This is a genomic window from Campylobacter sp. CNRCH_2014_2452, assembly GCF_025772865.1.
Classification (GTDB): domain Bacteria; phylum Campylobacterota; class Campylobacteria; order Campylobacterales; family Campylobacteraceae; genus Campylobacter_D; species Campylobacter_D lari_D.
Genome location: NZ_JAKMSX010000004.1, coordinates 115343 through 171974, shown reverse-complemented (window position 1 = coordinate 171974; position 56632 = coordinate 115343). Strand labels below are relative to the sequence as shown.

Sequence of the window (56632 nt, the reverse complement as noted above, 5' to 3'; positions counted from 1 at the left end):
TGTAAATAAAACCTTTAGTTTTAAAACTTATAAAAGTTGATTGACTAAGACTAAAGTTTTTGATATAATCTTATAAAAAATTAAGGAATAATAAAAATGAGTAATAGTTTATATGAAACACTAGGAGTTTCGCAAAACGCTAGTGCAGATGAGATAAAAAAAGCTTATAGAAAATTAGCAAGACAATATCATCCTGATATTAACAAAGAAAATGGTGCTGAGGAAAAATTCAAAGAAATTAACGCCGCTTATGAAATTTTAAGTGATGAGAAAAAAAGAGCTCAGTATGATAGATATGGCGATTCTATGTTTGGTGGGCAAAGTTTTCATGATTTTTCAAGAAATGCAGGTGGAGCTGACATCAATGATATTTTAAAAAATATTTTTGGCGGAGGCTTTGGAGGATTTAGTGGCGGTTTTAGTTCTAGTAATAATTTTAGAAGTGGCTTTGGAGGATTTGGAGGATTTGAAGAAGATTTAGACTTGCAAGCAAGTGTTAAAATTCCTTTTGAAAAAGGAATTTTAGGTGGTGAGCATTTGGTAAATATAAATAACGAGCAAGTTAAAATCAAAATTCCACATGGCATAAAAGATGGCGAAAAGCTACGCATACGAGGTAAAGGAAAAAGCTTTCAAGGGCAAAGAGGGGATTTGATTTTAAAAGTTGAACTTGAAAAAAGCGATGAATATGAAAGAGAAGATGATGATTTGTACAAAAAGGTTGAAATTAGCTTAAAAACAGCGCTTTTTGGAGATAAAATCAGTGTGCATACCCCAAGAAAAGAAGTTAAAATTACCATACCGCCAAATTCTAAAAACAATCAAAAAATTAGACTTAAAGGCTATGGAGTGCAAAATAGAAAAACAGATCTTTATGGGGATATGTATTTAATTTTGAATGTAAAAATACCTGATATTAATAGCCTTGATCCTGAATTTGTAAAAATTTTAGAAGAAAAATTACCTTGAAAGGAGTAAGTAATGGAGCATAGTTATGATGAACCGGTGTATCTTATAAGTGTTGTTGCAAAAGTTTTAAGTATACACCCACAAACTCTAAGACAATACGAAAAAGAAGGTTTAGTTGAGCCAAGTAGAACCGATGGTAAAATGAGACTTTATTCTCAAAAAGATATAGATAGAATCAAAATGATTTTACGCTTAACAAGAGATCTTGGGGTTAATTTAGCTGGTGTTGATGTGATTTTAAAACTAAAAACAAAAATTGATGAGTTTGAAAACACTATTGAAGAGTTAAGATTAGAACTTGATAGAAGAGATAATCCTTCAAAATCAAGAGCAGTAGTTAAACATAGAAGTAATTTTGATTTAATTTTTTTAGAAAAAATAAAATAATAAAAACATTACAAAAGGTTGGTGAGTGGATGCTTTTATAACTTTATTTTTAACTGCAGTAGCAGTTGCTGTCATACTTAATGTTATACTTAAAAAATTTGGTATTCCAACTATTATAGGTTATATAGCTACAGGTTTATTTGTGCGTGAATTTTATGGTTTTAGCACTAATGAATTTATTATACATGTAGCTGAATTTGGCATAGTTTTTTTAATGTTTACCATAGGGCTTGAATTTTCATTTAAACATCTTTTAGCAATGAAAAAAGAAGTATTTTTAAATGGAAGTTTGCAAATGCTAACTTGTGGTTTGGTTTGTACTTTACTTGTAACTTATATTTTAGGTATAGCAAGCCATATCGCAATGATAGCAGGTTTTGCTCTAGCCTTATCTTCCACTGCTATAGTTTTAAAAATACTTAATGATAATGGCGATATCAACGAAGAATATGGCCGAAAAGCTTTAGGAATTTTACTTTTTCAAGATATTGCTGTGATACCACTGCTATTAATGATTGATATATTTAGTTCTCAAAATGCTGATATTTCAAAACTTTTACTTACAACTTTAGTCAGTGCTGTAATTTTACTTGTTTTGCTTTATTTTATAGGCAAATACCTTTTTACTTATGTTTTAAAATTCATCATTAAAACTAACGCAAATGAAATTTTCATCGCTACCATACTTTTTACCGTAATAGGAGCGAGTTTTTTAGCTCATTCTTTTGGTTTTTCATACTCACTTGGAGCATTCATAGCTGGAGCTTTGATAGCTGAAACTAAATATAAACATAAAATAGAAGCAGATTTGGTTCCTTTTAGAGATTTGCTTTTAGGATTTTTCTTTATCAGTGTTGGTTTGCAAATTGATTTTCATATAGTTTTTGAAAATTGGTTTTTGATTTTTGTTTTTGTAAGCTTGGTTTTATTGATAAAATTTGTAGTAATCTATGGTCTTTTAATTCTTTATACAAGAAAAAGAGTAGCATTAAAAACTGCTTTGAGTATTTCTCAAATTGGAGAATTTGCGCTAGCAGTATTTTCATTAATGCAAGTAAATTCACTTATAGATGAAAAAACAGCACAAATTTTTATTATAGTTTCTATCGTCACTATGGTTGCAACGCCTTTTATTTTAAATAATCTTAGAAAAATAGCCAACGCAGCCGAAGGTGAGCAAAATGATATGGCTAAATTTTATTTATGTGATCAAAAAATGAAAGATCATTTTATCATTTTTGGTTATACAAGATTAGGTCAAGAAGTGGTGCAAAAGATCAAAAAAACAGGTATTCCATATTTGGTTTTAGAAAGTGATTTAAATTTAGTTGAACTTGGCCGCAGTAGAAATGAAAATATCTTTTTTGCAAATGTAGCCCAAGTAGAAACATTAAAAGTAGCAAATATAGAAGAATGCTCAGTTGCTATTATAACTATAAGTAATGAAGCTAAGCTTGATATGCTCTATCAAGTGCTTTCTAGCTTTAACAAACCCATACAAACGGTTTTAAAAACAAGTGGTACAGGTGCTAAGATCATTTTCCCACATACTGATAAACATTTACACATTGTAGATGCTGAAGCTTCAATAGCAAGAAATTTAGTACAAGAAGCATTACAATGTAGAATCAATACAAGTGCAGCAGAATGAAAAATGATGAAAAAGCTTTAAGGGTAAAATATGTAAGAGCTTTAGAAAAATTTACTAATTCTGCTGTGAGTGCTTTAAAAAGAGAAGATTTTGATTTAACTCTTTTTAGGGAAAGAATGCAAAAAAATGCTAAAATCTTTGAGAAAATTCAAGCAGTGTTTTTAGATTCTACTTATACCAAGGCTTTGGAGATTTTTGTAAATGAGTGTTTAGATGAAAGTTTAGACCAAAAAACCTTAGCTTCAAAAGCCAATGCCTTATATAAGCTAAAAAATAATCAAAGTTATAAAAAAGACAAACATAAAATTAAATTTAAGGATGAATATTGATAAATGTAATTTTTGATATGGACGGCACGCTTATAGATAGTGCTAATGCTATAGTATGTGCGGTAAATGAAATAAGAGCGGATTTAAATTTAGAACCTTTAAAAAGAGAGTTTATTTTAGATACTATCAATACTCCTGGACAAAATTATGCTAAGATTTTTTACGGGGTTGATACTTACTCACATACTAGCTTTAAAGAAGGTTATGAGAAGTATTTTATTAAGCATTATGATCAAAGCGTAGTGCTTTTTGATGGTGTGCTTGAGGTTTTGGAATTTTGTAAAAAAAATGATTGCTATTTAGCTATAGCCACAAATGCACCTCAAGAAAGCTTGGTACCTATTTTAAAAAAACAAAACATTCTTTCATATTTTGATAAAATATTAGGTGTTAGTTATGGTATAGAAGCTAAGCCTGATCCTATGATGCTAAGATTAATCGCAGATGAAGCAAAATATGAAAAAAGTATTTTCATAGGCGATAGCTTAAAAGATAGACTTTGTGCTAAAAATGCTAAGATGGATTATATACATATTTCTTGGCAAAAAGAAATTAAAGACTTAGATGAAGCTAACGATAAAACTACTTTAATAGAAAAAATTCAAACTTATATAAAAGGTTAAAAATGGATATTTTTGATGAAATGTTTGCAAAAAGCCCTAAAGAAAAATTTATTGAAACAATAAAATATGCAAATTTAGGTGCATTAGAAAATGTTTTAGAAAAATTATTAGCCGATCATATCGCTATGATAGAGCTTTTAGAAAAAAATAATTTAAATGAAAATGATGTAGCACAATTTCAAATGGAAAATTCACTCTTAATAGATGAGAGAAAAAATGATTTTTATATAGGCTTAAGTGCTGAAATTTTAGGGCATGAAGGTTGATTTTGCGTTTATTTTTGTCTTTATTTTTGATGTTTAATTTTTTAAAAGCTGAAGTATTTTTTGATTATACTTACAAATTTACCTTAAGTAAAGATGAAAAAGCAAGTGTAAAAATAAAAGAAATTGATTATCCTGATGAGATTTATTATTTTGACTTTTCATGGACTTTATTTGATCAAACTAATATCATCGTTCATTCAAGGTATAAAAAATACCCTAGGCAATTTGTGATGTCTTTAAGAAGAAATTTAAATTGGGTAGATCAAACTTTAGTGCCTGATTATAAAAATCCACACATAGATAGAGCAAGATTAATACTTGAATTTAGTGATTTTAAAAAAGGTGAGGCTATTTTCACTATCTACATAGAAGATAGAGATAAAAGATTAGAAGTGGAATTTTTAGATCCTAGAAAAGTCACTCTTAATCAAAACTAAAGTAAAATTTAATAAAATATAATTATAAGAAAATTAAGGAAAGCATGGTGCAAAAGATAGATCAATATATGCATGAATTTTTATCTGAATTAAATTACAAGCCTATTTTAACAATGAGTTCAAAACTTCAAGGCGGTAAAAAATTACGCTCAAAATTACTTTTAAAAATAGCTAGCGAAAACGATATTAGTTATAAAATTTGTGCCATTATAGAATTAATCCATGCTGCAAGCTTATTACATGATGATGTGATTGATGAAGCAAGATTAAGAAGAGGTGTAAAATCTATCAATGAACAATTTGGAGCCAAAAATGCTATCATGCTTGGAGATATTTTATACTCAAAAGCCTTCTATGAACTTTCTTTAATAGATTTAAAATTAGCAAAAATCATCTCCAATGCTGTTGTAAAGCTTTCCGTTGGCGAATTAATGGATGTAAATTTAAGCGAAACTTTCAATACCGATAAAAACGCTTATTTGCAAATGATATATAACAAAACAGCCGTTTTAATCGAAGCTAGTGCAAGATGTGGGGCAATACTTGCTAATTTAAATGAAGATGATTTTGCAGAATATGGTAAAAACTTGGGCTTGGCTTTTCAAATCGTAGATGATATTTTAGATATCAAAGGCGATGAACAAACCTTAGGCAAACCCGCCATGAATGATTTTAAAGAAGGTAAAACTACCCTTGCTTATATGTATTTATATGAAAAATTAAATCCACAAGATCAAGAAATACTTAAGTCTTATTACAAGAAAGATTTAAATATAGATGAACTTACTTGGATTAAAAATAAAATGCAAGAGCATGAAATTTTTAATCAAATTGGTCAAGAATTAAACACCTATGCAAATAATGCCTTAAAAGCCATAGAAAAATACAATATAAAAGATTTAGAAGATATTATTAAAAGTATGATAGAAAGGGAATTTTAATGCATTATTATTGTATCAGTTTTACGCACAAAAATACAGATATTGCTACTAGAGAAAAACTTTCCTTTTCCAATGAAGATAAAAAAAGAGAATTATTAAGATTAATCCATACTAATAATAAAATTCTAGAAAGTTTAGTGCTTAGCACTTGCAATAGAGTTGAAATTTTTCTTTTTATCGGAGAAATTGAAAGTATCAATGAACATATTTTAAAAACACTTAGTTTACTTTGTGGGGTTGATAAAGAAAATTTAAGCACAAAAGCTGATTTTTATGAAGATAGTGGGGCTATCCATCATTTATTTTCTGTGGCAAGCTCACTTGATAGTTTAGTTATTGGAGAAACACAAATTGCTGGACAATTAAAAGATGCTTATAAATTTGCTCTACAAGAACAAAGATGTGGTGTGCATTTAACTAGAGCAGTCCATTATGCTTTTAAATGTGCAGCAAATATTAGAAATCAAACTGAAATTTCCAAAAATCCTATTTCAGTTGCTTCAGTAGCAGTAGCAAAAGCCAAAGAGCTTATAAATTTAGAAAATAAAACTGCAGTTGTAGTAGGTGCAGGGGAAATGAGCGAGTTAGCCTGTAAACATTTATTAAATGCTAAGGCCAAAGTATTGATTTTAAATCGAGATATACAAAATGCCCAAAAACTTTGTGAGGATTTAGGTGAAAATGCAAATTGCGAAAGTATCGCAAATTTAAAAGAAGCATTAAATAAATATGAGATATTTTTTAGCGCCACAAATGCTCCACATGCTATCATAACTAATGACATATTAGAAGAAAAAGATTATAAAAGATATTTTTTTGATATAGCAGTGCCTAGGGATATTGATGTAAAAGCAAATGAAAAAAATATAGTTTATGCTGTTGATGATTTAGAAGAAGTTGTAAGAAAAAATTTAACACTAAGAGAACATCAAGCCCAGATTGCTTATTCTATAGTAGGCACTATGACAAATGAGTTTTTTCAACATCTAAGCAAACTAGCAACCTTACCTTTGGTCAAGCAATTACGCTTGCAAGCTGATGAAATCGCTAAAGAACAATTACAAAAGGCCATAGATAAAGGATATTTAAAACACTCAAATCATGAAGAAGCAAGAAAGCTTATAAGACAGGTGATGAATGCATTTTTACATCATCCTAGTGTAAATTTAAAAAAACTAAGTGGAACTATGCAAAATGACTCTGTTGTAAACGCCATGCGTTATGTGTTTGATTTAAAAAATGAAAGCATGGAAGGTTTAAACTTTTATAAATGTGAATTTAATTTGGAGAATAATCATGAAATTTAGTAAATTTTATGCCATAAGCACAAAAGAAAATCCAAAAGATGCTACCCTGCCAAGTCATATATTTTTAGTTAAGGGTGCTTTTGTAGAACAAATTGGAAGTGGTTTGTATAATTTTTTACCTTTAGGAAAAAGAGTTTTAGATAAGATTAAAAATATCATCAAAGAAGAAATGGATAAAGCGGGAGCTTTAGAAGTAAATTTAAGTTTTAATACCCCAGCTGAACTTTGGAAAGAAAGTGGGAGATTTAATGTTTTTGGTAAAGAGCTTTTACGCTTTAAAGATAGAAAAGAAAATGATTTTGTCTTAGGACCAACCCATGAAGAAGCCATAGTAGCTTTGGTTAGAAATAAAGTAAATTCTTACAAGCAACTTCCTTTGCATTTATATCAAATAGGACTTAAATTTAGAGATGAAGCTAGACCTAGATTTGGACTTTTAAGATGTAGAGAATTTTTAATGAAAGATGGCTATAGTTTTCATAGCAATGAAGCTGATTTAGATAAAGAATTTAATCTTATGCATGAAACTTATAGTAAAATTCTTACAAGATTAGGGCTTGATTTTAGAGCTGTTGAAGCTGATAGCGGGGCTATTGGCGGAAGCGGTTCAAAAGAATTTATGGTTTTGGCTAAAAATGGCGAAGATGATATATTATTATGCGAGCATTGTGATTATGCTGCAAATATTGAAGCAGCAAAAAGAGCTAAAAAAAGTTGTGAAGATGAAAGGCCAGAAGCTGATTTTGCTACACAATTTCACACTCCAAATGTAAAAACTATAGAAGAATTAGCGGAATTTTTTAAAATTAACCCTTACTATACTATCAAAGCTATTGCTAAAAAAGCTATTTACGAAAATGAAGAAAAAATTGTAGTATTTTTTATACGCGGTGATGATGAATTACAAGAAGTTAAAGCACTAAATGCAGCAAATGCACTAGAATTAGTTGATGTAAGTGAAGAAGAATTAGAAAAAGCAGGTTTGGTACCAGGATTTATCGGCTTTGTAGGATTAAATGGAGTTGATTTTTATATTGATCGTGAGCTTGAAAATGAAACAAATATGATTATTGGAGCAAATAAAAAAGATTATCATTTGGTTGGAATCAATGTTGTAAATTTAAACAAAGAACGCTTTAAAGATCTTGCCGCAGTTAAAGAGCATGATCTTTGTCCAAAATGTCAGCACAAGCTTAAGCAAAGCAAAGGTATTGAAGTAGGACATATTTTTAAACTTGGAAATAAATACTCAAAAGCAATGAATGCAAGCTATTTAGATGAAAATGGTAAAGCTCAATTTTTCACTATGGGTTGTTATGGTATGGGGGTGAGCCGTTTAGTAGCTGTTGCCATAGAAGCAAGCCATGATGAAAAAGGTTGTATTTGGAATAAAACTCTAGCTCCTTTTGTTTTAGATATTATCGTTTCTAATATAAAAGATACAAAAGCTATGGAATTTGCCGAGCAAATTTATACTCATTTTAAAGATAAAGAAATTTTGTTTGATGATAGAAATGAGCGTTTTGGTGTAAAGATTAATGATTTTGAATTAATGGGCTTTCCTTATGCTTTAGTTATAGGTAAGGGCTTAGAAAGCGATGAAGTAGAGTTAATCCATAGAAATACCCTAGAAAAACAAGTTTTAAAAACCCAAGAAGTAATTTCACACTTAGAGAAAATTTTATGATAGCAAAAACAAATTTAAGCGCTTTTTTGATTTTAGAATTGATTGCTAGTATTTTATTTATAGTTTTTTTCGGTTTTTTAAATTTTTTTATGATAGTTTTTACAAGTATGTTTTTAGGAGCAATGTTTTTAGCAAAGACTTGGACAAATCTCATCACTATGCAAAATGCCAATACTAATTTATTTGGTATGATTAAATTATTTTCCTTAACTATAGTTGGAATTTTACTTTTAATACCAGGAATTTTAAGCACATTTTTGGGAATTTTACTCTTATTTTTTATGATGATATTAAAATTATTTACAAAACAAAAAAGAAAATATCATCAAACGAACAACGAAGAAGAAATCATAGATGTAGAAATCATACAGGAGCATAAAAAATGCAATTAATCATCGCAACAAGAAAAAGCCAACTTGCATTATGGCAAAGTGAGTATATAAAAAATAAATTATTACAAACACATTCTGATTTAGAAATTTTTTTAGAGGGTTTTAAAACTAAAGGTGATGTTTTACTTGATTCTCCTTTAGCTAAAATAGGCGGAAAAGGACTTTTTACAAAAGAACTTGAAGAAAGTATGTTAAGAGGTGATTCACACTTAGCTGTGCATAGCTTAAAAGATGTGCCAAGCTTCTTTCCTGATGGCTTAGTTTTAGCTGCTATTTCAAAAAGAGAAGTGGTAAATGATGCTTTTTTAAGTGAGTATTATGAAAGCTTAAATGCTCTTCCAAAAGGTGCAAAAGTAGGCACTACAAGTCTTAGAAGAAGAATGCAGCTTTTAGCGTTAAGACCTGATTTAAATATCATTTCTCTAAGAGGCAATATCAACTCACGCTTAGAAAAACTTAAAGCTAAGGAATTTGATGCTATTATTTTAGCTCTAGCTGGCATTAAACGCTTGGATTTAGATAAAGAAATAAAATACATTAGGGCTTTTGAACTTGATGAGATGATACCTGCAGCTTCTCAAGGAGCTTTAGGTATAGAAAGCATTGATGATAAACAAATTTTAAAATACCTTGAATGCTTAAACGATAAAAATGCCTTTGTAGAAACTTATATAGAAAGAGATTTTATAAAAACCCTAGAAGGTGGTTGTCAAGTACCTATAGGAATTAATGCAAAAATCATTGATGAAAAAATAGAAATTCGCGCCATAGTGGGCTTACCTGATGCAAGTAAAATTTTAAAAGAAAAAAGAGTGATTGATAAGCAAAATTACTCAAATGCAGGCGAGCTTTTAGCCAAAGAAATGATAGCAAAAGGTGCAAAAGAAATTTTAAAAGAAGCAGAGAGTATGATATAAATGCAAAAATTCATAGAGCTTTTAGAAAAAAATAATTTATTAAAAACCATCCATGAGCCAGTAGATGTAGAACTTGAAATGGCGCATTTAGCTTATATAGAAGTTAAAAAAGAAGACTCTAAAGCCTTGCTTTTTACTAATGCAGTAAAAAATGGCAAAAAATACGATTATCCTGTATTATTAAATACTTTTTGCAGCAAAAAAGCTTTAAATTTAGCATTTGGAAAAGATTATGAAGATGTAGCTAAAGAAATTAGCTCTTTACTTAAAATGCACATACCGCAAAGCTTTGGTGCGAAATTAAATTTTTTCAAAACCTTGCTTGATTTAAAAAATATCCCGCCAAAACGTATCAAAAAAGATGGAGAATTTAACTACAAAAGCTTAAATTCTTTATATGAAATACCTATTTTAAAAACTTGGGAAAAAGACGCTGCACCTTTTATCACTATGGGGCAAGTTTATACTCAAAGCATAGATGGAAAACAAAATAATCTTGGAATGTATCGTTTGCAAGTAGTTGATGAAAAAACCTTGCTTATGCATTGGCAAATTCACAAAGACGCGAGCCACTTTTTCCATGAGTATAAAAAAGCAAATCAAAAAATGCCAGTAAGTATAGCCATAGGTGGAGATCCTTTATATATTTGGTGTGCTCAAGCGCCTTTACCAAAAGGTATTTTTGAACTTTTACTTTATGGTTTTATTAAGAAAAAACCTGCTATTTTAGCAAAATGCAAAAGCAATCATCTTTATGTGCCTTATGATAGTGATTTTGTGATTGAAGGTTTTGTAGATCCAAATGAATTTGCACCTGAGGGACCTTTTGGAGATCATACGGGTTTTTATACCCCTGTTGAGCTTTGTCCTGTTTTAAAAGTAGAAAAAATCTTTGCTAAAAAAAATGCGATTTATCAAGCTACTGTTGTAGGAAAACCACCTTTAGAAGATAAATACATGGGGCTTGGCACAGAAAGAGTTTTTCTACCTTTACTTCAAACTAACGCACCTGATTTGATAGATTATAACATGCCTGAAAATGGAGTTTTTCATAATTTAATCTTAGCCAAAATAGAAGCAAAATATCCAGCTCATGCAAAACAAGTAATGCATACTTTTTGGGGGGTAGGGCAAATGAGTTTTGTAAAACATGCTATTTTTGTCGATGAAAATGCACCTTGCTTGCAAGATTATGACAAGCTCATACCTTATATACTTAATCGCTTTGATGAAGAAAAATTACTCATAAGTGAAGGAATTTGCGATCAACTCGATCATGCTTCAAGCACTTATTGTTACGGTGGTAAAGCAGGACTTGATGCGTGTGGTGATGAGAAAAAAGTTGAACTTGAAATTCTAAGTGATGAAGCTTTGTTTTCACTTTTTAAAGAAAAAGATCAAAATATTTTAAAATTAAAACAATTTTACACCCAAACCTTTGCTCCAATTTGTGTGATCTTAATTGATAAAAAAGAAAAAATTGCTCAAATTTTTGAAAAACTACAAATTTATAAAAAACATTTTAGAATTTTAGTTTTTTTAGATTCAGATGCTATTTTGGAAAATCCTTATATGTTAATTTGGCGTGTGGTAAATAATATCGATGCAAAAAGAGATATATTTATCAAAAAAGATTGTGTTGCAATTGATGCGACAAATAAAGGATCATTAGAAGATTATCATAAAGAATGGCCTTTAATGACAAATTGCTCCAAAGAAGTTATAGACAGACTTATTGCAAAAAAATTACTTGTAAATGATGAAAAATTCTTCAAAAAGTTTGAAATTTTTTAATTTTAAACTTTTTGAGAACACTTTTTGCTTATTAAATATATATATTTTTAATTTAAATATTAAGTTTTTTAAAATTGTGTCGATAGTGTGTTTTAGAGTCTTTTAAAAAGGAGTTTAAAATGGACATTAGCAATATTCAAAGAGATACAAATATAACTCATTTTAACACAAAAAGTGTTGAAAAGCCATCTCAAGAGAATAAGCAACAAGTTGATTTAAATGATCAAGATGAGAATTTAAATGAAAAATTAAAAAACGCAACAGAAAAACTTAATAGACAAATGGAAACATTGGAAACAAATGTGCGTTTTGCGTATAATGATAAAATAAACGAAATGTATGTAAATGTCACCGAAAAAGACACAGGTAGGTTAATACGCAAAATTCCTAGTGAAGAAGTTATGAAATTAATAGAACATTTTAAAGGTGTTATCGGCACCATTTTTGATAAGGAGAGTTAATCATGGCAGTAGGTAGTTTAGGAAGCTTAGGTATAGGTTCAGGAGTTTTAACAAGCGATACACTTAATAAGCTTAAAGAAGCAGAAATGAATGCTCACTTAAAGCTTTATAACACGCAACTTGAAACTAACACTTCAAGACAAAAAGACTTAGCAGAGCTTGAAGCTAAACTACTTGCTTTTCAAACTGCTGTAAATAGTCTTGGCGATACTTCTCAATTTAACAAAAAGAAAGTTTCTCCTAGTGTAAGTGGCGATAGCGCTGCTGCTAGCTTGGTTGTAGGCTCTTTATCTAATCTTTCAAATATGAAAGTCATAGTCGATCAACTTGCTCAAAAAGATGTTTATCAAAGCAATGGCTTCCAAGATAAAACTGCCTCTGTAATGAAAAGTCTTGGTATAGAAGGAACAGATGGTAAAGCTTCTTTTACTATTACCCAAGATGGAAAAGACTATAAAATAGAAATTGATCAAAGCACAACCGTAGCTCAACTTGCTGAAAAAATCAATTCCGCCACAGGTGGTAAAATAGAAGCTAAGCTAGTAAATACCGGAGATAGAGATAATCCATACCGCTTAGTAGTACAAAGCACTGAAACAGGAACTAAAAACAATATCTCTTTTTCAGGCGATGATAAGCTTTTAAAGGCTATGGGTTGGGAGCTTGATAAAAATAGCATTAGTGCGGGTGGTTTATATGGTTTTAGACCTCAAGATGCTAAAGATAAAGATAAAATAACCGGAAGTATTCAAATTAATAATCAAAATGATAAAATTCTATCTTCACCAGATGAGAAAACTTCTTTTACTTTTGTTATTAAAAATGGTGAAAGATATGATAGATTTACTATAAATATTGATGAAAATACCACTTATAAAAGTTTAGCAGAGGATTTAAAAAAACAAACTAATGGAAAAGTGGAATTAAGCTTTGGAGAAGATGGTAAAACTCCAACTTTTAGAGCCACTAATGGTGGTGAATTAAGTCTTTTTGATGGTGGCTATGCAACTGATGCTGAAGGAAATATTGACCAAGCTAATTATGCTAGAGATAACAAAGCTACTTCACTATTGAAAAATAAATTTGGCATTGAATTAGATACAAGCACACCACAAGGCTACAATGTAGCTTCAAACAATGAAAATCATATCCAAAAAGGTATGGATGCTATCTTTAGTGTAGATGGTGTTAAAATGACTAGACCAACTAATACTATCACAGATATAGGACCTGATATTACCCTAGAGCTTAAACAAAAGGGTGAAATTAGTTTCAATGTTACTCAAGATACTGAAGCCATAGCACAATCTTTAGAAAGTTTAGCTACTGCTTATAATGATTTGATGATCAATCTTAATGCAGCGACAAAATACGATCCTGATGCAGGGACAAAAGGAAATTTCGTAGGTGTAAGCTCGATTTATAATATAAAATCACAAATTAACAATATTTTGCTTCAAACTATCACAGTAGATGGAACAATCACAGTTGGAGATAGCGATACTTCAGATGGTGTTAAAGTTTCTTCAAAAGTAAGTTTATCTTTAGCTGATTATGGTTTGACTTTAAATGATGGGGTTTTAACCTTTGACTCTGGAAAATTTAATGCTAAATTTAACGAAGATCCTGAAATGGCTGAGAAATTTTTCGTAGGACACAATGGCTTTGAAGACATTGATTTGGTAGGAGATAAGATTAGTAGTTTTGATAAAGATGATATTAAATTTGAACAAGGTAAATTTACCATTACATACAATGATGAAACTATAGATTTAGGTAAAACTGCCAATGGAGATCCTTTTACTTTAACCGGAAAAGATGATGTGGAAAAAGCCCAAAATTTAGTTGATCATATAAATAGTTTTGGCTTAGAAGGTTTAGAAGCTAGTTTTCAAATTATCAACCAAGGCAGCAAAGATCAACAAATTCAATTTAAAATCAAAGGAACATCAGGAAGCAACCTAGAAATTCAAGGCGATAAAGACTTTTTGAAAAAATTTGGCTTAAGTCCAAAAACTATATATTCAGTTTATAAAGAAGAAACTGGAACCTTTGGGGTATTAAAAAACACTATGGGTGAGATGATGAGTTCTGATGGTTCTTTTGGGGGTTATAAAGACTCTTTAACTAAAGAATCAAAAAATCTAAACGAAACTATAGAAAATACTAAAAAATCCATAGAAAGCAGATATGACACAATGTGGTCAAGATGGGCTGCATATGATGGTATAATTGCAAAATTAAATAACCAAGCAAGTGTTATTACAAATATGATTAATGCAGCAAATAATCAAAATTCTTAAAAATAGAGAGGATTTAAATGCTAAATAGTGCAGTATATAATGCGTATTCACAAAATCAAACTGGTGTAGAATCCCAAGAAAAACTTATAGAGATGTTATATAGCGGGATTTTACGCTTTGCAAGTAGGATAAAAATAGCTATTCAAAATGGAAATATAGAAGAAAGAGTGTATTATGTAAAAAGAGCTAGTGCTATTTTTATAGAATTGTTAAATTGCCTTGATTATGAAAAAGGCGGAGAAATAGCACACTACTTAAGTGGCCTATACACTAGAGAATTACAACTTCTTTCTTTGGCAAATATAGAAAATAGTGAAGCAAGAGTAGATGAAGTTATCAATGTAGTCAAAGGCTTGTTAGAGGCTTGGAGAGAAGTACATCAAAAATGAGTGAAAAAAAATGGATAGATGAGTTTAAACTAGCTGTATATACTGAAGATGTGGAAAAAATAGTTAAACTCATAGAAAAACCTGACTTTAAAGATTGTCCCAATGAGGCTTTGGCTCTTACTAATGAGGCAATAGCTTTTATGAAAAAAAAGCAAGATGAAGTAGCAAAAAATTTACAAAAACTCAAAAAAGCATCTGCTTATATGAAATAAAACATGGCGATAAGCCGAGTTCTGTCAAGAGCGATCATTTATCTAGACTTGTTTTTGCAAACAAGTTCAAGCGAAGGGTTATAATATAAGACTAAAACCACCCCTTCTTGCTGCGGATTGGGTTTACATAGCTAGCTTTGTTACCAAAGCTACTGGTAGGCTCTTACTCTACCGTTTCACCTTTTCCATATAATATGGTAGTTTTCTTTCTGTTGCACTTTCCCTTAGGTTACCCTAGCCATCCATTAGATGGAATCCTTGTCTTATTGCAGCTCGGACTTTCCTCTTCAAAAGAAGCGATCGCTTGCCATGTTTAGATAAATTTTATCAAAAAAATCATTTTTATACTAGAGTAAAAATAAGATTTAATGTAATTTTTAATTCATTTTCATATTTTACAAGCTCTAAATTTTTGACTTTTATATAAGGATCTAGTTCTTGCAAAAATTGCATTAAGAAATAAAAATCACCATTAAAACTCAATCTTAAATCATAATAAGTAAAATACTGATCTTGACTTTCATGACTTTGGATTTGTAAAAACCTTACTTTAGTGAGATTTTTTTCTATATTTTTTAAAACACTTTGATAATCTTTGCTTTCTTTTAAGGATATTTCATTATCAAAAGATTGCAATTTTTCATCTTTAAAATCAGAAATCAATTCTTGTTTTTGCTTATATTTTGCTTGTAAAATAAATAACTCATCTTTTGATAATTTCATTTGTTTTTCAAAATACTCAAAAATACTCATATAGATTATAAAAAAACCAAATACAAAAGCCATTATCAAAGTCAATATAAATTCGCGTTTAGATAATCTCGTAAAGATATTTTCTAAATTTTCATAAAGATTTTTCAAAAACAAGAGTAATTTTTTCATCGTTAATCTCTTTATTTTTTAGCACAAAATGATATTTTTTAAAATCATCATAAAAATCATAATCTTTATTAAGCTTTATGATAAAATCATTATTTTTTATATATAAAGCTTCTATATAACTTTGATGAGAATTTAAGACTTTTAAAAAATTATAAAAATCCTTATAGCAGAGCGTATTTGCATAAAATTTTTGTAACAAATCAACTTTTTGTTCATTTTTTTCTTGTAATTTTTCAACTTCTTGATTTTGTTTTTGATTTATTTTTGCTTGCTCTAAGATATCATCTTGATTTTTGATTAAATTTTCATATTTTATTTTTTCTTTTTCATAAAATGATTTTTGCGTATATAAATACAAAGGATAAACTAAGGCTAGTAAAATCCCGCATGTAAAAGCTAATAAAATTTTAAAACTAAAAGATTTTAAATGATTTATTTTTGCTTTATTGGCAAAATTAATTTTAACTCGATCATGTTTTTTTAATAATTTTTGATAGAAAATATTACTATTAAATTTATCAAAACTGCTAAGATTTTGAGTATCGTCTATACTTATGATGTTTTTATATGTATTTTTTAATTTTTCATCATATATTTTACTATAAGTATTTAATGGCATAACTTTGCAATTTTGAAATTCACATCCCAAATACTCCACTAAAACTATGTATTTTTTCTTAAATAATAATGCAAGATTTTCACTATTTGTATCATTCCTAAAATACACTTCAAAGAGCAGGGGTTCTGGGATTACATAATCAATATCTAAAATATCTTCATATTTACACAAAAATACATGAGTAAAAGATTTATATTGAAAATACTTTAGCTCATATGAAAAATCATCTTTAAGACCAAGCTCCTCAAAGCTCTTTTTTAAGATTTCATCTTCACTAATAGGATTTGTAAGTTTTACATATAAAAGTTTTTCATAAGTAAGAAAATCTTTTTTGATGATTTTTTTACTCATCATAAAGGATTTTTTTGAGATTTTGCTCGTTTTTATGCCAATTTTTTTCTAATTGAACGAACAATTTTAGCATTACCTTTTTTTGCGCTAATTTTTCTATTTTCATCCTAGCTTCTTTACCTATACGCTTAATTGTAGTTCCATCTTTACCTAGTATCATTCCTTTATGAGAATTACTATCTGTAATGATGATAGCGTTAATATAATAAATTTGCTCAAGCTCTTTGATTTTTTCTATTTTTACTTCAGTGCTATAAGGAATTTCATCACTTAAATTTTCATATATGGCTTCTAAAATAAAATCTCTATAGATATCCTTTTCATTTGTGGTAGTAATAAACTCAGGATCAAAATAATACGGATGTTCAGGCAAATACTTAACCATCTCATCTAAGAGAATTTTTTTATAAAATTTTTGCTTAGCAGAATAGGGGATAATGGCGCTAAAATGTGAGTTAAACTGAGAATACTCGCTTAATTTTTTAAGTAAGACTTCTTTTTTTACCAAATCAACCTTATTGATTAATACAATATGCGGCACTTTAGGATTTAAACTTAAAAAATTTTCATAATCTTTAATATCATCATAAATACTAGCCACAAATAAAATTACATCACAATCTACAATGCTTTTAATTGCCAAATCAATCATAAGCTGATTCATAGCTTTAGAGCTTGCATGCAAGCCTGGTGTATCTATAAAAATAAGCTGATGATTCTCATGCATTATAATTGCATTAATCTTTCTTCTTGTAGCATTTTGCTTATGAGAAACCATAGCCACTTTTTCTTCTAATAAAGAATTAAGGATAGAACTTTTTCCCGCATTAGTTCTACCCACTATACTTATAAAGCCACTTTTCACAAGATATACCTAGCTAAATCTTTATTTTCTATGATATCTCCAAGTTTAACTTGCACTTTAAAATCATCTATTTTATAAACTTTACCAGCATATTCATCTGCTTCAAAACTAATATCTTCCAAAAGTTTTTCCACCACCGTGTGTAAGCGTCTTGCACCAATATCTTGCATTTCTTCGTTAGCCTTGCTTGCTATTTTTGCTATTTCTCTAATAGCCTCATCTTCAAAAACAAGCTCTACATTTTCAGTTTTTAAAAGCTCAATGTATTGTGTTAGTAATGAATTTTTAGGTCTTGTTAAAATAGCATATAAAGCATCCTCATCTAGCGAATCAAGCTCAACCCTTAAAGGAAAACGCCCTTGAAGTTCAGGGATTAAATCACTTGGCTTGCTTAAATGAAAAGCACCTGCTGCGATAAATAAAATATGATCAGTTTTTAAAGGTCCAAATTTAGTTTGTATAGTACTACCTTCAACTATAGGAAGCAAATCCCTTTGCACCCCTTCTTTGCTTGGATCTTGGCGGTTTGAATTTGAGCTTGAAACTGCTACTTTATCTATCTCATCAATAAAAATAATCCCTTCATTTTCAGCTCTTCTTAAAGCCTCGCCTTTAATACTTTCCATATCAAGAATTTTTTCACTTGCTTCTTGAGCTAAAGCTATTCTTGCATCTTTTACTTTCATTTCTTTTTTAACTTTTTTATTACCCACGCCAATAACTTTTACTATATCTTGCATAGCACCCATTTCAGGTGGTAAATTTGGATTAGTATCAAACACGCTTTGTGAAATTTCAACTTCTATTGTGCTATCATCTAAATTACCAGCTTTTAATTTCACGCGCATTTTTTCTAAAGAATTTTGATACTCTTCTTGTTTTTCTTCACTAACACCCTTTGGTAAAGGTGGTAAAAGTTTTTCTAAAATTTTATTTTCTATAAATTCATTAATTTTGTCTTTATTTTTTTCTTTTTCTTCGTTTTTTACTAAATTTAAAGCAGCATTAGCTAAATCTCTAACCATGCTTTCTACATCACGCCCAACAAAACCAACTTCAGTATATTTACTTGCTTCAACTTTTACAAAAGGAAGTCCCATCATCTTAGCAAGGCGTCTTGCAATCTCTGTTTTACCAACCCCAGTTGATCCTATCATTAAAATATTTTTTGGCATGATATCATCTTGAAGTTCAGGGCTAAGCTGCATTCTTCTATAACGATTTCTTAAAGCAATTGCTATAATTTTTTTGGCGTTTTTTTGTCCAATTACATAATCATCTAAAAATTTCACAATCTCTTTTGGAGTTAAATTCATTTATCATCCTCAATTACATAAGTTTTAATATTTGTATTTGTATAAATGCAAATTTCACCAGCTATTTGCAAGCTTTCTTTGACTAATTCTTCTTCATCTAAATTTGAATGTTTGGCTAAAGCTCTTGCAGCAGAAAGTGCATAGTTACCCCCACTACCAATAGCAGCTATAGCACCATCTTCAGGCTCAACTACATCTCCAGTTCCTGAAAGTAAAAATATATGATCTCTATCTAATACCAACATCATTGCTTCAAGTTTTCTTAGGTATTTATCCTTACGCCATTCTTTTGAAAAATCTATTGCAGCTTTTAACAAATCACCCTTAGAACTAGAAAGTAGTTTTTCAAACATGTCAAAAAGATTAAAAGCATCAGCAGTGCTTCCTGCAAAACCTGCTAATACTTTTCCATTGTTTAATTTTCTAATTTTAACTGCATTGTTTTTTAAAACAGTGTTTCCAAAACTTACTTGCCCATCTCCACCAATTACAGATTTATTTTTACCTTTATAAGCTAAAATTGTAGTTGCGTGAAACATTATTCTCCTTTAACTTCTAGCTTAAATACAGCATGAATTGCATGGCCTAATTTTGCTGAAATTTCATGCACACCAAGCTCTTTTATGGTATCACATTCTAAGCTTTTTTTATCAAGCTCTATGCCTTTTTGATCTTTTAATGCATGTGCGATTTCATCTTTAGTAACCCCACCAAACAAGCTTCCATTAGCTCCCACAGGCTTAGCTATACAAATAGTGATTTTAGATAATTCCTCTTTTAATTTTTCCAAATTTGCAAGTTCAAATCTTAAATTTTCAGCCTTTTTCTTTTGCTCTGCTTCATATTGTTTTAAAACTTCATGTGTAGCAGCTTTGGCAAAACCTTTGGCAATTAAAAAATTTTGTCCATATCCATCTTTTACTTCTTTAACTTCTCCTGCTTTTCCTAAGCTTTTTACATCTTTAATTAATAATACTTTCATTGTTTTCCTTTTTAAAATTTTCTTCCATTTTTACCTGCGATGATAAATCTCAAAGCATTTAATCTTATAAAGCCTGCTGCATCTTTTTGATCATACACAGCATCTTCTTCAAAAGTACAATAAGCCTCGCTAAATAAGCTATCATTCACACTTTCTCTGCCTATTACTATTACATTACCTTTATATAATTCAAGTTTAACTTTACCATTTACATATTTTTGTGACTCATCAATTAAGGCTTGAAGCATTAATCTTTCAGGCGAGAACCAATAGCCATTATAAATTAAACTTGCATATTTTGGCATTAATTCATCTTTTAAATGTGCTGCTTCTCTATCAAGAGTGATACTTTCTATAGCACGGTGTGCTTTTAAAAGTATACTTCCACCCGGAGTTTCATAACAACCTCTACTTTTCATACCCACATAGCGATTTTCAACAATATCAAGACGACCTATACCATGTTTTACACCAAGCTCATTAAGTTTTGCCAAAAGTTGTGCGGGAGACATTTTTTCTTCATTAATAGCACATAAATCGCCTTTACTAAACTCAAGCTCTATCACTTCGCTTTCATTTGGAGTTTCTTTTAAATCTTTCACCCAACGCCACATATCCGCTTCAGGTTTAGCAGCAGGATCTTCAAGTACTAAACCCTCATAAGAAATATGCAATAAATTTGCATCCATAGAATAAGGTGACTTACCTGGCTTTTTAGCTATATCAATACCATGTTTTTGCGCATAAGCTAAAAGTTTTTCACGGCTATTTAAATCCCATTCTCTCCAAGGAGCAATAATGGCTAAATTTGGATTTAGTGCCAAAGCACCTAATTCAAAACGCACTTGATCATTTCCTTTACCTGTTGCTCCATGACTAATAGCATCTGCATTAGTTTTATTTGCTATTTCTACCAAAGCTTTTGCTATCAAAGGTCTTGCTATACTTGTACCTAGTAAATATTCTCCTTCATAAATAGCATTTGCTCTAAACATAGGAAACACATAATCTTTTACAAATTCATCTTTTAAATCTTGAATAAAAATATTTTCTTCTTTTACACCCAAAGAAAGCGCTTTTTTTCTAGCAGGTTCAAGCTCTTCGCCTTGTCCAATATCTGCTGTGAAAGTTACTACTTCACATTTATACTCATCTTGTAGCCATTTTAAAATTATACTTGTATCAAGTCCGCCAGAATATGCTAAAACTACTTTTTTAATATCTTTTTTCATTGTCTTTCCTCTTTGTAAAAAAATGATTGTAAAATTTAACGAATTTAGCTTAATATAATGTAAAATATTTAAACATTTTATAACATTTTCTTGTATTTTTTGATAAAATATTTTTATGAGAATAGATAAATTTTTAAATGTAGTTAATATTACTAAGCGTCGTGCTATTTCAGAAGATATGTGTAAAAGTGGTGTAGTAAGTATAAATAATCAAGTAGTTAAAGCTAGTAAAGAAGTAAAAATTGGCGATGAAATAAGCATTAAATTTATAGAATATACCAATACCTATAAAGTCTTAGATATACCAACAACCAAAAGCATACCAAAAGCTATGCAAGAAAAATATGTGGTAAAAATCCAATGAAAGAAATGATTTTAAGCCAAAATGAGCTTTATAAGCTTTGTGAAATTTTACCTAAAAATGGAGTTATTTTACTTCAAGGGGATTTAGCAAGCGGTAAAACTACTTTAGTACAAAATTATGCTCAATTTCTTGGAGTAGAAAAAACGCTTAATTCTCCTACATTTTCTATCATGCAAGAGTATGATTTTCAACAAGGTAAAATGTATCATTATGATATTTATCAAGAAGGTTTTGATAGGCTTTTAAAAAATGGCTTGATTGAAAATTTTTTTGAAGAGGGTTTGCATTTGGTAGAGTGGGGTGATGAAAAATTAAAAAAATATTTAGATAAATATCAAATTTTTAATATAATTTTACAAATCATTCCTTATGAAAATAAAAGAAAGTATATAATACATGAGTAAGCTAGAAGCTAGAAATTTAGAAAAAATCATTAAAAAAACTAAAATCATACACGATGTTTCGCTAGAAGTGCAAAGTGGAGAAGTTGTAGGACTTTTAGGGCCTAATGGAGCAGGAAAAACTACGAGTTTTTATATGATATGTGGGCTTATTTTGCCAACAAGCGGACAGGTGTTTTTAGACTCACAAGATATCACAAAAGAACCGCTTAATAAAAGAGCAAAGCTTGGCATTGGGTATTTGCCTCAAGAAAGTAGTGTTTTTAAAGACTTAAGCGTAGAAGAAAATTTACTTTTAGCCGCCCAAGTAATATATAAGGATAAAAATTTATTAGAACAAAAGATAGAACAAATGCTAGAATTACTTAGCATAGAGCCTATTAGACACAGAAAAGGTATGAGCTTAAGCGGGGGTGAAAGAAGGCGTTGTGAAATCGCAAGATCACTTATGTGTGATCCTAAATTTTTACTTTTAGATGAACCATTTGCTGGGGTTGATCCTATCGCAGTGAGTGAAATTCAAAGCTTAATTAATGATTTAAAAGCTATGAATATAGGTGTTTTAATCACTGATCATAATGTAAGAGAAACTCTAGCAATTTGCGATAGAGCTTATGTGATTAGAAGCGGAAGGTTGCTAGCTAGTGGCAATGCTAATGAAATTGCACATAATGAAGATGTTAAAAAATACTATCTTGGAAGTGAGTTTAGACTTGAATAATGCTTAAACAAAAAACCTCTATAACGCAAAAAGCAAAACTATCACAAACCTTAAGATCTTGGCTTCCTATATTGCAAGCTAACATTGAAGATCTAAAAGAAAGCTTAGATGAATTTGCTAAAGAAAATCCTTTTATAGAGATCAAAGAAAACTCAAGTATTACAAACAATCAAAACAAGTATTATCAAGAATATTTTAGTAAAAATACCACCACGCAAATGATTGATGCAAAAAGCTTGGAAGTAAAAAATGTGTATGAACTTTTAAGTGAGCAAATCATACCACCATTTTTTCCTACTAAAAAATCCCAAACCATTGCTGAAAAAATCATAGAATGTTTAAATCATGAAGGTTATTTTGAGTATGATGAGGAAATTTTAGGTGAATTTGATCCTTTAGAAGTAGAAAAAATCAGGCAAAGATTTAAGTATCTTGAGCCTATTGGAGTAGGTGCAAAAGACAATCAAGAAGCTTTTATTTTTGCATTAGAGCATTTTGACTTAGATGATGAGCTTTATGAGTTTTGCAAAATGTTAATTTTAAATTTAGAAAATGCAAAAGATTTTATCAAAGATCCTTTGTATAAAAAGGCTATAGCTATAATTAAAAAAATCTCCATTCCGCCTTTTTTGGAGTATTTTGAAGAGAGCATGGAAATCATTCCTGATATATTTATTTATCAAGAAAATGGTGAAATTAAAATTAAAATCAATGATGATTATTATCCTGAAATTGCTTTTGAAGCAGATGGTTTAGATCATGAGTTTTTAAGTGCTTATTTAAAAGATGCAAAAAATTTAATCGATGCACTAGCTATGCGTAAAGCTACCCTTTATAAACTAGGGCTTATGATTATAGAATATCAATATGATTTTTTCATGGGTGGGGACATCAAACCTATGCAACTTAAAGATTTAGCACAAGATCTTGAAAGAAATGCTTCTACTATTTCAAGGGCAATTGCAAATAAATACTTAAGTTGCGATAGAGGCTTAATACCTTTAAAATCTTTCTTTACCACTGCAGTTGATGATGGCGAAACTTCTAATGCTACAATCAAAGATTTTCTTAGTAATTTAATTAAAAAAGAAAATCCTAAAAAACCTTTGAGTGATTTGAAAATTCTTGAACTCACTCAAAAAGAATTCCCAAGTGTGCAACTAGGGCGTAGGACTATCACTAAATATCGTATGCAACTTGGTATAGGAAGCTCAAGTGAGCGTAAAAAATTATATGAATTGATGTAGGAAAAGATGAATTTAGAAAGTATTTTTGAAAAAACCATAAAACAAAATGTGCGTTTAGTAGCAGCTAGCAAGTATGTTCAAAATGAACAAATTCGAGAGCTTTTTAAGCAAGATGTTATAGAGTTTGGAGAAAATCAAGTCCAAGCTTTAGCTTTAAAAAAAGAAAAACTTCAAGATTTAGAAATCAAATGGCATTTTATAGGCAATCTTCAAAGTAACAAAATCAATCTTTTAATCAAACAAAACCCATTACTTTGGCAATCTTGCAATGGCTTAAAAATCGCCAAAGCCGTAGATAAAAGACTTGATTATAAATTAGATACTTTATTAGAAATTAATACTGCCAATGAAAGTTCTAAAAGTGGCATAGAGCAAAATAAGGCCATAGAAGAGTATTTACAAATACAAGAAGAGTGTAAAAATTTAAACCTTACAGGCATTATGTGTATAGGCTCTATGGATGAGGAAAAAGTTCAAGAAAGCTTTGAGCAAACTTTTAAAATCTATGAAATTTTACAAAAACACGGGGCAAAAATTTGCTCTATGGGTATGAGTGGGGATTTTGAACTAGCTATAAAATGTGGTTCAAATATGGTGCGTTTGGGGAGTATTTTATTTAAATAAACCCCATTTGTTTTGCTTTTTCTATCATAAAATCTGCGCCATTTTCACTTTTTAATCCTTGCAAGGCTATAGATTTTTCTTCTAATGAGAAATTTTCTACCAAATTTAAAAATTGATGTTTTTCTTCTTGGGTTAAAATTTCACATAAATTACGCTCTTTTAAATACAAAGCATTAAAATATTGATGATTTTTAGCCGCATATGGATAAGGAATAAAAATACAAGGAAGTAAATTTGCACTAAGCTCAAAAAGACTACTTGCACCTGATCTTGATATAGCTAAATCTGCTTTAGAAATTTTATCCATAATGTTTTTATCAAAATCAAAAAGCTCTACTTTGACATTTAAATCCTCATAAGCTTTTTTACATCTTTCATAATCATTCTTACCACATTGATGAATGATATTTATACCTTTTTCTTTAAAGTATAAAGCATTTTCTAAAGCAAGGTCATTAATAAATTTAGCCCCTTGAGAGCCACCAAGAAAAATAATATTTTTTAATTCTTTTCTCACTCTTGCTTTTTGAGAAAAAATCTCGCTAATAGGATAAGGACAAAAGAAAGTATTTGCTTTATCAATCTGATCGTCAAAAGCAGTAAAAAAAGCTTTAGAAAAAGGCTTTAAAAGTGAATTTAAACTTCCTATTTTTGAATTTTGCTCATGGATTAAAAGTGGGATATTTGCCATTAAAGCACCAAAAGCGCCTGGAGCACTGCTATATCCACCCACGCTAAAAACTGCTTTAATATTATGTTCTTTTAAAATTTGCTTTGTTTTTCTTGCAAGTTTTAAAATATGTAAAAATGATTGAACTTTAGCTAAGCCTTTTTTATTAACAACGCCTTGAGAGCTTAGAAAATATTTTTTATAAAAACCATTTTCATTTTCAAACCAAAGTCTATCTTGGCCATTTTCACTTCCTATGTAAATACATTCTATGCCTTGTTTTCTTGCACTTTGCAATAAACATCTAGCTATAGCCAAATGCCCTCCCGTGCCTCCACCTGTAATTGCTATCATTTGTCCTCTTTATTTAGTTTTTCTTCTAAAAATTTAATTCTTTCCTCTAGTTTTTGAATTCTCTCTTTTTGGCTTATTTGAAATTCTTTAATATAAGCAGGTATACCAATAGCTGTTAAATTTGGCTCAACATCTTTTAATACAACTGCATTTGAACCTATTTTTGCATTTTTACCTATGGTAATATTACCTAAAATTTTAGCCCCAGAGCCTATGATCACACCATCTTCTATAGTAGGATGTCTTTTGGTATTTTTATCTAAACTTGTACCACCTAAGGTTACTCCTTGATAGATAATCACATCATTACCAATTATAGCTGTTTCACCTACTACCACACCTATTGCATGATCTATAAATATCCTTCTACCTAGCGTAGCTCCAGGATGCAAATCAACCCCTGTTAAAAACTGAGAAATTCCACTAATCATTCTTGCTATGCGTTTATAATTTTTGATATAAAAAAAATGCGCAAAACGATAATTTACCACAGCCCAAACACCAGGATAGTTAAAAACTAATTCAATCCAAGATCTATATGCAGGATCTTTTTGTTTTGGCATAGAAAAATCTTCTTTGATTAGTTTAAAAATACTCATTTAGAACCTATACTTTTTAAGTATCCATTATCATTTAAAAATAAATAAATTTCACCCAAAATATGTTTTTTTTGATTTTCATTTACAAGTTTTGAAGCATAAATTTTTTCATTAATATTGTCCATAATTGCATGCACATCATAATCAAGATCTTCTAAGGTATCTAAAATAGATTGAGCCTCTAGCACGCTTTCTACTTCAAAACCCTTTTCATTAATACTTATACAAGCTTCGGTTGGATGTGTAAAAAGATTATGCTTCATACCAAGCACTTCTTGATAAGCTCCCACTAGGAAAAATCCTAAAAAATAATCTTCAGCTTCTACATCAATATCATGTAAAAACAAAGGATTATCTTTCGAATAAGAAATTTCCCCATCGCTATCACAAGTTATATCCCATATACTTGCACTTCTAGTTGGCTTTTTATTGAGTCTATCAAGTGGCATGATAGGGAAATTTTGCTCTAAACCCCAAAAATCAGGTAAAGACTGAAATACTGAAAAATTCACTAAATATTTTTCTTGCACTTCATTTTGCAAACTCGATAAATCAGCTTGATCACCCACCAAAGAAATAGCTTTTCTCATAATCAAATGTACTAAAATTTCACTATTAGAGCGATCTTGTAAATCCACATAACCCAAATCAAACAAGGTTAAAATACTCTCCATATGATCAATGCTATCATGTAAATACTCAAGTGCATTAGAAGCTTTAATGTTTTTATACAAATCATAAAGTTCATCAATAAGTTTTGGGTTTTTATCTTTTAATAAAAGCTTGCTTTCTGTGTATTCTTGAGAAAAAAGCTCTAAAACAGGCGCTACTAAAACAGCATGATTAGCTGCTACAAAACGCCCACTTTCTATAAAAATATCAGGCTCTAAATCTTTTTTTTGTTCTGCAATACCTTTTAAAATAAACACAACATCGTTTGCATACTCACTTAAGGTGTAATTTCTGCTTGTTTCGTTTTTAAACTGAGAGTATTCTACCGCTAAACCTCCACCAAGATTAATAGCTTTTAAATTTTTTGCCCCCATTTTTCTAAGCTCGGTGTAGATATTACCCGCTTCATTTAGAGCTTTTTTCAAAGGATGAATTTCAGTAATTTGTGAGCCTAAATGAAAATGTATCATAGTAAATTGCTCTAAAAGTTTATTAGCTTTTAAAAGATTTACCGCTTCAATAAGCTCAGTGGATGTTAAACCAAATTTTGAATTTATACCACCACTTTTTGCCCAAATTCCTACTCCAGCTGAATGCAAACGCACTCTTAAACCTATATTTGGCTTTGGCTTAAAACGATTTTTAGCAATTTCAATCATTGCTTCAAGCTCATTAAGTCCTTCCATAGTTAAAGTGATATTATGACCCATTTCACACGCTATAAAGCCCATATTTATGAGTTCTTTATCTTTAAAGCCATTAACTGTTATAGGAGCACTTTCATTATTATAAGCCATAGCTAGTAAAAGCTCGGCCTTACTTCCTGCCTCTAAGCCATAGTTGTATTCTTTACCTAGATTAACTAAATTTTTTACAAAACCTGGATATTGATTGACTTTTAAAGGATATACAGCGTTAAAAGAACCTTTATAGTTAAATTCTTTTTTCGCTTTAGCAAATTTATTATAAATTTGCTCAATTTGCTTATGGATTAAATGAGGAAAACGAAGCAACAATGGCCCCTTATAACCATCATCGCGCAAAGTATTTACTATATCTATAATAGCAGGTTTTTTACCATGATTTACACATACTTTGCCATTTTCAATGATAAAATTATTTGCACCCCAAATATTAATACCATAATCAATCATAACTCATTCTCCAAATTTACTAATTTTATATTTTTAGTATCTTTATTTTCTAAATTTTTATAAAAAATCTCTTCTTTTTGCATTTCATCTTCGCCTATACACAAAAAGATTTCAGCATTAGCATTATCTGCTTGGTTTAAATGCTTTGCAAGTTTTTTTGCTTCATAGCTTAAATATACCTTATGTTTTTTTCTTAAAGTATTTGCTAATTTAAAAATAGTATCTATATAAGCTTCATCCATGGCACAAAGATAAATTCCTTCTCTTGATTTTATGCTTTGTTTTTGTTCTAAAATAGCCATAATCCTTTCTATACCCATAGCAAAACCCACACCATAACCACTTTTACCATCTAAGTATTCAATCAATCTATCATACCTTCCACCACCTGCTACGGCAGCTTTTGCACCGATTTCATCGCTAACAAACTCAAATGCACTTTTAGAATAATAATCAAGCCCACGCACTAATTTTTCATCACATTCAAATTCAACATCATTTTCTTTTAAAAGTTTTTGCAATTTTTCATAATCTTTCTTACAACATGAGCATAAATTTTCACTTAGTTTTGGTGCATTTTCGATTAAACTTTGACAATGATCATTTTTGCAATCAAGCACTCTAATAGGATTTAAGTCTTTTCTTCTTAAGCAATCTTCGCAAAAACCTTCTTTAGAATTTAAAAAAGCTATGAGTTTTTCTTTATATACACCCATACATTCTTTACAGCCTAAAGAATTAATTTTCAAGCTTGTATGAATTTCTAAGCGTTTAAAAATTTCATTTAGCATTAAAATAATACTCGCATCCTCATACACACTTGCTATACCAAAGCTTTCTACACCAAATTGATGAAATTCACGCAATCTTCCTTTTTGTGGCCTTTCATAGCGAAACATAGAGCCATGGTAAAACCATCTTTTAACACTTTGAGCCTTGTCCATTTTAGCTTCTATGTATGATCTTACCACTCCAGCTGTCCCTTCAGGCCTTAAACACACTTCATTGCCTGCTTTATCAACAAATTCATACATTTCTTTGCCAACTATATCAGAGCTTTCTCCAACACTTCTTTTAAAAAGCTTAGTAAGTTCCAAATGCGGACAATTAATAAAAGTAAAACCATAGTTTTTAGCTACTTCTTCACAAGTTTTTATCACTTTTTCATAAAGAGTAGCTTGATCATCTTGTAAATCTTTCATTCCTTTTAAAGCATTAATCATCTATAAATTCCTTAATTTTTTCATGTAAAATTTCAATACTCAAAGAAGCATCTAATTTTAAAATTTTTATATCTATCTTAGTTTTTAAAAACTCTAAAGTTTCTTCTAGGGCATTTTGTATATTTAAAAAATATTCAACCCCTCTTTTTTCAATACTATCTAGATCTTTTTTAAAAAGTCTTTGCTCAATAAGCTCTTTAGAACCATGCAAAAACACAACCTTTTGTGGAAAAAGTCCACCTGTAGCAAAAGAATTTAACTCAAATAAAATATTTTGATCAAAATCACATCTTGCATAAGCCATATTAGAAATAAAACTACGATCTGAAATGATAAGTTTGTTTTTATTTTGCGCTAAATGCATGTCGATTAAATTTGCTCTATCTGCTAAAAAAAGCAAAAGTTCAGCCTTTTTAGAAAATTGCATTTTACTTTCTAATAAAATTTTTCTCAAATGCACTCCAAGTTCACTTCCACCTGGTTCTTTAGTAAAAAATGCATTATGAAAATATTTTTTTAAAAGTTCTATCTGTGTGCTTTTACCCACACAATCAACCCCTTCAAAAGCTATATACAATCTCTCTCCTTTAATAAAGGTATAATTTCTTTTGGCACAAGCTTGCTCACATCACCATTATGAGCACAAATTGATCTTACTATGGAGCTTGAAATAAAAGAATTTTTTAAATTTGGCATAAGATATATAGTTTCAAAATCTTCCCAAAGCATGTGATTTGCATAGCCAAGTTGTAATTCATACTCAAAATCACTCACCGCTCTTAAGCCTCTTATAATGATATTTATTTGCAAATTTTTAGCAAGATCTACTAGTAAGTTATCAAAAGTTGTAATTTTAACATTTTTTAAGTCTTTTGTAGCAATTTTTACCATTTTTTCTCTATGTTCCAAGCTAAACATAGGCTTTTTACTTTCACTTTTAGCTATAGCAACTACCACCTCTTCAAACATCTTGCTAGCTCGAATGATCACATCTAAATGTCCATTAGTGATAGGATCAAATGTTCCTGGGTATATACAACTAGCCATCACTGCCACCTTTGGTATAAATTATGCTCAATATTTGCTAAATCAAGCCATTTTCCTATGATAAATTCATATAATTTTTCTAAATTATCAATCTTAGCATAACTTGCCATTACAGGAGGAGAGATGATAACTCCATAGCTAGAAAGTTTAGCCATTTGTTCTAAATTTAAAGTAGAATAGGGCATTTCTCTTACTCCAAGTATGAGCTTTTTGCGTTCTTTTAAAGCCACTCCTGCAGCTCTTGTAAGTAAAGTATCATTTATACCGCAAGCAATTTTTGCTAAAGTATTAATCGAGCAAGGTGTGATAAAAGTCGTTTCTATGCCAAAAGATCCGCTTGCTACGCATTGACTAATGTCTTCATTATCTAAAAAATTTACATGCTCAAGCTCAAATTTATCTTTTATGTGTTGCAAAAAGTCTATATTTTGCAAAAGGGAATTTTCTTTTATAAAGCTTATTTTTGCATTTTTACTCACAATAGCATAAATTTGTCCTTTTTCTTTTAAATGTTTTAATAATAAAAAGCCAAGCTCGCAAGAACTAGCTCCGCTAATACCTACTAAAATTTTTCTCATTTTAGCTCCACATAATTTTTACTAATAACTTTACCATGCACGACTTTTCCATCTTTATTTTTAAGGCGAATTCTTTGGTTTAAATTCCCACTTTGCAAGGCTTTTAATTCTATCATCATGCTTAAATCCCCATCTTTGATAATACCATAAACAGAATCATTTCTTTGTATAAGGGTTTTGGTTTTAAACATATTATATTTTAAAATCATATTTTCTCTTATATTGCTTTTGGCTATTAAATTTGCGATTTCATCTTTTTTTAATACACCTTGGGGAGCTTTATCAAAAGGAATTTTTAAAATTTTAAAACTAGCAGGACTTAAATTTTCATTACGCGCAATAGGACGCGTGGTTTGTAAAACTTCTAATTTTGCCTTTAAAAAATACTTAAAAAATATATTTTTTTTAAACTGCTCTGGAGTTTTAAATTCAGCCTTTATAAAGCCATCGGCTCTATCAAAATTATGATTACCTAGCTTTAAAAAAATATATTGATTAAAATCAGCAGGCAAACTGGATTGAGTGTTAAGTTCTAAAGAAATGATTTCTAACTGCGGATAATTTATTTTAAATTCTTTAATCAAAGCTAATTTTACTTCATCAAAATTCGAAGCAAAACTTAAAGTATAGAAAAATAAAACTAGAATGATTTGTTTAAAAAACAATACAGCAACCTCTTATATAAAATATATTAATTATATAATACATCAAAAAAGTTTGATTTTGGTTAAAAGAAGTGGAGCGGGAAACGAGATTCGAACTCGCGACCCCAACCTTGGCAAGGTTGTGCTCTACCCCTGAGCTATTCCCGCATTTTGAAAGTAAAGTGTGATTTTATCAAAACTTTATTTTATTGTCAAGTTTTTAAAATTAAGGAATGTTTTTTGCTTGTGATTATTAAATTTTAAAAGGAGCAACTCATGCAAGTAAATGATAAAAATAGTCCGCTAGCCTTAAACAATATGACAAAAATCAAAGAAAAAAACACATCTTCAGATGAATTTCAAGCTACACTTAATGCACTTAAAGACAAAGAGGAAAAAGAGTATAAAAAAGATAGCAACAATGCTTTTAGTAATACAGATTTAAATATAGGTTCGATTTCTAAAGATTATAGCGTATATGCTTGGGAGAAATTACGCCAAAGCAAATACCAAAAAAATGAAGAAAATATCTTAAACAATCTTTTTAAAACTTTAGATAAAGCAAGAAGTTAATCATTCAAAATAGGGTAGTGCAATACCCTATTAAATTTTTAAAACTTTAACTTCTTGATCTTTTACTAATTTTGTATCATCAATTTGCGTGATTAAAATATGCGTGTTTTCACATAAAGGTTTTAACATACCTGAGCCAAATTTAGCTTCACTTGGTTTAAAATATCCATCGACTAATTTTCCAAAAGCAAAATCATTTCTTTGACCTTTGAAATTTAAATCTTTAGTCAATCTTGCTTTATCAAATTCCAAAAGTTCTTTACCATAAAGTAAATTGAGTATATTTTTTGCAAAAATATGCGTTGAAACTAAAGAGGCTAAAGGATTTCCTGGTAGGGCTAGAAAAAGCATATCGATTTTGTTAAAAAGTTTTACATGCTTACAAAGTTTAGCATTTACTTTTTCAAAAATAGGGCTAAAATCACACTCAAGCAAAGCTTGTTTGATAAAATCAGCCTCACCCACGCTAGCTCCACCACTGCTTATAAGCATATCAAATTCTTTATTTTCTAAAAGCTTTTTATATGTATTTAAATCATCTTTTATAAGTCCTAAATACTCAATATCAGCATAATCTTGCAAAATAGCATAAATTCCAAAAGCATTTGCATTATATATGCTGTATTCATCAGCATTTTCCCAAGGTTCTACAAGCTCATCTCCACTTGAAAAAATCCCAACACGCAATTTTTTAACGACATTTAACTCATAAATTCCTTGAGCAGCGAGCATAGCTACCATGCCTGAAGTGATTTTTTGTCCTTTTTTAAACAAAAATTCTCCAAGCTTTGCTTCCTCGCCTTTAAAGCGGATGGCATTGTTTTCTTTAGCATTTTTAGCATTGAGCTTTTCATCTTCAAGCGAAGCTTCTTCAAGCATTAAAATAGTATTTGCATTTTGAGGAATTTTAGCTCCTGTCATGATTTTATAGCATTCATTTTTTTCTATAATATAATCATTTTTATCGCCTGCTAAAATACTTCCTTTAATTTCTAGCAATTCATTCTTATGTGTATAATTTAGTGCATAACCATCTAGGGCAGAATTATCAAAAGCGGGTAGGTTTTTTTTCACAAAAACATCTTCATATAAAATACACCCCAAAGCTTGTGTCAAATTTACTTTTTGAAATTCATTTTTTGCTTTGATTTGTTCTTTTAAAAAATCTAAAGTTGCAAAAATATCTCTCATTCTTCAAGCCTTCTTATACTTGCACCTAGTTTTTTAAATTTTTCTTCTAAATTTTCATACCCTCTATCAAGATGATAAATTCTATGAATTTTACTTGTGCCTTTAGCTGCTAAAGCCGCTAAAATCAAAGCAGAAGATGCACGCAAATCAGTAGCCATAACATCAGCTCCCAAAAGCTCTTTAGTACCATTTATAGTAGCAATATGCCCGTTTAATCTTATATCAGCTCCCATTCTTAAAAGCTCACTTACATGCATAAAACGATTTTCAAATAATCTTTCATCAATAATACTTGTACCATTTGCTTTTAAAGCTAAAGCCATAAATTGTGCTTGCATATCCGTTGGAAAGCCTGGGTATTCGCTAGTTAAAATTTCAACCGGTTTGATTTCTTTAGCAGGATTTATACTAATACTATCTTCATTAATATCAAAGCTAAAACCCATTTGCTCTAGCTTTGCCAAAACTGCGCTAAGATGGCTTGCATTGACTTTTTTTAGAGTGATTTTTGAGTTAGTGATAGCTCCTGCACACAAATAAGTTCCTGCTTCAATACGATCAGGAATGATTTCAAAAGGTTTAAATTCTAAAAGCTCTCCACTTGTACCATAAATTTCAAGCTCAGAAGATCCTATGCCTTGTATATCAAGCCCAGCCCTAGCTAAAACCTCACAAAGTTGCACCACTTCAGGCTCTTTAGCAACATTTAAAAGTCTAGTTTTACCATGAGCTAGAGCTGCTGCCATGATGATATTTTCACTGCCTGTAACAGTGATTTTATCAAACATCACATCAGCGCCTCTAAGCTCTCCACTAGCTACCACATAACCTTGCTTAATCTCAATATTAGCTCCCATTTTTTCTAAAGCTAAAAGGTGTAAATCAATAGGGCGTTGGCCTATAGCACAACCTCCTGGTAAGGAAACCTCACAATTTCCAAATCTAGCTAGTAAAGGCCCTAAGGTAAGTATAGAGGCACGCATTTTACGCACGATGTCGTATTTTGCTATGGTTTTATTTAAGTGTTTTGTATTTATTTTTGCAAAATTGTCTTTAAAAGTATAATTTGCCCCTAAATTTTCAAGTAAAGAAAGTAGGGTGCAAATATCTGCTACATTTGGTAAATTTGAAATTTGCACTTCATTTTTAGCTAAAATACTTGAAGCTATCAAAGGGAGTGCAGCGTTTTTTGCACCACTTATTATCACTTCTCCATTTAACTTTTCAACACCATCAATCTCTAAATAAGTCATCAATTTTCCTTAAAATATATACATAATGATATAATAATATTTTACTACAAATATTATATAAATTAATAAGATTAAAGGTGTTTTTTGGGAGTTTTTCTAGTCATACTTGGTGGGATATTTTGGGCCATAAGTGGGGTTTTGGCTGAGTATTTGTTTAAAAATCATTATTCTGCTGAATGGGTAAGTTTTTATCGTTTGCTTTTTACCGGCGTTATTTTAATAATTTTGGGTGTAAAAAATTTCAAACTAAAATTACTAAAGCAAAAAGAAGAACTTAGCTCTCTTTTAATTTTTTCTATCTTTGGTTTATTGATAACTCAATATGGTTATTTTAAAGCTATTTATTATACCGATGCAGGAACTGCCACGATGATACAATACAATGCACCATTAATCATAATGCTTTTTATGTGTTTTAAAAATAAAATTTTACCTAAAAAAGTAGAACTAATCGCTTTGTTTTTAATACTTTTTGCCTTATTTTTACTTATAACAAATGGAGATATTAATACATTAAAACTTGATATAAGAGGTGTTATTTGGGCTTTTTTTGGAGCTCTTGGAGTGGCATTTTATTCTTTGAGTGCTAGACTTATCATAGTAAAATATGGCTTATTTTTAATCATGGGTTTAGCTAGTTTATTTGCTTCTTTTTTGCTTTTTGTATTATTACAAGGAAATATCCCAAAACATGATTTTTCTTTAAACTCCTTTTTGGCTATGAGCGCGATTGTATTTATAGGTACAATAGGGGCTTTTTGTTTATATTTAAAAGGAGTTGAATTAATAGGGGCTTTTAAAGCTAGTATGATAGCTTGTATAGAACCTGTGGCTGCTGCTTTTATGAGTTTTTTATTTTTAGGGACTATTTATAGCGTGATTGATCTTTTTGCTTTTGCTTTGATCATTCTTAGTGTGTTTTTAAATGCCAAAAAACACTAAGAATAAGTGATTAAAAAATACTAGATAAAATTATCTAGGTTCTATCGTGAAGTTTTTTTGCTACTTCTGCGGCTAATTTTAGCTTTTCATTATCAAAGTGTGTGTAAATTCTTGAAGTATTTAAACTCGCATGCCCTAGTGCTTCTTGGACTAAAACTAAATCTTTTTGTTTTTTATAAAGTAGAGTAGCAAAAGTATGTCTTAGCATATGGGCTCCATTTTTTTGCTTGCGAATTCCTGCTTTAAATAAAATTTGTTCTACTATACGCGAAACATAAGCTTGGGTTAGGGCTTTGCCATTGCGATTGACAAATAAAAGTCCATCATAAGAAAGATAATTTACCCTTACATCTTTTAAAAGATGTTCTATAAGCTCTTTTTTAATCATCACAACGCGGTATTTATTACCTTTAGCTCTAATGCGTATAATATAAAGATCATTTTCTTCACTAATATCTTTTAATTTTATATTAATAGCTTCACTAACCCTAATTCCTGTAAAAATGATGATTTTAATAATCAAGCGATTGCGTATGGTATTGCTTTTAAAATCTGTATTATCAATAGCATCTAAAAATTTACTCACTTCATCTTCACTCATATACTCAGGTAGCTTAACTCCCTTAGAACCACTTATACCCGCCCAGTTTTTAAGGTTGATATCAAAAATATGTGCTTTTTGATCTTCTTCATTTTGTTTATCTAAAAATGCAAAAAAATTAATCACAGCTATGCGGTAGTTTTTCTTACTCGCATCAGACAAAGAAGCACTAATACTTGCTAAAATTTCTACTAAAAGCTCTTCATCTATTTGTTTTAGTGAATAAAGCTTATAAAATAACAAATACTCATAAAGTTTTTTCAAAGGATTAAAATATGTATTTACACCGCTAAGTCCTGCATTTCTTGCTTTTTTTACATAAGCATCAAGCTCTTGTACATTTTTAACACCCTTACTTAAGGCTAAATTTACTACAGCTAAAGCTTGGGGGTCTTTTAATTCTTTATTTGATAAAGAATTAAGTTTAAATTTCACATATCTACAAAGCCAAAATAAAAATGACTTTTCAAAATTTTCTTCACAATCTAGAGGATATTTCATCACTCATTCTCCAAAGCTTTCAAAGTAGCCATTTTTGCATGAATATATGCACTATCAAACAGCTTTTTAGAGCTTTCTTTTATAATCAAACCAAGTTCAGTACAACCCAAAATCACTCCTTGAACCTCCGAAAATTGAGCAATCAAATCACATAAATATCTTTTTGATTTTTCATTTATAATACCTTTGCAAAGTTCATTAAAAATAATATCATTAAGCTTTAAAATATCATCATTTTTGGGAATAAAAACTTCAATCTTTGAATTAATTAAAAGTTGTTTATAAAAATCTTCTTGCATAGTGTATTTTGTCCCTAATAACAACACTTTATCAATATTTTGCTCTTGAAGTTCTAAAAGCATAGCTTTAGCTATATGTAAGATAGGAATTTGAATGTTTTTTTGTATATTTTCATAACATTTATGCATAGTATTAGTGCAAATTAATATAAAATCAACTCCACTTTTTTGCAAAAGTAGGGCATGTTGGGTTAAAATTTCACTTGCTTTTTGCCAATCATTCTTCCGTTGGCATTCTTCTATTTCTTCAAAATCAACGCTAGTTAAAACTATCTTAGCACTATGTAATTTTCCTAATTTTTCATTTGTTAATTTATTGATAATTTCATAATAACTAAGTGTGCTTTCATAACTCATTCCGCCTATTAAACCTATGGTTTTCAATTTTTTTTCCTTTTAAAATTAATATAAAAATTATAAAAAAATCTTACTTAAAAAATATCAAGCTATAATTATAAAAACAAAATAGGGTGATGATATGTTTTTTAAGAAAAAAACCGCGCAAAAGCAAGTAAAACAAAACAATATTTCAAAACAAGATAATACTTTAAATAATGACTTTGCACAAGAAAAAAGACTTTACGAATTTAGAGAAAATATGAAAAAACTTAGCAAAAATGAAAATAGTGCTAAACTTTTAGCAAAACAACTTTCAAGATTAATTCAAAAATCCAAATAAAATCAAAAACTCCACACAAGTTAAACTTTTGTATTAATTTCTTTTTTTACTCATCATTTTAACTTTTTTAGTCTATAAAAATATTTTAACTTAAACTTAATATATATGTAAAATTATATGATAAATAGTAAAATATTGAAATTATATACATTTTGTATTGAAAACTATAATTTTCAAACTTTTATATTTATCTGTTTATACATAAGTAAAATATATTTAAAAATACCTATAATATAGTATTTTAAAGCATTTTATTTTTTGGATGAAAATAATTTATCCATAAAAAAATAAGTATAATTTTTTGAAAAATATTATAAGTTATTTTATGCAGCTATAAAAGACTAAAGATGTATATTTTTCATTTCAACTAAATTTTAGTTTATATTTTTGCTTAAATAAATTTGAAGTTTAAAAATGTAGATTAGTTATTTTCTTGACTTTTAGGATAATCAAAAAACACAACTTCCCCGCTGTGTTCTTTTATATCTTTAAATTCTTTTATATCAAATTGCATACATAAAATAGCAGAAGTTGGAAAGTTTTCTAAGTCTATATGAGCTAGATACTCACAAAGTTCTTGCAATAAAGGATTGTGCATAATTAGCACTACCCTACTCTCTTTTGATTCTTTTATAAAATTTAACACATCCTTTAAATTACCATCATAAAAGCTTTTTTCTATCTTGATATCTTTTTCTTTTAAAGAAAAGCTTTTACAGAGTTTTTGTGCTGTTTTTATACAGCGCTTAGCAGGACTTGAGATAATGCTTTGGGCTTTAAATTCTAAATCCTTAATCCTATAAATCATAGTTTTTAAATCATCTTTTCCACTAGAACTAAGTTCTCGTTGTAAATCTTGATAGTAATTTTCTTTTTGAGCTTTAGCATGACGAATAAAATAGATATATTTCATCTTATAACCTTAAATTTACCCAAAGCATATCCACATATAAAGCCAAAAATATGTGCATACCAAGCTATATTAACACCCATAAAAATAGGCACAAAACTCATTAACAATATAGCCACAATAAGTCCTTTGGTGGCGGTTTTATCCAAATATGCATAATACCCCATTAAAACACATATAGCACCACTTGCACCCACTACATTTACAAAACTACCATCAAAACTTAAATACACATAAAAAGCACTAAGCAAAGAGCAAAGAATTCCACCGATTAAATAAAGCAGGGCAAATTTAAAACTTTTTAAGTATTTTTCAAGCATAGAGCCAAATTGAAAAAGCACTATCATATTTAAAATCAAATGAGGCCAATTTCCATGCATAAATATTGAGCTTAAAATTTGCCAATAAAATCCTTGAAAAAAAAATAAATTTAAACCCAAAATAGTATCTAAATTTAAAGAACCAAAATAAAGATAATTTACAAAAATAAATACAATAACATTAAAAGCGATTAAAAATGAAGCTACCATTGCCCTACTTTGTATTTTTGATAATTATAACAAAAAGCTATTTAAATTCTAGCTTACACATAAAATTCACATTAATAAGATACAATATCGTCAAAAATATAATAAGGTTAAAAATGAAAAAACTAGCTTTAGCTTTTTTGATTAGTTTAAATACTCTTAATGCTGGTATAGTCATAGCACCTGATTCTTTGCCGGTAAATATCAAACAATTTATTAAAGATTACTTTAATGCAGAGATTGGTCTAGTAGAACAAGATGGATATTCTTACGAAATTTATTTAAGTGATGGAAGTGAAATTGAGTTTTCACTCAATGGAGAATTTAAAGAAGCTGAAAATTTCAGATCTTTAAATTATGCTATTTTACCTTTAGCAATACAAAACACCATTAAAAATACCTATCCAAATGCAGCGATTATTGAAATAGAAAGAAAAATTTCATATTACAAAATAGAACTTAATAATCAAATGAAACTTTATATTGATGATAATGGGACTATTTTAAGACAAAAATTTGATGATTAAAATTGTTTAAGATTAAATAAGCAAGTTTTAAATTTTCTTCTAAAAAAGGCTTTAACCCTTGTCAAAACTTATAAAAATTTTAAAATAAGGAGCTTTATCATAGGCTCCGTATTGATTTTCTCACCTTAAATATTGCTTTTACTTTGTTTGGACAAAATCATAATTAGTACTACTCTTTATCAAATTAGATAAACAAATATCAAATTTTTCCTAAAATATTTAGTATAAATGTATTTTCATTATAGGTATATAACTCACACATAAGCTAAATTTTTTTAAATATTTACTCCTCTTGCACTCTTACTATCAGGCTTTTTGGTAGTTTAAAATATTCAATCCATTCTTGTTCTTTTTGTCTCATTTGTCCTTGATCTACCTCATGATCATATCCTTGTAAATGAAGCATAGCATGTATAAAAAGTAATGCCATCTCTTCTTCATTACTGTGTTTATACTCCATTGCTTTTTTACTTACTTCATCTAAATTTATCACAATGCTGCCAAGTAAATTTTCACAATTTTGCATCAAAGGAAAAGATAACACATCTGTAGTTTTATCTATACCTCTTTGACTAAAATTAATCTCACGCATAACTCTTTCATTTACCAAAACAAGCTCTATATTTTGATCGCTCATTTTCTGTGCTATTTTTTCAAGAAAAGAAATATCCATTTCTTCTTCACAAAAAATCATTATTATCCTTTTGATTTTATAATTTCAAAATTATATCAAAATTAAGGAAAAGCATGAAAAAAGCTCTTTGTATTATAAGTGGTGGTATGGATAGTACTTTATGTGCATATTTAGCTAAAAAAGAAGGATATGAGATCATTGCTTTACATTTTGACTATAACCAACGCACCATGCTTAAAGAAAGGGAATGTTTTAATAAAATTTGTGAAAAACTTAACATAAAAACAAAATATATTTTAGATGTGTCATTTATAGCAAATATTGGAGGAAACTCACTAACAGATTTAAATTTAGAAATTCCCAAAGAAAAACTACATGAAAAAGAAGTCCCAAACACCTATGTTCCTTTTAGAAATGGTATTTTTTTATCTATCGCAGGTGCTATAGCTGAAAAGGAAAATTGTGAAAGTATTTTTATAGGAGTGGTACAAGAAGATAGCAGTGGTTATCCTGATTGTAGTGCGAAATTTATACAAAAAGCTAATGAATTTATCAATGAAGGTACAACAAAAACTTGCAAAGTACAAATAAAAACCCCATTAGTTCATCTAAGTAAAGGACAAATAGTTGAATTAGCCCTAAAAGAAAAGGTAGCCTTAGAATATACTTGGTCTTGCTATGAAAGAGGAGATAAAGCTTGTGGTAAATGTGATAGTTGTTTATTAAGACTAAAAGGCTTTAAAGAGGCTAATGTAAAAGATTTTATAGAATATGTTTAAAAATTTACTTTCATTTTATTTTAGTTTGTATAATTTGCTTTTTTAAACATTAAGGAGAAAACATGAAAAAAATATTATTTGGTTCATTTTTAGCTGCTTCGATTTTGGCAAGTAGTGCTTTGAGTAAAGAATTTAGTTTAGATAAAGCACACACAAATGTAGCTTTTAAAATCAAACATTTACAAATTAGTAATGTAAATGGAAATTTTAAAGATTATGATGCAGTAATTGATTTTGATAGTGCTAAATTTGAATTTAACAAACTTCAAGCAAATATAAAAGTTGCTTCTATAAACACAGAAAATAAAGCAAGAGATGCGCATTTACAACAAGATGATTTTTTTAAAGCAAAAACTCATCCAAACATTACTTTTACTATGAGTAAATATGAAAAAATCTCTAATGAAAAAGGTAAAATGTATGGCTCATTAAGCATTGCTGGAGTAAGCAAAGATGTTGTTTTAGATACTGAAATTGGCGGTGTTATTAAAACAGATAGTGGCAAAGAAAAAGCAGGTTTTACTCTACAAGGACAAATTAAAAGAAGTGATTTCAAATTTGCTCCTGATACTTCTAGCTTAACACTTAGCGATGAAGTACAAATTAGCATCGAAGCAGAAATCAACGAAAAATAATATTATAAAAGCATTTTACTTTTTGTAAAATGCTTTGATTTTTATTTAGCTACCCAACCTTCTTTTTTCCAAATTTTTTGAGCTTCTTTACTTTGTGTAAATTTGATGAATTCGGCTACTTTTGGATTTTTTAAACCTTTTTGCGTTGGAACTATTTCAGCCGCTCTGTAAATGATTGAATTTTTATCCGCTAAAATAAATTTATTTTCTTTCTCTCCAACTGCTTTAATCCAATGTGTCCAAATGATTAAAGCATCGATTTTTTGATTATTTTTCCACTCATCAACCGCTGCTTTTGAATTTTTAGCATATACTTTAATGTTTTTTCTTAATTTTTCTAGGTTTTCAATTTTTCCTGTTTTTAAAGCCATATCCTCATATAAGCCAACTTGCCCTGCTCCATCAACCACCATAACATTAACACCATCTTTTAAAAGATCTTCAAATTTTTTAATTTTTTTTGGATTATTTGCTCTTACAATCATACCCGAGCCTCTAGCATTTAAAACCTGAACATCTTGTATTTTGATTTGTTTTGGCATTGCTTTAACAAAACCATCCATCATAGAAGTATTACCTGAATAAATAATATCAGCATCTGTTTTTGCTTTTTTTATCCATTTAGGTGTTGGTCCTGCATTAATAATAACTTTTTCTCCATGTTTTTCTTCAAATTGCTTAGCAAGCTCTTTCAAAACAGGAGCAGGACCACCTGGACCATAAACTAAAATTTCAGCATTTAATGCAGCTGCAGCAAATAAACTTAAAAATAAAAATTTTTTCATATTTTTTCCTTAAATTAATAAAATAAAATCGTAAATATATCTTTTTAAAGTTGATATTTTTTTAATCAAATAAACTAATTTTTTTCTCTCGTGCTAAAAAATACTCCAAAAACTCTTCTTCGCTTTCTTTGATTAGGCAATATTTAAAATCAAAAAAATTCTTTAATTCACTCAAATTTATATAAGAAAAATCACAAAATAATGAATTTTTTAATGCTATTTTGAAATCTTTAACGCCTTGGAGCTTTTGGCATATAAATTCAAAATCTTTTTCGTTTTCCACAAGTAAAATTACTCTAGAACTTCCACCAAAAGCACAAATTTCATTTTTTGAGTTTAAAAAATATGCCTTAAAAAGATCTAACTTTTTTTCATTAAAATTAAAAGATAGATTTTGCTTTTCAGCAAAATCAATAAATCTAGCAAAAATATCTGCATAAAAAAATGCAAATTTTAAATCTTTAAAATACAAATTTTTACAAAGCAAACTTGTTTGAAATAAAGATTTAGAGCCTAAAATTTCGTATTTACATGCTTTTAAAGTATGAAAATTTGATTTAAGTTTTAAAATAAATTTTTCATCATCAGAGCAAAAGAAAGTTTTTTCTTTTGAATTTTTCAAAAGATCAAAATCTAATAAAATATTTGAGTTTAAGACTTTAAAATTAAATGCCTTTGCAAATTTTAATTCTACATGATTGCAATATATAAATTCATAAGATTTTTCTTCACTTAAAAATCTAAAAAGTCTAAAAATAGTTGCTTCTAAATCATCAACTTGAAGATAAAACACATCTTTATCTTCAAGTTTTAATCTTTCCTCACTTACTATAACATAAGCACCAAGTTTTATAGCAAAGCTTGCTTGTTCATTATTTTTAGCAAAAAAAACACTTGCTTGTTTGACTTTGTTTAAATCTATACTAAAATCATAAACACTAGAAGTTGCTCCATAATTTAAAACTCGAGCATTAATAAGTTCGATAAAGTTAGAAATATTCATCTAGCCTATTAAAGCTCCATTTTCGATAAAACCTTGCGGGCTTATCAAAACTAATTTTTCATCTTTTTGAGCACTTAAAATCATACCTTGGCTTTCATGACCAAAAATTTTAGCTTTTTTTAGATTTGTAATTACGCAAACTTGCTTGCCTATTAACTCACTAGCTTTATAAAATTTAGCAATACCTGAAAGCACTTGTCTTAGTTCGCCATTTTCAAGTTCAAGTTGAAATTTTAAAAGCTTTTCACTGCCTTCTATATTCTGACAATCTTTTACTAATGCTACTTTGATTTCGATTTTTTTAAAATCATCTATTTTAATTTGAGCTAAATTTGGCTTCTCTTCTAATTTTTCTTCTTTTTTGTTTTCTTGGGTTAATTCAACTTTTGGAAACAAAGCTTCACATGCACTTGATTTTAAATCACATAATTGATTATTTAAAATTAGTTTTTGATAATTTTCGTTTGATATTTCAAAATTTAAAGCCTTTGCAATTTTTAATGCTGTCTTTGGCATAGCAGCTGAAAGTAAAATAGTTGCTTTTGTTAAAATATTAGCACATAAAGCCACTAAAGCATTAGCTTTTTGCGTTTGATTATTTTTAATCAAATTCCAAGGCTCATATTTACTAATACTTAAATTTGCTAAAGATAAAGCCTTGAAAAGTTCCTCTAAATAGCGATTTGGCTGGATATTTTTCAAAGCATTGATTGCATTATCTAAATACTCTTTGCATTCATTTAATTCTTGATTAAAATACAAATTCACATCTTTACACTCAATAATATTTTGAGAATACTTAGCACTCATACCGATAATTCTATTTAATAAATTTCCAAGCTCATTGCTTAATTCTGCATTGATTCTAGTGATTAATGCTTTTTGCGAAAAATCTCCATCATTACCAAAAGGAACTTCTCTGAGTAAAAAATATCTAAAAGCCTCTAAACCAAAAGTATCTGCTACTTCTTTAGGCGCTACAACATTGCCTTTAGATTTGCTCATTTTTTCACCATCTTTAGTCCACCAACCATGTGCTGCTATAAATTTAGGTAAAGGAAGTTCTAAACTCATCAAAAACGCAGGCCAATACACTGCATGAAAACGCAAAATATCTTTGCCTACAAAGTGTATATGAGCAGGCCAAAGATCCATATTTTCATCATCAAGTCCATAGCCCAAAGCACTCACATAATTCATCAAAGCATCAAGCCAAACATACACCACATGTTTTTCATCATTTAGTTCTTTTGGAAGCTTTATACCCCATTCAAAACTCGTTCTTGTAATGGAAAGATCTTTTAAGCCACCTTCTACAAAATAAATCAACTCATTAGCCTTATTTTTGGGTAAAATCGGCTCTTTTTCTTTGTACCATTTAAGAATTTGATCTTGATATTTAGAAAGCTTGAAAAAATAACTTTCTTCTTTTAAAAGCTGTGTTTTCTTACCACAATCTGGACAATGACACTCATTTATAAGTTGAGTTTGAGTAAAATAACTCTCACAAGAAACACAATAAAAGCCTTCATAAGTGCCTTTGTAAATATCACCTTTATCATACATTTTTTTAAATGCTTTTTGAACGCTTAATTTGTGATTTTCATCCGTAGTTCTAATGAAATAATCATAAGAAATCTCAAACTCATCCCAAAGTTTTTTAAACTTAGCACTAATTTCATCTGCATATTCTTTAGAAGTAAAATTTCTAACGCTAGCAGCTTGCTCTATTTTTTGACCATGTTCATCTGTGCCTGTTAAAAAGAATGTTTTTTCTCCTTGTAAGCGATAAAATCTAGCCAAAGTATCTGCTATAATCGTAGTGTAAGCATGACCAATATGAGCCACATCATTTACATAATATATCGGGGTAGTAATATAACGCATTTTCAACCTTTATTAAAAATCAAATCCACCTTCTTTACCTTTAGACATACTCTTATAAACTGCTTCTATATACTCTTTTCTTAAAGAGCACTCAAAAATCATAGAGCAAGGTAAACAAGATTTTAATTTTTTTTCGTTTTGACAAGCTTGAAGTTCATTTTTTTTAACTTCTAAAGCCAACTCAAATTCATCTTTAACTTCAGCCATTAAAAACCTTTATAAGCTTGTTTTAGTTTTTCAATTTCATATTTAGAACCCAAAAAGCATGGCGTACTTGCATGAATTTTTTCAAATTCTAAATCAAGTAAAGAATCATTTTCTCCATTGGTAGAAAATCCTCCTGCTTTTTCAAAAATAAAAGCAAAAGGAAACACCTCAAAATATGCTCTTAATTTTCCATTTGGTGCATCGCTTGTTGCGGGATATGAAAACAACCCTCCACCTTTGAGTAAAATTTGGTGCAAATCACTCACCATAGCACCAGAATATCTCAAGCGATAACCCTCATCAAATAAAGCTTTTATAAAAGCTCTATGAGTATTTGACCAATTTTTTTGTGTCCCACCGCTTGCATTTAATTTGCCTTTTTCATTTAATTTTAAATCCTTAACAAAAACAAATTCATCTTTTTCATTTAATCTATAAAGCTTAGGAGTGTCTATACACACTATAAGCTCTAAACGCACGCCATAAATAGCATAAATTGCTGCTTTTAGATTTTTTGCACTAGCCTTTTGCTCATAAATAGCAAAAATAGAACCTATAGCAAAATTCACATCTACTAAAGAAGAACCATCTAAAGGATCATAAGCAACAACATATTTTTCATTTTCATTGATTAGCAATTGCTCTTGTTTTTCCTCGCTAATTAAGCTTTTTAAACCTTTGCTTTGCTTTAAAATTCTAGTGATAATCTCATCGCTTTTCACATCAAGTTTTAATTGATTATCTCCTGTGGCATTTTGAGAAGTGGTATAATCAAAATCTTTTAAATATCTAAGTTCTTTTGAAATTTCAATCACTGCTTTTTGTATATCGTCAATTAATTCTTGCATATTTTACCTCTATACTTTTTTTGAATTTTTTAATATAAAATCACAAATACTTTCCAAATCATCCAAATAAAGCCAAGTTAAATTTTTATTTTCAATTTTCTCATAGCTTGCAATAGCCTTAGAATAAGCAAAATAGCTCTCATCTACTTCTTTACAAAAAACGCTAATTCTTGGCATATCTAAGGTTTTTAAGCCCTCTATAAATAAAAAATCAAATTCTCCTAGTTTAGAAATAGCTTCATCTAAAGTACTTGGAGAATGTGTAAATAAAGTTGTCCTTGTAGGACTTAAAACCATTACATCAGCACCACTTTGAAAAAATTTAAAACTATCTTTTTTTGCTATATCAAAGCTTGCTTTATCCTTTGGATCATGTTTTATAATGCATACTTTATAATTTTGTTCCATAAAATACTTAGCAACTTGAGTAATCAAAGTCGTTTTACCTGAATTGGAAGGCCCGCTAAAAGCCATTGCTAATCTTTTCATAACTTCCTTAAATCAAATAAAATAAATGAAATTATATCTTTTTAAAAGTTAAAAGCTTATAATTATAAAAAAATTAGGAACAAAAATATGAAAAAAGTTTATATGATTATTTTTTTAACACTTATTTTTACCGCATGCTCTAATAAAACCCAAGAGCAAAGTGAAATTAATTTAAAAAGTCAAACTCTAATGTATGCACAAAAAATTAATTTTAATTATAAAGATAATAGAGTAGTTGCTTTATTGAGCTATTTAAACCCTGTATTAGATGAAAAAAGTCAAAAAGAAGTTTTTGTACTTAGTTTTTTGCCAAATATCAACATCAAACAAGAGCAAATTTCAATACTCATAGATGGAGAAAAAACTAACATAAAAACCTTAGATCAAAATGATGAATTATTTAAATATATCATTAAGAGTGATTATGCAAGTTATTATAAAATCACTCTTAATGAATTAGTGCAAAAACCTATTTTAAAACTTGATTTGTGTTTTGAGAATCAGTGTTTTGAGCTAAAGTTTCAAAAAATTTCGAAATCGGTGTATTATCGTTCAGAAGATGCAAATAAACAACATAATTAGCTAAAACTTTCTTAGCATATACCCTGCTTTCTGCATAAGGAACAAGCTCCATTGATAAAAATGGCTCATATTTTCCCGCTCTAAACATATCTTCTCTTTTGAGCATTCTAGTGGTAAATCCTATACCTCCATTATAAGCATAAGCCACAAAAACCGGGGAATTAAGTTTAGATTCTAAATAATCTAAATGATGATTTGCAAAAGTATAAGCTGTTTTTGGTTCAAAAAGCATATCTTGATCAAAATTTGGAATTTGCAGTTCTTTATTGCCTATATGATTAGCTAAAAATGGAATAAATTGCATAATACCCAAAGCATAAGAAGTTGAAATGGCTGTTGGTATAAAACGACTTTCTTGTCTAGCTAAAGCTAAAATCATAGCTTTTCTTTGCGTAGAATAATCTTTTAAATATTCAAAATAAGGCATAATAAAATAATGTTTTTTAAAACCTTCGGCCCTTTCTTTAATATAGGCATAAATAGCGATATTTTCCTTGGTATAAAAATCTTTTGCAAGTTTTTCTAGCTCATTAGGAGTGCCTTTTGCAATTTCTTTTGCGAGCTTTTGCCAAGCAAAAGGATCTTTCATATCAAAATCATTTTTTTGTTTTTTTGGCTTTAATTCTTCTATTTTAGGTAAAGGCAAGCCTTTTAACTCTCTTGCATAAAGACTATAAATATTTAAAGAATCACTTTGAGCAAGCTCATCAATGTACTTTTTATCTTGAGTGATCAAATATAGCCAAAAATTTGCATTATCTACTAAAGGTTTGCTTTTAAAAGTATCTTTTGCTACTTGAAAAAATTCCAATGCTTTTTTATCGTCATTTTCTAAAATAGCATTTACACCTAGATAAAAAGCATTATCTTGAAAAGTTAAATTTGCATCTACATTAACTAGAGATTTTCTTATCAATGGACTTTTTTTCTTAATGATAATTTCTTTTACAAAATTTGTAAATTCTTTTTCTTTAGCTAATTCATTTACAAAATCTTTTTCTAAGAAAAAATCTTTTTTATCTTTTAAGAAATTATAGATTTTATAAAAATTAGCACTATCATAATTTAAAACCGCATAACTTAGAGGATCTTTAGCATCAAAAGCTTCTAAAAGTTTTGTTAAATTTGGATTATCCTGTGGGATATTTTTTTTCATCTCATTACGCACTGAAGCATTAAGATCTTGTATAAAAGTTAAACTATTTAATCTTATAAGCTGACAAGTAGCATTAGCATCTAAGATATTTTGTGTATTAAATTTATAACAAGCTTCATATTCTTTATTATACCCCAAAGGTGGAATAATAGCTTCAATGGCATTTTTAATACGCCCTGCATAACGATAAATATGTTCTTTTAAACCTTCAACTTCTTCTTTTTTAAATTCATTTTTTTCTAATAAACGATATAAATAATAATCCTTAGCTAAAGAATTTGGTCTTTGCTCTAATTCTTTATAAGAATACATTGCACTATTTGCAAAAACCACTCCAGCTAAAAGTAACACTACACTTTTTTTCAACACTTATAAACTTCCTAAAATTAAATTTGATAAAAATATTTGGATAAATTTTAATCCTAAAATAATAATCAAAGGTGCTAAATCAATACTCCCTATAGTAGTAGGAATAAACCTTCTTACAAAAGCATAAGCAGGATTAGTTAAACGATATAAAATTTGCACTATAGGATTATATGGATCAGGCCTTACCCAAGAAATCAATGCGGCAATGATTATAATCCATACATAAATTTCAATAACTAAAGAAAAAATTTGCACCAAAGATACAATTAAACTTGTTCCAACTCCCATTTTACTCCTTTATAATTTCTTTAACAAAAGGCTTGATTAGAGTATAAATTTCACTCATTTCAGGTCCGTGAGTAACTCCTGTTAATACCAAACGCAAAGGCATAAAGAAATTTTTACCTTTTAAATTTGTTTTTTCCATCAAAATCTTTTTAAACTCATCATATTCTTGAGGTAGATCTAAATCTTTTAAAACTTCTTTAATCAACTTACATTCTTTTTCAAATTCATTATAATTTTTAACTGCAAAAATTGCTTGTATTTTTTCTCTTATCTCATTTAGCGTGCTAGCTTCTTGAGTATAAAATTTTGCAAGCTCAGCTACATCCTTACCTAAATTTAATAAAGAATTTAATTTATCATTATCAAGCATTTTTATATGCTCACGGTTAATTTGCATTAAACGCTTAGTATCAAATCTTGCAGGAGATTTTGAAACTTTTTTCAAATCAAACCATTCTATGGCTTCTTCTAAAGTAAAAATCTCTTTTGGAGTTTTATTACCTAAAAGTATTAAATAATTTGCAATAGCACTTGCTAAATATCCATTATCAAGCATCCATTTTACACTAGAATGAGCCTCTCTTTTGCTCATTTTAACACCTTCTTCATTTAAAATGATAGGCAAATGTGCATAAGTCATGCTTTTATCATAACCCAAACTTGCTCTAATATGTTCTTGCTTAGGAGTATTTGAAACATGATCTTCGCCCCTTATAATACAAGTAACACCTTCTAGCATATCATCAACTGCACAAGCAAAATTATAAGTTGGGGTTTTATCAGCCCTCATAATTACAAAACTATCAATATCTTCAGGATTAAAACTAATCTCACCTTTAATATAGTCTATAAATTTCATTTGCGATTGAGGTTTTTTAAGACGGATTACGAAAGGTTTTTCACAATTTAATACATCAATATCTGCAAGTTTTTCACAAGTACCATCGTATCTATATGCTTGATTTTTACTTTTAGCTAGTTCTTTTTTATGAGCTAATTCATCCTCAGTACAAAAACAAGCAAAAGCTTTTTTTTCACTTACTAGCTTTAAAGCCATTTGACGATGAAATTTCAAATTCTCACTTTGCACATAATAATGCTGCCAAGTTATACCGAATTCTTTTAAAATAGCTTTTATTTCTTCTTCTTTTCCAGCTATATTTCTAGCATTATCCGTATCTTCAATACGCAAAATAAAATCAGAATTTTCTTGTCTTGCTTTAATATAATTAAATAAAGCTGCTCTTAAATTTCCAATATGCATATCTCCAGTAGGCGATGGTGCAAACCTATACATTATTTATCCTTTTAAAAAACTTTTTTATCATTATACAATTAAATACTTGCTATTTCTTTTAAGTTCACACAAAATTCACTCAATAGCAATATGATTTCATAAATAATTCAACATAAAGGATAAAAAATGAAATTAAAAATAGCTTTAGCAACATTAGTTACTGCAGGTTTTGTTTTTGCACAAGATATGATTGTAGGAGTTAATGCTTTACCAGCAAATTCTAAAAATTTCATACAAAAACATTTTACAGGTTCAAATATTGCTTTAGTTAAACAAGATATTGATAGCTTTGATGTTTATTTAGACAATGGAACTGAGCTTGAGTTTTTTATCAATGGAGATTGGAAAGAAATCGATGCAAAATACAGACCAATTGATACTTCTTTTTTAAGTCCAAATGTTTTAGCAACGATTAAAAAAATGCACCCAAATGCAAGTATAATTAAAGTTGAAAAAGAAATTCAAGGTTATAAATTCAAACTTAATAATATGATGGAAATTTATACTGATGTAAATGGAAATTTCTTGGGACAAAAATTTGATGATTAGAATTTAAGCTAAGCTTTTTTGCTTAGCTTTTATAAGAATTTAGAGCAAGCTCTTGTATATTATAATTAGCAATTCTCTTGTAAGTAAAGCCTTTTTTCTCTAAAAAATCAAGTAAAATTTTCTCCATTTTTTCTAAAGCATTTAAGACTTCTTTTGAAAGTTCAAAACTCAATGGCTCTATACGCTTTGGTACGCAAGCTAAAATTTGAGTTTTAGGTAAATCTCCCATAAGTTCCATGTATTGTAAAGTTTGAAGCATTTCAACCTCATGCGCACTACCACTCCAATTAACTTTTTTTGGCATTGCATCATAAGGAAAGAAAAAAATATCTCCAATCTTAGCATCATCTGCTGCAATACAATCAATCACAATCATTTCATCATATTCGGCTATAATATAGCTAAGTTGTAAAGCCAAAGTTCCACCATCTACAAAACTCACTGAGTCTTTTTCATGATAAAACTTATAATTTTTTTCTAAAAGTTTGCAAAGATGAACGCCTAAGCCCTCATCTGCAAACATAATATTACCAATACCTAAAACTAGAAGTTTCAACGATTTTCTCTTACAAATTTATAACCGCTAAAGATAGCATCTAAAGCACCATCTTTACCTTTAACTGAGTTAAATACAGCCATATAAATATGCACTGGAACAAAAATCAACACAACCCACATTAAAATTCTATGATAGGTTCTAACATCAGCCAATCCACCTAACATTACCTCAATAGGTCTTAAAATATTATATAAAAATCCACCCAAGCCTTCATGATATACATGCATATAAAGGATTAATCCTGTCAAAATAAGCCCAAACATAACAAGATAAAAGAAAAGGTAAGTTACAAATTGCAAAGGATTATATACACCTTGTAAATGCGGGTGCTTTCCTAGGAAAATGTAAAATTTAATTTGCTCTATCCATAATTTTACATTAAAAATATCTTTTATACTCTTTCTCTCACCATCACTTTTTGAATCAAAAAAGAACAAATATGTTTTAAAAATCACACAAGCTATTAAGATAAAACCAAAAATTTGGTGCACCATGCGGTATTTTGCCTGCATAAATAAAGTCGGTTCAGATGAAATAGAAGGAGCTTGAAATACATAAGAAATATAATATCCAGTTCCCACTAAAATCACGATTGCAACCGCTCTTAACCAATGTGTAAAACGAAGACCGATACTAAATTCGTATTCAGCCTTTCTGTTTGATTTTAAGGAATGTTTAGAATCCATACTAAAGTCCTTTCCTTATAAATTTACATTAACTTTATACTCGCTAAGATTATTACCTTTAGTATCCATTACATGTACTGCACATGCTATACAAGGATCATAAGAGTGAATAGCTCTTATTACTTCTAAAGGCTGTTTAACATCAGCTAGTTTCATACCAATAAGACATTGTTCATAGCTACCACCTACTCCATTTGCATCTTTTGGACTTGCATTCCAAGTAGAAGGAACTACTGCTTGCCAATTTTCAATTACACCATTTTTAATCCTACACCAATGGCTTAACGCACCACGAGGTGCACTTCCCATAAATCTACCTTTGTATTCTTTGTTTTTATCAATTACATAAGTAGTACAAGTGCTTTCATCTGTTTTTAAATTTTCAACCAAAGAATCAAATGCTTTTAAACCATGATCAGCAATAATTTTAGCTTCAATTGCTCTAGCGCCTGTTCTTCCTAAAGTGCTCATAAGTGCTTGAACTGGTAAATTCGTAGCTTTTAAGAAAGAATCAACCGCTTCTACTACAATTTTATTACCCTTAGCATAATTTACTAAAATATTTGCTAATGGCCCAACTTGCATAGGCGAATTTTCATATCTTGGAGCTTTAATCCAGCTATATTTGCCTTTAATATCAAATACCTTACTATGAACCATATTACCTTTATCATCAATGCTTTCACCATCAATTAAGCCCGTATAGTTTGGATTAGTTTTACCATCATAAGGATGTAAAGCTTCATTGTCTGCATACCATGATCTTGTAGCCTCTTCAGTGATTTTAGCTTCATCTACTTCTTCAACCTTACTCAAATCACCATTTCTAATAATACCACCTTCAAACAACCATTCATCACTTGAAATTTGGAATTCTCTCTCAGTATAGAAGTTATTTACCCCTACATCATTTAATACACTTGCTTCTTTAGAGTAAGCTTTAGCTGCCATGATTAAATCCGGATAATAAGCACGATTAATAAAATCAGCTACTTCTTGGAATTTAGTCATATATTCAGCCATTCTTGATGGGTTTAAAAGATCCATAACACAAGTTACACCACCTACTGTTAAACTTTGTGGATGAGGATTTTTAGCACCAAAAATCGCCATAGCTTGAGCTATTGTTCTTTGAATTCTTAAACATTCTAAATAATGCGAAAGTGCAATAAGGTTTTGCTCAGGAGTAAAGCGATAAGTCGCATGTCCATAATAAGCATTTGCAAATGGTCCAAGATTTCCTTTATCTACAAAGATTTTTAGTCTTTGCTGAACTTCTAAAAGCTTATCTGCACCTGTTGCATAAGGCATATCAGTATATTTAAATGCTTCATCACTTGCTTTTTTTACATCAGCACTTAAAGCACTTACAACATCAACAAAATCAAGACCATGAAGTTGATAAAAATGTACAGGATGATCATGCATGTATAAAGCTGCATTCATTAAAGTTCTAGTTAAAACTGCATTTAGTGGCGGAGTAATACCTAAAGCATTTTCTACTGCGATAATCCCTGCTCTATAATGTGAAAAAGTACAAACGCCACAAATTCTTTGAGTTAAAAAGCCTGCATCTCTTGGATCACGACCTTTTACAATAGTTTCAATCCCTCTCCATAAAGTCGATCCTGAATATGCTTCTTTAATGACATTATTTTCATCAACCACTACTTCAACTCTTAAATGTCCTTCTATTCTAGTAAGTGGATCTATAATAATTCTTTTTGACATTTTTAATCCTTATTTTTTTCTAATGAAGCAATTACAGCATGTGCAGCAACAGCTACGCCTGTTACACAAAGCACACCTATACCAATTTTATCTGAAATGCTATCAGCACCCAAGCCATAAACAGTATCAAATAATCTTCCTGCCATCACTTCTTCAAAAGGTCCCATAGTATCCCAAAAATCAGGTTCAGAACAGCCTATACAACCATGTCCTGCTTGGATTGGCCATGAAGTATGTTGATTAAATCTCTCTCTTGAGCAATTATTAAAAGTATAAGGGCCTTTACAACCTACTTTATAAAGACAATATCCTTTTTTTGCTCCCTCATCACCAAATTGTTGCACAAATTCACCCGCATCAAAGCGTCCTCTTCTTTCACAAAGATCATGAATTCTTAACCCATAAGCCCATTTTGGTCTATTATAGGCATCAAGTGCTGGCAATGTTTGATACAATATGTAATGAATCACATTACCTATAATATTTTTTTCACTTGGAGGACAACCTGGTACATTGATAACTGTTTTATTTGTTACTTTACTTAAGCTTACAGCATTACTTGGATTAGGTCTAGCAGCTTGGATACCACCAAAAGCTGAACAAGTACCTATAGCAAAAATAGCTAAAGCATCATTACAGGCTTGTTCTGCTAATTGTCTTCCTGTTTTTCCATGTGGTCCTATAGTTAAAAAGTTTTCTGTAGCACCTGTTGGTATACCACCTTCTACCATTAAGATATATCTACCTTTGTATTTTTCCATAGCAGCTTCAAGATTATGTTCAGCTTGCCAACCTGCAGCACCCATTATAGTTTCATGATATTCTAAAGAAATATAATCAAAAATCAAACTATCAATAGTAGGAGCATCACTTCTTAACAAACTTTCAGAACATCCTGTACATTCAGCCATATGAAGCCAAATCACTGGAAGTCTATCACTAAGCTCAGCAGCTCTTGCAACTACTGGAGTAAAGCTAGCAGGTAATGCTAAAAATGCAGTCATAGCACTAGCCCATTTCATAAAATCTCTTCTTGAAAAACCTGATTGCTCTAAGGCTTTAGAGATAGAAATCTCATTTTTCAAAAGAGGAAGTTTTTCTAATGCGTCTAAACGGCGATTAAAAATATCTAAATCACTCATTTGTTGTTCCTTAAATTATAGAAATATCATTAAAGATTTTAAAATATTTATTGTTAAGAATAGATAAAAAATGATAATTTTTTAATCAAATATACGAAGTATTTACAATTTAGTATTATTAAGATAATTTTACTCTAAATAAGCAAGTATTACACTTGCTTATTGTTTAACAATGATGATTTCATCATCTTTAGAATCTATAACAATCTCATCGTTTTCATGTAATTGATCAGATAATATCATATCACTTAATTTATCTTCTACCATATCATATAAAGCTCTTTTTAATGGTCTTGCACCAAAATCCATATCAAAACCAACTTTTGCTATTAAGCTAGCAGCATTATCACTCAAGCTTGCTTTAATACCTCTATTTTCAAGACTTTTTTGCAAGGTATTAAAAAGTAATTTAACTATTTTTTCAGCTTCACTTTCTCCCAAAGGATTAAAAGTAATAATATCATCCAAACGATTTAAAAACTCAGGTCTAAAAAAGCTTCTAAGAGCTTCTTTGATAGCTTTTTCTCTTTCTTCGCCATTTAACTCCATAATAAAATTTGCACCTATATTAGAAGTTAAGATAATGATAGTATTAGTAAAATCGACCGTTACGCCTTTACTATCTGTAGCCCTACCATCATCTAAAATTCCCAAAAGTATATTAAATACATCTTTATGGGCTTTTTCTACTTCATCAAATAAAATCACACTATAAGGCTTTCTTCTAACAGCTTCAGTTAATTCCCCACCTTCTTCATGCCCTATATATCCTGGAGGTGCACCTAAAAGTCTTGACACACTGTGTTTTTCCATAAATTCACTCATATCAAAACGCACCATAGCTTTTTCATCATCAAATAAAAATTTAGCCAAAACTTTAGCACTTTCTGTTTTACCTACTCCAGTTGGCCCTAAAAATAAAAAGCTTCCTATAGGCTTAGTTGCTTGATTTAACCCTGCTTTGTTACGCTTAATAGCTTTAGCTAAAGCACTCAAAGCCTCATCTTGCCCTATGACGCTTTCTTGTAAATACTCTTGAATATGTAAATATTTTTGTTTTTCAGAAGTGAGCATTTTTTGCACACTAATGCCTGTCCATTTACTTAAAATACCAGCTACTAAATCCTCATCTACTTGATTTTTAAGCAAAACTCCTTCTTGGGTCATTTGTTTCCATTTTTCTTCTAAATTTAAAACCTCTTTTTCACACTCTAAAATTTTGCCATATTCTATTTCAGCAGCCTTTTGGAAATCTCCTTTATTTTTAGCCAAAATAGCTTCATTTTTTAAAGTATCGATTTCTTTTTTCTTTGCACTTATGCCATTAAATACTGCTTTTTCATTTTCAAATTTAACATTAAGTTTGATTTGCTCTTCTTTTAAATTTGCTAAT

Annotated in this window: 66 protein-coding genes, 1 tRNA gene and 1 other RNA gene (1 of these 68 only partly in view); 30 read left to right on the top strand and 38 right to left on the bottom strand. The window is 29.4% G+C overall.

Annotated elements, in window-relative coordinates:
* The first annotated feature begins 96 nt into the window (after positions 1-96).
* The 17 genes from L8X38_RS04045 to L8X38_RS03965 all read left to right on the top strand — a co-directional run bounded on the left by L8X38_RS04045 (position 97) and on the right by L8X38_RS03965 (position 15065).
* Positions 97-969, top strand: coding sequence for a J domain-containing protein (locus L8X38_RS04045; RefSeq protein WP_263659850.1), 873 nt, complete (start codon positions 97-99; stop codon positions 967-969).
* Positions 970-981: 12 nt separating this feature from the next.
* Entirely contained in the window at positions 982-1356 is a 375-nt protein-coding gene (locus tag L8X38_RS04040) for a heat shock protein transcriptional repressor HspR (RefSeq protein ID WP_039668403.1), read from the top strand.
* Positions 1357-1381: 25 nt separating this feature from the next.
* Positions 1382-3007, top strand: a complete 1626-nt coding sequence (locus L8X38_RS04035; protein WP_263661364.1) for a cation:proton antiporter — start codon at positions 1382-1384, stop codon at positions 3005-3007.
* Positions 3004-3336: a hypothetical protein gene (locus L8X38_RS04030; RefSeq protein ID WP_258107332.1), complete on the top strand. Its 333-nt coding sequence runs from the start codon at positions 3004-3006 to the stop codon at positions 3334-3336. The genes L8X38_RS04035 and L8X38_RS04030 overlap by 4 nt, the downstream gene beginning before the upstream one ends.
* Positions 3333-3959 (top strand): HAD family hydrolase, encoded by a 627-nt coding sequence (locus tag L8X38_RS04025; RefSeq protein WP_263659848.1) that lies wholly within the window; start codon positions 3333-3335, stop codon positions 3957-3959. Before L8X38_RS04030 ends, L8X38_RS04025 begins: the two co-directional genes overlap by 4 nt.
* Before the next feature lie 2 nt (positions 3960-3961).
* A complete protein-coding gene (locus tag L8X38_RS04020; RefSeq protein ID WP_258107334.1) occupies positions 3962-4225 on the top strand; it encodes a DUF2018 family protein in 264 nt (87 codons plus the stop codon).
* Positions 4226-4254: 29 nt separating this feature from the next.
* The gene (locus L8X38_RS04015; RefSeq protein WP_133318977.1) at positions 4255-4662 is read left to right on the top strand and encodes an exporting protein; all 408 of its coding nucleotides are present in this window, start codon (positions 4255-4257) and stop codon (positions 4660-4662) included.
* Positions 4663-4709: 47 nt separating this feature from the next.
* Positions 4710-5603 (top strand): polyprenyl synthetase family protein, encoded by an 894-nt coding sequence (locus L8X38_RS04010; RefSeq protein WP_263661363.1) that lies wholly within the window; start codon positions 4710-4712, stop codon positions 5601-5603.
* Positions 5603-6910, top strand: a complete 1308-nt coding sequence (hemA, locus tag L8X38_RS04005; protein WP_258107336.1) for a glutamyl-tRNA reductase — start codon at positions 5603-5605, stop codon at positions 6908-6910. The genes L8X38_RS04010 and hemA overlap by 1 nt, the downstream gene beginning before the upstream one ends.
* Positions 6897-8597 carry a proline--tRNA ligase gene (locus L8X38_RS04000; protein WP_263661378.1) on the top strand — a complete coding sequence of 567 codons (1701 nt, stop codon included), beginning with the start codon at positions 6897-6899 and terminating at the stop codon, positions 8595-8597. The genes hemA and L8X38_RS04000 overlap by 14 nt, the downstream gene beginning before the upstream one ends.
* Positions 8594-8989, top strand: coding sequence for an FxsA family protein (locus tag L8X38_RS03995; RefSeq protein ID WP_263661362.1), 396 nt, complete (start codon positions 8594-8596; stop codon positions 8987-8989). The genes L8X38_RS04000 and L8X38_RS03995 overlap by 4 nt, the downstream gene beginning before the upstream one ends.
* Entirely contained in the window at positions 8980-9906 is a 927-nt protein-coding gene (gene hemC, locus L8X38_RS03990; RefSeq protein WP_263661361.1) for a hydroxymethylbilane synthase, read from the top strand. Before L8X38_RS03995 ends, hemC begins: the two co-directional genes overlap by 10 nt.
* Positions 9907-11700 carry a menaquinone biosynthesis decarboxylase gene (locus L8X38_RS03985; RefSeq protein ID WP_263661360.1) on the top strand — a complete coding sequence of 598 codons (1794 nt, stop codon included), beginning with the start codon at positions 9907-9909 and terminating at the stop codon, positions 11698-11700.
* Positions 11701-11819: 119 nt separating this feature from the next.
* Positions 11820-12161 (top strand): FlaG family protein, encoded by a 342-nt coding sequence (locus L8X38_RS03980; protein WP_133318891.1) that lies wholly within the window; start codon positions 11820-11822, stop codon positions 12159-12161.
* Positions 12162-12163: 2 nt separating this feature from the next.
* Positions 12164-14464 (top strand): flagellar filament capping protein FliD, encoded by a 2301-nt coding sequence (gene fliD / locus L8X38_RS03975; protein WP_263661359.1) that lies wholly within the window; start codon positions 12164-12166, stop codon positions 14462-14464.
* A gap of 17 nt (positions 14465-14481) precedes the next feature.
* Positions 14482-14853 carry a flagellar export chaperone FliS gene (gene fliS / locus L8X38_RS03970; RefSeq protein WP_133318893.1) on the top strand — a complete coding sequence of 124 codons (372 nt, stop codon included), beginning with the start codon at positions 14482-14484 and terminating at the stop codon, positions 14851-14853.
* On the top strand, positions 14850-15065 hold the full coding sequence (locus tag L8X38_RS03965; protein WP_133318894.1) for a hypothetical protein: 216 nt from the start codon (positions 14850-14852) through the stop codon (positions 15063-15065). Before fliS ends, L8X38_RS03965 begins: the two co-directional genes overlap by 4 nt.
* Here the strand turns inward: L8X38_RS03965 and rnpB are convergent.
* From rnpB to L8X38_RS03925, 8 genes are all read right to left on the bottom strand, one after another.
* An RNA gene (rnpB, locus tag L8X38_RS03960) (RNase P RNA component class A) lies at positions 15060-15381 on the bottom strand. The two genes, L8X38_RS03965 and rnpB, sit on opposite strands and share 6 nt — an antisense overlap.
* A 26-nt stretch (positions 15382-15407) precedes the next feature.
* Positions 15408-15947, bottom strand: a complete 540-nt coding sequence (locus L8X38_RS03955; protein ID WP_263661358.1) for a hypothetical protein — start codon at positions 15945-15947, stop codon at positions 15408-15410.
* A complete protein-coding gene (locus L8X38_RS03950) occupies positions 15910-16920 on the bottom strand; it encodes a hypothetical protein (RefSeq protein WP_263661357.1) in 1011 nt (336 codons plus the stop codon). The genes L8X38_RS03955 and L8X38_RS03950 overlap by 38 nt, the downstream gene beginning before the upstream one ends.
* The gene (gene era, locus L8X38_RS03945; RefSeq protein ID WP_263661356.1) at positions 16910-17782 is read right to left on the bottom strand and encodes a GTPase Era; all 873 of its coding nucleotides are present in this window, start codon (positions 17780-17782) and stop codon (positions 16910-16912) included. Before era ends, L8X38_RS03950 begins: the two co-directional genes overlap by 11 nt.
* Positions 17779-19098: an ATP-dependent protease ATPase subunit HslU gene (gene hslU, locus L8X38_RS03940; RefSeq protein ID WP_263661355.1), complete on the bottom strand. Its 1320-nt coding sequence runs from the start codon at positions 19096-19098 to the stop codon at positions 17779-17781. Before hslU ends, era begins: the two co-directional genes overlap by 4 nt.
* Complete coding sequence (gene hslV, locus L8X38_RS03935) at positions 19095-19637, bottom strand: ATP-dependent protease subunit HslV (protein ID WP_133318899.1); 543 nt, start codon at positions 19635-19637, stop codon at positions 19095-19097. The genes hslU and hslV overlap by 4 nt, the downstream gene beginning before the upstream one ends.
* Positions 19637-20080, bottom strand: coding sequence for a 50S ribosomal protein L9 (gene rplI, locus L8X38_RS03930; RefSeq protein WP_039618280.1), 444 nt, complete (start codon positions 20078-20080; stop codon positions 19637-19639). Before rplI ends, hslV begins: the two co-directional genes overlap by 1 nt.
* Before the next feature lie 11 nt (positions 20081-20091).
* Positions 20092-21312: an argininosuccinate synthase gene (locus tag L8X38_RS03925; protein ID WP_263661354.1), complete on the bottom strand. Its 1221-nt coding sequence runs from the start codon at positions 21310-21312 to the stop codon at positions 20092-20094.
* Positions 21313-21427: 115 nt separating this feature from the next.
* Here L8X38_RS03925 and L8X38_RS03920 point away from each other — a divergent pair, with 115 nt between their 5' ends.
* The 5 genes from L8X38_RS03920 to L8X38_RS03900 are packed head-to-tail and all read left to right on the top strand — an operon-like array spanning position 21428 to position 24669.
* Positions 21428-21676: an RNA-binding S4 domain-containing protein gene (locus L8X38_RS03920; protein WP_066007995.1), complete on the top strand. Its 249-nt coding sequence runs from the start codon at positions 21428-21430 to the stop codon at positions 21674-21676.
* Entirely contained in the window at positions 21673-22080 is a 408-nt protein-coding gene (gene tsaE / locus L8X38_RS03915; RefSeq protein WP_263661353.1) for a tRNA (adenosine(37)-N6)-threonylcarbamoyltransferase complex ATPase subunit type 1 TsaE, read from the top strand. The genes L8X38_RS03920 and tsaE overlap by 4 nt, the downstream gene beginning before the upstream one ends.
* Positions 22073-22798 carry an LPS export ABC transporter ATP-binding protein gene (gene lptB, locus L8X38_RS03910; protein WP_039618272.1) on the top strand — a complete coding sequence of 242 codons (726 nt, stop codon included), beginning with the start codon at positions 22073-22075 and terminating at the stop codon, positions 22796-22798. The genes tsaE and lptB overlap by 8 nt, the downstream gene beginning before the upstream one ends.
* A complete protein-coding gene (locus tag L8X38_RS03905) occupies positions 22798-24045 on the top strand; it encodes an RNA polymerase factor sigma-54 (RefSeq protein WP_133318902.1) in 1248 nt (415 codons plus the stop codon). The genes lptB and L8X38_RS03905 overlap by 1 nt, the downstream gene beginning before the upstream one ends.
* Positions 24046-24051: 6 nt before the next feature.
* Complete coding sequence (locus L8X38_RS03900) at positions 24052-24669, top strand: YggS family pyridoxal phosphate-dependent enzyme (RefSeq protein WP_263661352.1); 618 nt, start codon at positions 24052-24054, stop codon at positions 24667-24669.
* Here L8X38_RS03900 and murG read toward each other — a convergent pair.
* From murG to L8X38_RS03855, 9 genes are all read right to left on the bottom strand, one after another.
* The gene (gene murG, locus L8X38_RS03895) at positions 24662-25693 is read right to left on the bottom strand and encodes an undecaprenyldiphospho-muramoylpentapeptide beta-N-acetylglucosaminyltransferase (RefSeq protein WP_263661351.1); all 1032 of its coding nucleotides are present in this window, start codon (positions 25691-25693) and stop codon (positions 24662-24664) included. The genes L8X38_RS03900 and murG overlap by 8 nt on opposite strands.
* On the bottom strand, positions 25690-26292 hold the full coding sequence (gene cysE, locus L8X38_RS03890; RefSeq protein ID WP_263661350.1) for a serine O-acetyltransferase: 603 nt from the start codon (positions 26290-26292) through the stop codon (positions 25690-25692). Before cysE ends, murG begins: the two co-directional genes overlap by 4 nt.
* Entirely contained in the window at positions 26289-28118 is a 1830-nt protein-coding gene (gene speA / locus L8X38_RS03885; protein WP_133318906.1) for a biosynthetic arginine decarboxylase, read from the bottom strand. Before speA ends, cysE begins: the two co-directional genes overlap by 4 nt.
* Positions 28115-29341 (bottom strand): histidine--tRNA ligase, encoded by a 1227-nt coding sequence (gene hisS / locus L8X38_RS03880; protein WP_263661349.1) that lies wholly within the window; start codon positions 29339-29341, stop codon positions 28115-28117. The genes speA and hisS overlap by 4 nt, the downstream gene beginning before the upstream one ends.
* Positions 29334-29918, bottom strand: a complete 585-nt coding sequence (tmk, locus tag L8X38_RS03875; protein ID WP_263661348.1) for a dTMP kinase — start codon at positions 29916-29918, stop codon at positions 29334-29336. The genes hisS and tmk overlap by 8 nt, the downstream gene beginning before the upstream one ends.
* Positions 29909-30388: a pantetheine-phosphate adenylyltransferase gene (coaD, locus tag L8X38_RS03870; RefSeq protein ID WP_263661347.1), complete on the bottom strand. Its 480-nt coding sequence runs from the start codon at positions 30386-30388 to the stop codon at positions 29909-29911. Before coaD ends, tmk begins: the two co-directional genes overlap by 10 nt.
* Positions 30388-30966, bottom strand: coding sequence for a UbiX family flavin prenyltransferase (locus L8X38_RS03865; RefSeq protein ID WP_263661346.1), 579 nt, complete (start codon positions 30964-30966; stop codon positions 30388-30390). Before L8X38_RS03865 ends, coaD begins: the two co-directional genes overlap by 1 nt.
* Positions 30963-31631, bottom strand: coding sequence for a flagellar basal body P-ring formation chaperone FlgA (gene flgA / locus L8X38_RS03860; protein ID WP_263660329.1), 669 nt, complete (start codon positions 31629-31631; stop codon positions 30963-30965). Before flgA ends, L8X38_RS03865 begins: the two co-directional genes overlap by 4 nt.
* Positions 31632-31703: 72 nt before the next feature.
* Positions 31704-31778 (bottom strand) — tRNA-Gly (locus L8X38_RS03855).
* A gap of 108 nt (positions 31779-31886) precedes the next feature.
* On the opposite strand from L8X38_RS03855, the gene L8X38_RS03850 reads away from it, so the two are divergent.
* The gene (locus L8X38_RS03850; protein WP_039668370.1) at positions 31887-32183 is read left to right on the top strand and encodes an invasion antigen C; all 297 of its coding nucleotides are present in this window, start codon (positions 31887-31889) and stop codon (positions 32181-32183) included.
* Positions 32184-32213: 30 nt separating this feature from the next.
* Here the strand turns inward: L8X38_RS03850 and L8X38_RS03845 are convergent, their stop codons facing one another.
* Positions 32214-33374, bottom strand: a complete 1161-nt coding sequence (locus L8X38_RS03845; protein ID WP_263661345.1) for a molybdopterin molybdotransferase MoeA — start codon at positions 33372-33374, stop codon at positions 32214-32216.
* Positions 33371-34627 carry a UDP-N-acetylglucosamine 1-carboxyvinyltransferase gene (murA, locus tag L8X38_RS03840; RefSeq protein WP_263661344.1) on the bottom strand — a complete coding sequence of 419 codons (1257 nt, stop codon included), beginning with the start codon at positions 34625-34627 and terminating at the stop codon, positions 33371-33373. Before murA ends, L8X38_RS03845 begins: the two co-directional genes overlap by 4 nt.
* A gap of 84 nt (positions 34628-34711) precedes the next feature.
* On the opposite strand from murA, the gene L8X38_RS03835 reads away from it, so the two are divergent.
* Complete coding sequence (locus L8X38_RS03835; protein ID WP_263661343.1) at positions 34712-35569, top strand: DMT family transporter; 858 nt, start codon at positions 34712-34714, stop codon at positions 35567-35569.
* Positions 35570-35603: 34 nt separating this feature from the next.
* Here L8X38_RS03835 and L8X38_RS03830 read toward each other — a convergent pair whose 3' ends face one another.
* Together L8X38_RS03830 and L8X38_RS03825 are read right to left on the bottom strand one after the other, a co-directional pair.
* Positions 35604-36671 (bottom strand): tyrosine-type recombinase/integrase, encoded by a 1068-nt coding sequence (locus L8X38_RS03830; RefSeq protein WP_263661342.1) that lies wholly within the window; start codon positions 36669-36671, stop codon positions 35604-35606.
* A complete protein-coding gene (locus L8X38_RS03825) occupies positions 36671-37354 on the bottom strand; it encodes an aspartate/glutamate racemase family protein (protein WP_263661341.1) in 684 nt (227 codons plus the stop codon). Before L8X38_RS03825 ends, L8X38_RS03830 begins: the two co-directional genes overlap by 1 nt.
* Positions 37355-37448: 94 nt before the next feature.
* On the opposite strand from L8X38_RS03825, the gene L8X38_RS03820 reads away from it, so the two are divergent.
* Entirely contained in the window at positions 37449-37649 is a 201-nt protein-coding gene (locus tag L8X38_RS03820) for a molybdenum cofactor biosynthesis protein (RefSeq protein ID WP_133318915.1), read from the top strand.
* A 421-nt stretch (positions 37650-38070) separates the two neighbouring features.
* Here L8X38_RS03820 and L8X38_RS03815 read toward each other — a convergent pair whose 3' ends face one another.
* Together L8X38_RS03815 and L8X38_RS03810 are read right to left on the bottom strand one after the other, a co-directional pair.
* Positions 38071-38562 (bottom strand): SixA phosphatase family protein, encoded by a 492-nt coding sequence (locus tag L8X38_RS03815; protein WP_263661340.1) that lies wholly within the window; start codon positions 38560-38562, stop codon positions 38071-38073.
* Positions 38559-39089 (bottom strand): rhomboid family intramembrane serine protease, encoded by a 531-nt coding sequence (locus tag L8X38_RS03810; protein ID WP_133318917.1) that lies wholly within the window; start codon positions 39087-39089, stop codon positions 38559-38561. Before L8X38_RS03810 ends, L8X38_RS03815 begins: the two co-directional genes overlap by 4 nt.
* Before the next feature lie 113 nt (positions 39090-39202).
* On the opposite strand from L8X38_RS03810, the gene L8X38_RS03805 reads away from it, so the two are divergent.
* Positions 39203-39613 (top strand): PepSY-like domain-containing protein, encoded by a 411-nt coding sequence (locus L8X38_RS03805; RefSeq protein ID WP_133318918.1) that lies wholly within the window; start codon positions 39203-39205, stop codon positions 39611-39613.
* Positions 39614-39896: 283 nt separating this feature from the next.
* Here the strand turns inward: L8X38_RS03805 and ybeY are convergent, their stop codons facing one another.
* Positions 39897-40307, bottom strand: a complete 411-nt coding sequence (gene ybeY, locus L8X38_RS03800; protein ID WP_133318919.1) for an rRNA maturation RNase YbeY — start codon at positions 40305-40307, stop codon at positions 39897-39899.
* A 53-nt stretch (positions 40308-40360) separates the two neighbouring features.
* Between ybeY and queC the strand changes: the two genes are divergently transcribed.
* Positions 40361-41026: a 7-cyano-7-deazaguanine synthase QueC gene (queC, locus tag L8X38_RS03795; protein WP_133318920.1), complete on the top strand. Its 666-nt coding sequence runs from the start codon at positions 40361-40363 to the stop codon at positions 41024-41026.
* Between the two features lie 62 nt (positions 41027-41088).
* The gene (locus tag L8X38_RS03790; RefSeq protein WP_133318921.1) at positions 41089-41661 is read left to right on the top strand and encodes a YceI family protein; all 573 of its coding nucleotides are present in this window, start codon (positions 41089-41091) and stop codon (positions 41659-41661) included.
* Positions 41662-41702: 41 nt separating this feature from the next.
* Here L8X38_RS03790 and L8X38_RS03785 read toward each other — a convergent pair whose 3' ends face one another.
* The 6 genes from L8X38_RS03785 to mobB form a co-directional block, all read right to left on the bottom strand.
* Positions 41703-42446, bottom strand: a complete 744-nt coding sequence (locus tag L8X38_RS03785; RefSeq protein ID WP_263661339.1) for a substrate-binding domain-containing protein — start codon at positions 42444-42446, stop codon at positions 41703-41705.
* Between the two features lie 61 nt (positions 42447-42507).
* Positions 42508-43449: a hypothetical protein gene (locus tag L8X38_RS03780; protein ID WP_263659685.1), complete on the bottom strand. Its 942-nt coding sequence runs from the start codon at positions 43447-43449 to the stop codon at positions 42508-42510.
* A complete protein-coding gene (gene metG / locus L8X38_RS03775) occupies positions 43450-45336 on the bottom strand; it encodes a methionine--tRNA ligase (RefSeq protein WP_263661338.1) in 1887 nt (628 codons plus the stop codon).
* Positions 45337-45348: 12 nt separating this feature from the next.
* A complete protein-coding gene (locus L8X38_RS03770; protein ID WP_263660319.1) occupies positions 45349-45543 on the bottom strand; it encodes a hypothetical protein in 195 nt (64 codons plus the stop codon).
* Positions 45543-46391 (bottom strand): class 1 fructose-bisphosphatase, encoded by an 849-nt coding sequence (locus tag L8X38_RS03765; RefSeq protein WP_133318926.1) that lies wholly within the window; start codon positions 46389-46391, stop codon positions 45543-45545. The genes L8X38_RS03770 and L8X38_RS03765 overlap by 1 nt, the downstream gene beginning before the upstream one ends.
* Positions 46392-46400: 9 nt before the next feature.
* Positions 46401-46880, bottom strand: a complete 480-nt coding sequence (gene mobB / locus L8X38_RS03760) for a molybdopterin-guanine dinucleotide biosynthesis protein B (protein WP_220566249.1) — start codon at positions 46878-46880, stop codon at positions 46401-46403.
* Positions 46881-46967: 87 nt separating this feature from the next.
* On the opposite strand from mobB, the gene L8X38_RS03755 reads away from it, so the two are divergent.
* The gene (locus L8X38_RS03755; protein ID WP_263661337.1) at positions 46968-47462 is read left to right on the top strand and encodes a hypothetical protein; all 495 of its coding nucleotides are present in this window, start codon (positions 46968-46970) and stop codon (positions 47460-47462) included.
* Here the strand turns inward: L8X38_RS03755 and L8X38_RS03750 are convergent.
* Genes L8X38_RS03750 through gltX form a run of 3 tightly spaced genes read right to left on the bottom strand, consistent with a single transcriptional unit; the run spans position 47350 to position 50572 of the window.
* Positions 47350-48987 (bottom strand): lytic transglycosylase domain-containing protein, encoded by a 1638-nt coding sequence (locus L8X38_RS03750; RefSeq protein WP_133318929.1) that lies wholly within the window; start codon positions 48985-48987, stop codon positions 47350-47352. The genes L8X38_RS03755 and L8X38_RS03750 overlap by 113 nt on opposite strands.
* A complete protein-coding gene (locus L8X38_RS03745) occupies positions 48988-49275 on the bottom strand; it encodes a YggT family protein (protein WP_012661430.1) in 288 nt (95 codons plus the stop codon).
* Between the two features lies 1 nt (position 49276).
* Positions 49277-50572, bottom strand: coding sequence for a glutamate--tRNA ligase (gene gltX, locus L8X38_RS03740; RefSeq protein WP_220566246.1), 1296 nt, complete (start codon positions 50570-50572; stop codon positions 49277-49279).
* Positions 50573-50698: 126 nt separating this feature from the next.
* On the opposite strand from gltX, the gene L8X38_RS03735 reads away from it, so the two are divergent.
* Positions 50699-51121: a PepSY-like domain-containing protein gene (locus tag L8X38_RS03735; protein WP_133318931.1), complete on the top strand. Its 423-nt coding sequence runs from the start codon at positions 50699-50701 to the stop codon at positions 51119-51121.
* A gap of 22 nt (positions 51122-51143) precedes the next feature.
* On the opposite strand, the gene L8X38_RS03730 is transcribed toward L8X38_RS03735, so the two are convergent.
* The 5 genes from L8X38_RS03730 to L8X38_RS03710 form a co-directional block, all read right to left on the bottom strand.
* Complete coding sequence (locus tag L8X38_RS03730; RefSeq protein WP_133318932.1) at positions 51144-51677, bottom strand: HyaD/HybD family hydrogenase maturation endopeptidase; 534 nt, start codon at positions 51675-51677, stop codon at positions 51144-51146.
* Entirely contained in the window at positions 51674-52366 is a 693-nt protein-coding gene (cybH, locus tag L8X38_RS03725; protein ID WP_133318933.1) for a Ni/Fe-hydrogenase, b-type cytochrome subunit, read from the bottom strand. Before cybH ends, L8X38_RS03730 begins: the two co-directional genes overlap by 4 nt.
* A gap of 15 nt (positions 52367-52381) precedes the next feature.
* Positions 52382-54097, bottom strand: coding sequence for a nickel-dependent hydrogenase large subunit (locus L8X38_RS03720; RefSeq protein ID WP_133318934.1), 1716 nt, complete (start codon positions 54095-54097; stop codon positions 52382-52384).
* 2 nt (positions 54098-54099) lie between these two features.
* Complete coding sequence (locus L8X38_RS03715; protein ID WP_220566243.1) at positions 54100-55239, bottom strand: hydrogenase small subunit; 1140 nt, start codon at positions 55237-55239, stop codon at positions 54100-54102.
* A gap of 159 nt (positions 55240-55398) precedes the next feature.
* Positions 55399-56632, bottom strand: partial view of an ATP-dependent Clp protease ATP-binding subunit gene (locus tag L8X38_RS03710; protein WP_263661336.1) — the 3' end only. Its footprint extends 1340 nt past the window's final position; the window shows 1234 of its 2574 coding nt (coding positions 1341-2574); the start codon falls outside the window, past its right edge; it ends in the stop codon at positions 55399-55401.

Coding starts and splice junctions, on each gene's coding strand:
- L8X38_RS03920 (WP_066007995.1), top strand. CDS start 21,428: ATGAGAATAGATAAATTTTTAAATGTAGTTAATATTACTAAGCGTCGT.
- L8X38_RS03995 (WP_263661362.1), top strand. CDS start 8,594: ATGATAGCAAAAACAAATTTAAGCGCTTTTTTGATTTTAGAATTGATT.
- cybH (WP_133318933.1), bottom strand. CDS start 52,366: ATGGATTCTAAACATTCCTTAAAATCAAACAGAAAGGCTGAATACGAA.
- L8X38_RS03790 (WP_133318921.1), top strand. CDS start 41,089: ATGAAAAAAATATTATTTGGTTCATTTTTAGCTGCTTCGATTTTGGCA.
- L8X38_RS03850 (WP_039668370.1), top strand. CDS start 31,887: ATGCAAGTAAATGATAAAAATAGTCCGCTAGCCTTAAACAATATGACA.
- L8X38_RS03950 (WP_263661357.1), bottom strand. CDS start 16,920: ATGATGAGTAAAAAAATCATCAAAAAAGATTTTCTTACTTATGAAAAA.
- speA (WP_133318906.1), bottom strand. CDS start 28,118: ATGATTGATTATGGTATTAATATTTGGGGTGCAAATAATTTTATCATT.
- fliD (WP_263661359.1), top strand. CDS start 12,164: ATGGCAGTAGGTAGTTTAGGAAGCTTAGGTATAGGTTCAGGAGTTTTA.
- L8X38_RS03765 (WP_133318926.1), bottom strand. CDS start 46,391: ATGCAAGAATTAATTGACGATATACAAAAAGCAGTGATTGAAATTTCA.
- L8X38_RS03925 (WP_263661354.1), bottom strand. CDS start 21,312: ATGAAAAAAGATATTAAAAAAGTAGTTTTAGCATATTCTGGCGGACTT.
- L8X38_RS03980 (WP_133318891.1), top strand. CDS start 11,820: ATGGACATTAGCAATATTCAAAGAGATACAAATATAACTCATTTTAAC.
- L8X38_RS03965 (WP_133318894.1), top strand. CDS start 14,850: ATGAGTGAAAAAAAATGGATAGATGAGTTTAAACTAGCTGTATATACT.
- L8X38_RS03905 (WP_133318902.1), top strand. CDS start 22,798: ATGCTTAAACAAAAAACCTCTATAACGCAAAAAGCAAAACTATCACAA.
- hisS (WP_263661349.1), bottom strand. CDS start 29,341: ATGATTAATGCTTTAAAAGGAATGAAAGATTTACAAGATGATCAAGCT.
- L8X38_RS04015 (WP_133318977.1), top strand. CDS start 4,255: ATGTTTAATTTTTTAAAAGCTGAAGTATTTTTTGATTATACTTACAAA.
- L8X38_RS03770 (WP_263660319.1), bottom strand. CDS start 45,543: ATGGCTGAAGTTAAAGATGAATTTGAGTTGGCTTTAGAAGTTAAAAAA.
- ybeY (WP_133318919.1), bottom strand. CDS start 40,307: ATGATTTTTTGTGAAGAAGAAATGGATATTTCTTTTCTTGAAAAAATA.
- L8X38_RS03865 (WP_263661346.1), bottom strand. CDS start 30,966: ATGAGAAAAATTTTAGTAGGTATTAGCGGAGCTAGTTCTTGCGAGCTT.
- L8X38_RS04045 (WP_263659850.1), top strand. CDS start 97: ATGAGTAATAGTTTATATGAAACACTAGGAGTTTCGCAAAACGCTAGT.
- hslU (WP_263661355.1), bottom strand. CDS start 19,098: ATGAATTTAACTCCAAAAGAGATTGTGAAATTTTTAGATGATTATGTA.
- L8X38_RS03805 (WP_133318918.1), top strand. CDS start 39,203: ATGAAAAAACTAGCTTTAGCTTTTTTGATTAGTTTAAATACTCTTAAT.
- coaD (WP_263661347.1), bottom strand. CDS start 30,388: ATGGCTAGTTGTATATACCCAGGAACATTTGATCCTATCACTAATGGA.
- L8X38_RS03845 (WP_263661345.1), bottom strand. CDS start 33,374: ATGAGAGATATTTTTGCAACTTTAGATTTTTTAAAAGAACAAATCAAA.
- L8X38_RS03715 (WP_220566243.1), bottom strand. CDS start 55,239: ATGAGTGATTTAGATATTTTTAATCGCCGTTTAGACGCATTAGAAAAA.
- L8X38_RS04040 (WP_039668403.1), top strand. CDS start 982: ATGGAGCATAGTTATGATGAACCGGTGTATCTTATAAGTGTTGTTGCA.
- lptB (WP_039618272.1), top strand. CDS start 22,073: ATGAGTAAGCTAGAAGCTAGAAATTTAGAAAAAATCATTAAAAAAACT.
- mobB (WP_220566249.1), bottom strand. CDS start 46,880: ATGAAAAGATTAGCAATGGCTTTTAGCGGGCCTTCCAATTCAGGTAAA.
- tsaE (WP_263661353.1), top strand. CDS start 21,673: ATGAAAGAAATGATTTTAAGCCAAAATGAGCTTTATAAGCTTTGTGAA.
- L8X38_RS03780 (WP_263659685.1), bottom strand. CDS start 43,449: ATGAATATTTCTAACTTTATCGAACTTATTAATGCTCGAGTTTTAAAT.
- L8X38_RS03720 (WP_133318934.1), bottom strand. CDS start 54,097: ATGTCAAAAAGAATTATTATAGATCCACTTACTAGAATAGAAGGACAT.
- L8X38_RS03900 (WP_263661352.1), top strand. CDS start 24,052: ATGAATTTAGAAAGTATTTTTGAAAAAACCATAAAACAAAATGTGCGT.
- L8X38_RS03815 (WP_263661340.1), bottom strand. CDS start 38,562: ATGAAATATATCTATTTTATTCGTCATGCTAAAGCTCAAAAAGAAAAT.
- L8X38_RS04030 (WP_258107332.1), top strand. CDS start 3,004: ATGAAAAATGATGAAAAAGCTTTAAGGGTAAAATATGTAAGAGCTTTA.
- hemC (WP_263661361.1), top strand. CDS start 8,980: ATGCAATTAATCATCGCAACAAGAAAAAGCCAACTTGCATTATGGCAA.
- hslV (WP_133318899.1), bottom strand. CDS start 19,637: ATGTTTCACGCAACTACAATTTTAGCTTATAAAGGTAAAAATAAATCT.
- L8X38_RS03735 (WP_133318931.1), top strand. CDS start 50,699: ATGAAATTAAAAATAGCTTTAGCAACATTAGTTACTGCAGGTTTTGTT.
- L8X38_RS03745 (WP_012661430.1), bottom strand. CDS start 49,275: ATGGGAGTTGGAACAAGTTTAATTGTATCTTTGGTGCAAATTTTTTCT.
- L8X38_RS03955 (WP_263661358.1), bottom strand. CDS start 15,947: ATGAAAAAATTACTCTTGTTTTTGAAAAATCTTTATGAAAATTTAGAA.
- queC (WP_133318920.1), top strand. CDS start 40,361: ATGAAAAAAGCTCTTTGTATTATAAGTGGTGGTATGGATAGTACTTTA.
- L8X38_RS03820 (WP_133318915.1), top strand. CDS start 37,449: ATGTTTTTTAAGAAAAAAACCGCGCAAAAGCAAGTAAAACAAAACAAT.
- L8X38_RS03830 (WP_263661342.1), bottom strand. CDS start 36,671: ATGAAATATCCTCTAGATTGTGAAGAAAATTTTGAAAAGTCATTTTTA.
- L8X38_RS03755 (WP_263661337.1), top strand. CDS start 46,968: ATGAAAAAAGTTTATATGATTATTTTTTTAACACTTATTTTTACCGCA.
- cysE (WP_263661350.1), bottom strand. CDS start 26,292: ATGAGTATTTTTAAACTAATCAAAGAAGATTTTTCTATGCCAAAACAA.
- rplI (WP_039618280.1), bottom strand. CDS start 20,080: ATGAAAGTATTATTAATTAAAGATGTAAAAAGCTTAGGAAAAGCAGGA.
- L8X38_RS03810 (WP_133318917.1), bottom strand. CDS start 39,089: ATGGTAGCTTCATTTTTAATCGCTTTTAATGTTATTGTATTTATTTTT.
- L8X38_RS04020 (WP_258107334.1), top strand. CDS start 3,962: ATGGATATTTTTGATGAAATGTTTGCAAAAAGCCCTAAAGAAAAATTT.
- fliS (WP_133318893.1), top strand. CDS start 14,482: ATGCTAAATAGTGCAGTATATAATGCGTATTCACAAAATCAAACTGGT.
- metG (WP_263661338.1), bottom strand. CDS start 45,336: ATGCGTTATATTACTACCCCGATATATTATGTAAATGATGTGGCTCAT.
- murA (WP_263661344.1), bottom strand. CDS start 34,627: ATGACTTATTTAGAGATTGATGGTGTTGAAAAGTTAAATGGAGAAGTG.
- murG (WP_263661351.1), bottom strand. CDS start 25,693: ATGATAGCAATTACAGGTGGAGGCACGGGAGGGCATTTGGCTATAGCT.
- L8X38_RS03985 (WP_263661360.1), top strand. CDS start 9,907: ATGCAAAAATTCATAGAGCTTTTAGAAAAAAATAATTTATTAAAAACC.
- L8X38_RS03785 (WP_263661339.1), bottom strand. CDS start 42,446: ATGAAAAAATTTTTATTTTTAAGTTTATTTGCTGCAGCTGCATTAAAT.
- gltX (WP_220566246.1), bottom strand. CDS start 50,572: ATGTATAGGTTTGCACCATCGCCTACTGGAGATATGCATATTGGAAAT.
- hemA (WP_258107336.1), top strand. CDS start 5,603: ATGCATTATTATTGTATCAGTTTTACGCACAAAAATACAGATATTGCT.